Origin of the sequence: Streptomyces sp. NPDC012794, assembly GCF_042901085.1 — a bacterium.
Lineage (GTDB): Bacteria > Actinomycetota > Actinomycetes > Streptomycetales > Streptomycetaceae > Streptomyces.
In genome coordinates this window covers 1-57,671 of record NZ_JBIBCI010000001.1, presented here as the reverse complement: position 1 = coordinate 57,671, position 57,671 = coordinate 1, and the positions used below count along the sequence as shown (strand labels likewise).

Below are 57,671 nucleotides of genomic sequence, written 5' to 3'. Positions count from 1 at the left end.
CCAGCGGCCACCCCGTTGATCCCGAGGAGCGGCGGCTGTACCTCACCGGCGCACCCATCGACGTGGCGGAGAACGTGTGGATCGGCGCCGGTGCCACGATCCTGCCCGGCGTCAGCATCGGCCGTGACGCCGTGGTCGCCGCCGGCGCGGTCGTGGCCGATGACGTTCCACCCGCAAGCCTGGTGACCGGCGACAAGGCAACCGTGCGCCGAACGTGGTGACGCCTCTTCGAGGCCACGCCGAGCCCGACTCCGGGCAGCCCTAAACCCTGAACCGCATCGGAAGCCTGGAGTCTCCCCCCGAAGCCAGGGGGCAAGAGACATCACCTCACTCACCGACCCCTTGGAATTGATCATCTGGGCCCGGTCGTCACGGTCGCCGCCGCGACCATCGGCAGCTCGGCTCCGGTACGGCCCGGCGGTCATGGCAACCGGGACACGCCGACCAGCACGGTTCCGGCCAGGAAGAGCCCGGCGCCCGCTGCCATGAGTGAAGGGAAGGCGCTCCCCGACGGGGAGAAGGCGGCCAGACCGAAGAAACAGCAGAGGCCGCTTCCCGTCAGCACCTGGCCTATTCCATGGGGCACGAGCCGTTGGACCCGGGCTCGCTCCCACGGATGGATCCATCCGGTGAGCAGCTCGACCACACCACTCATCGCCACAGCCAGAGCAACCGCGATGAGCACCCCCGGCCCCACGTACTACATCACGCCTCCCCGGCGGCCATCGTGGCACACCGGCGCGCCAGGCAGGGGGCTTGTTCGGAGACTCACGCCCCCAGGCGGGCGGCGCGGACACGACGAGCGGACGGCGGATCGCGGAGCCCCGCTCGAAACCCCTTGCCTAATGGTCAAGAAACGTTGACCATTGCTCGCATGCCTACCGATGTTCTTCCCGAGACGTTCCACGTCACCACGGACGAGCAACTGCGCGCCGTCTCCAACCTCACCCGCCACCGGATCATGGCCGTGCTCCGCTTCGAGCCGGCGACTATCACGCAGATCGCCGAACGGGTGGGGCTCGCCAAGGGGAGTTCCAGCTATCACGTGCGGCTGCTGGAACGGGCCGGCCTGGTGAAGGTGGTACGGACACGGAAGGTGCGGGGCGTCACCGAGCGGTACTACGCGATGGCCGCGCGGTCGATCGTGCTGCCGGATCCGGGCGAGGGAGGGCCGGACGTGCTGATGCGCCATGCGGTGGCGGACCTGGAGGCGGCGCCGCTGGATGCCGAGCGGCACGTACGGATGGCCCATCTGCGGCTCACCGAAGAGCAGTTCGCGCAGCTGGGGGCGCGGCTGGCGGCACTGGCGGACGAGTACCGGGAGCTGTCCGATCCGTCGCTGCCGGACGCGTCACTCGTCTTCGCGCTGTTCCGCCCGGCGCCGCGCGACCGGGCCGAGGGGGACGTCAAGTGACCTCCAGCGAGAAGAAGTTGCCAGCCGGCTTCGGGCGGCTCTGGACCGCGCAGACGGTGTCCTCGCTCGGTGACGGGGTGTCGCATGCCGCGCTGCCGCTGCTCGCGCTGACGTTGACGCGGGATCCGATGACGCTCGCCGTCGTCACGGCCGCCGGAACGCTGCCGTGGCTGCTGTTCGGGGTGCTCGGCGGTGCGCTGGTGGACCGCTGGGACCGCCGGCGCACGATGTGGGTCGTGGACGCGGCCCGGGCGGCGCTGCTCGCGATACCGGCGGCAGCGGCCGTGCTCGACGTACTGAGCATTCCGCTGCTCGCGGCCGTCGCCTTCCTTCTCGGCCTTGGCGGACTCTTCTTCGACACGGCCGCCACGGCCTACCTGCCGGACCTGCTCGGCCGCGACCCGGCACTCCTGGAGCGCGCCAACTCCCGCTTGCGCGGCGCCCAGACCGCCATGTCCGGCTTCGCGGGGCCGCCTGCGGGCAGTGCGCTGCTCGCGCTGGGGCGGGCGGTTCCGCTGCTCGCCGACGCGCTGTCGTTCCTGCTCTCCGCCCTGCTCGTACGTACGCTGCCCGCCGTGCCCCGGCCCGTGCCGGAGGTCCGCGAGTCGCTGCTCCGGCAGGCGCGTGCCGGGGCCTCGTACGTCTTCCGGGACCGGTTGCTGCTCGGGCTCGCGCTCCGCCCGGCGGTCGGGAACGTCGCCTTCCTGGCGGTGGAGACCGTCCTCGCCCTCTTCGCGCACGACCGCCTCGGCATCGACACCTACGGCTTCGGCCTGCTCCTCACGGCGGAGGCCGCCGGCGGCCTGATCGGTGCGGGCATCGCCTCCCGCCTCGGCCGACGGCTCGGCACCGGCACCGCCCTGACCTGCACGGCCGTCGTCGAGGGGCTTGCCATCCTGGGCCTGGCCGCTGCCCCGAACCCGTACGCGGCCGGGCTGGCGCTCGCCGTCTGCGGGGCGGGCATGGGCGCCACGATGGTGCTCGGGCCCTCCCTCCGGCAGGCGGTCGTCCCGGCCCACCTCATGGGCCGGGTCGCCTCCACCTCCCGCATGCTGGCCATGTGCGCCGCCCCGGCCGGGGCCTTCCTCGGCGGCTGGCTGGCCACCGCCTACGACATCCGCACCCCGCTCTACGCCGCCGCCGGCCTCCTCCTGGGGATGACGGCCGTCACGGCGTCCATGACCAGCAACCGCCGGGTCGCAGCGGCGCTGCGTGCCGCCGCCCCGGCCGAGGACAAGCTCGCCCTTTGAATCTCTCCGGCACCTTCGTCCTCTTCAGGGGTGATCTCAGAGTGCGGTACGTGACCTGATGTCCGGTCGGTGCTTGGGTTGGGTGAGGAGTCCTGGTCGGCGGGGCGGACTGGCTACTCAGGTGCGGGACTGAGCGAACAGGCCGGGTTCGGTGAGAATGCCCCGCAAATGCCACTCAGACGTCACTCAAGTACGACCAGCGCATGCGCAGGCCAGGAGCCAAGCGAATCACGAACGTATGACCGGCGACCATGCGCCAAGGTCACACCGTCGAGTGATGACAAGCCGGGTGCCAGATGGTGGACAGCACCCTCAGTCGTTGTAGTGTGGGGATACGCACAGCTCCCATGACTCGGCGTTCGGACCCTCGAAGTGAACGATCTGACCCTCGGGGCGGACGTTCAGTGAGATAGCGCGGCGCGCCCAGTAGGGGTGACTGGCGCAGCCGGTCTTCTTGTCCGGATTAATTAAGCGGGTGGTCCCAGGCAGGGTGTCCCGCGAGGCCAGCCGGTGGTTGACGATGTATTTCGTGGCTGCGGACCAGCACGGGACTTCAACCCACTTGCCCGCCTCCGGTGTGTCGGCATCCGGGCTGACGTGGTGCACGCAGTCCTCCACCGCGGCGTGGGAGATGTCGCCGTTCAGATCCTCGCTGACCGAGTTGGCAGTGGAAGTGTGGTTCGCGTACAGGAGAAGGAGCAGGACGGCGAACGAGGTGATCAGACCAAGAGGGACGAGCCACTCTCTGCCATTCGATACGGGGTGTGTCCATGTCGGGGGATCTTCCCGGCTTTCCAAACGGACGTAGCGGCCGCGCCGCCGAACCGTGACGAGTTCGGTGGTGTCAGCCTTGAGGTAGCGGAGGCATGGAGGGCTGACGTTTCCGTCGATGTTCACCTTGATCTTGCAGGTGCCGGGATCGAGGTCGTAGGTCCTGGTCGCGGCAGGTTTGATCATTGTGTGCTCGCCGTTCAGGAAGATCCCGAGACGGCTTTGGGTCTTGTTCTCGATGCTCAGACCGGCACGGGTCCTGCGGACTGACGGGGCGGGCGTGGTCGCGCCCGAGAAAGCCGTCGAGGATACCGTGGCCTTGGACCTCCCCTTGGTCTCCGACGTCGTCTCCTCGTTCTTGGCCGGGGAGTCGAGCAGCCGTAGCGCCTTGCAGATGGAGGGGCGGTCGGCCGGGTCTTTCTGCAGGAGCGCCGTGATGAGCGGTTCGAGGCGGCCGGCCCGGCGCATCGGTGGTGTGTTCTCGAATGCCACTGCGTGGAGCGTTCCGGCTGGGTTGTCGCGGTGGAACGGGGCGATGCCTTCCACGGCCTCGTACAGCGTGGTGCCCAGCGAGAACAGGTCGCCGGCGGGGCCGCCCTTCTCACCCTGGGCCCGTTCCGGGGAGAGGTAAGACAGGGAGCCGATGACCAGGCCGGTCCGGGTCAGCTTGGAGTCGGTCTTGTTGACGGCGATGCCGAAGTCGGTGAGCAGGATCTGGCTCTGCGAGGTCACCATGACGTTGGCCGGTTTGATGTCGCGGTGCACAATGCCCTGCTGGTGGGCCGCGTCCAGGGCGTGTAGAAGTGCCTTGGCGACCACCTCAACGGCCTCCACCGAGAGGCGCCTCTTCTCCTTGGCCAACAGCTCGTGGAGGGTGTCGCCCTCCACGAGCTGCATCACGATCCAGGGGGCGCCGTCCACGGTGACCACGTCGTGGACGCTGACGATGTTGGGATGATCGCGCAGCTTGGCGGCATTGCGGGCCTCACGCCCGGCACGGAGCAGCAAATCCTTGCGATCGGCCTCAGCGAGGTCCTCGCTCAGAAATAACTCCTTTACCGCGACGCCGATTTGGAGGGTCTCGTCGCGCGCTGCCCAGACCCGTCCGAAGCCGCCGGAGCCCAGGATACGGTCGAGCCGGTACCGCTCACCTATCAGCAACCCCCGAGTTCCCCGCACCACGACGCCCCCTCGGTTCACTGCCAGCCGGAAGTGGTGACGATATTGCCAGGGCCGCCGGCTTCACGAAGGATGGATGACGCCATGAGTGACCTCGGGGACTGCCCTGGCCATCCGTGACATCCTCACGGGACCCGGGCCTGGCCAGTTCGCCCAGTCCCTGACCGCATCCCACCGCGGTGACCAGCACCCCATGCCCAATCTCAACTCCGAGACGGGCATTACCTCACGTACCGCGCTCTCATGGGTAGCCTCAAGACATGCTGCCTGCAGACCGCAAGCCTGTGTCTGGCGAAGTGACGGGCTGGCTTGCTCGGAATGCCATACGGCTGATCAGCCTCACGGCAGGCACGTCCACCAGCGACCTTCAGCCGCTGAAGGGCGTTCTCGACGGCGTGCGGGTCATGGGCATCGGGGAGTCCACACACGGAACACGTGAGTTCTGCCGGCTCGAGCACCGCCTGTTGAAGTTTCTGGTGACGGAGCTGGGCTTCTCGGTCCTGGCCATGGAAGCGAGCGCATCCGCAGCACCAGCCGTTGATGCCCACGTACTCCACGGCGTCGGCGATGGCGCGGAGGCCGTGGCTGAGCTCGGGTTCTGGACCTGGCGCACCTATGAGGTGCTCGCGGTGATCGAGTGGATGCGGGCCTACGACCGCGGCCACCCGAAGCCCAGAAGGTGCGCTTCGTGGGCATTGATCCCCAACAGTGCGGGCCTCCCTCACGGTGCTCGACGCTGTGCTGCGGCGCGTGGCACCCGCTCGTGCGCTTGAGTTTCCCTCCCCCCTCCGCGTGCTCGCCAAGGCATATCCGGGATCGCGCCCCGACCCCGAGCAGCCTGGTCCACGACCCCGAGACGCTGTTGGACTTCCTCCTCAAGAACATCCCCGAAGCGGCCAACGCGATACGCCAAGCCCGGATTCTCAGCAGGCTGCCGACCGGGTGACCCGCGCCAGACAGCACACGCATCCCGAACAGACCGTGATCTCCGCAGCGCAGCCGACGCGCCGTTGGCCGTACGGCATTGGCTTCACGGCCGCCACGTCGCACGAGGCTCCGGCGCGGTGATTCCACTCTGGACCCACCAGTGCAACCACACCCCGGTCACTTTGGCCGACGCGTACGGCGGACTGGCTTATGTGGCGGTCTCGAACGGCTCCCAGTCGCTCAGATGCCCCTCAGAGGATCGGCGGGCGCCCCAACCGGGTCATGCGCCACACCGTGCGCCACCTCATCGGCTTGCGCGGGCCGCACGGCGTCCGTACGCCTTCGAAGAAGCCGCCCCACCACGCCGTCAGGCCCGCGAGAGACCGGGTTCGCGCCATGGTGAGCAGGATCCACACACCGAGATAGACCGGAATCAGGGGGACCGGGAGCCGACGACGGGCCAGCCACACCCGGTTGCGAGCGGTGAACCGGTAGTAGACCGCGTGCCGGGCCGGCGAGGTCTTCGGGTGCTGGAGGACGAGATCGGGTTCATAAAGGATCTTCCATCCCGCATCGAGCGCACGCCATGCCAGATCGGACTCTTCGTGCCCGAAGAAGAACTCCCCCGCCCACAAGCCGGTCTGCCGGAGCATGGGCATCGAGAAGGCGTGGCCGCCACCGAGGAAGGCGGTCACCAGACCACGGCGCATCGGGTCGTCCGCACGGAGCCGGGGTACCCAGCGCCGCTCGGTGTGCCCGTGCTCGTCAGCGACCCTGAATCCGATGATCCCCAGCTTCGGGTCTTCCACGAACAATTGCTGGACCTTGCGGAACACATCGTCGTCGACCAGTAGGCCGTCATCGTCCAGTTCCACGACGACGTCGACCTCACCCGAGTCGCGCAACAGCTCCAACGCCACGTTGCGACCACCGGGGCAGCCCAGGTTCTCCTCCATCGGGATCTTGGTCACGTCCGCCGTGACGTCGGTGAGGGGTGTCGCGTTCCCCACCAGAACCACGCGCGCCGCAGGGACATCCTGCTTCTCCACCGAAGCGAGCAGAGCCTCAAGCTCCCGCGGGCGCGTGCCCATGGTCACGATGACGACTCCGATACGCGGCAACGACATAGCAGCAAACTCCACTGGTCGGCAGAGTGCCGATGCTAGCGTCGCGCGGCATGTCCCTGGCACCGCCTCCCACACACGTCTGTGACGTGACATCCCACGTCACGCAGCACGTGAAGTGCCCCGAGGCAGGCAAACACGAGGAGACCGACCTGGCCTGGCGTGCCATCGACCGGGGCTGGGACGTCCTGTACGAGCCCCTGCTGGTCCTTCAGCACCCCAAGACCTCCCCGGCCCGGCACGCCGCGTACTACCGGATGACGGCCCGCAACCGGGTCTGGCTGGCCCAGCGGCACCTGCCCGCACCGCTCGTCCCCGTCTACCTCGGTGCGCGGGTGGCCTTGACGGTGGCCCGTACGCGTTCCCCGACGGGCCTGCGGGCCTGGTTCGAAGGTTTCGCCGGCCGCCCGGGAAGCACCGCCGGACGGCCCCGGGGCGTCCTGGCCCTCCGCAGCCCCAGGGCTCCTCAGACCCCCCGCGCCCCCTGCCGGGGTGCGAAGCCGCCCTCGCGCAGGTCCTCCGCCAGCAGCCGCTTGGCGATGGCGTCGGCCGCCGCCCGCAACTCCTCGCTGCGCGGCCGGCCACGGTCCTGTTCCAGCCGGTCGCCCAGCCAGTCCGCCCAGGCCCGCGAGATCACCGCCGCCTCCCGTTCGCCCGCCCGCGTATGGGCGAAGAAGCCGTTCTGCCGGGTCAGGAATCCCTCCTCCACCATCCGGTCGAAGACCGGCAGCAGCACCTCCGGCGGCAGTGACAGCCGCGACGCGATGAGGCCCAGGCCGGCGTGCCCCACGGTCCGGGTCATCAGGTCCACCTGCATCACCGCCCATGCCCCCGCCATGTCCAGCCGTGTGTCGGAGGCGTGGACGATCGCGCGCGCCGTGTCGGGCCCCATGTCCCGTACGAGCTTGCCCACCGCCAGTTCCAGCAGTTTGGCCGAGTCCCCCGAGGCCGTGGCCGGGGACGCGAAGCCGTCGCCGATGTCCGTGGAGCCCGCCCGGGCGCTGTCGCGCAGCCGGACCTGCTTGAGGAAGAGCGCGACGACGAAGCCGACGGCCGCCACCGGAACCGTCCACAGGAAGACCGTGTGCAGGGCGTCGGCGTACGCGTCGATGACCGGGCCCGCCCCGGCCGGGGGCAGTCCGTGGACGCCCTGCGGGCTCTGCGCGGCGGCGGCGATGGCGGCCGGATCGGCGCCGGTGGCGAGGGCGGCCTCGGCGACCCCGGCCTGCAGTTCGGGCTCCAGGCGGTTGGCGTAGATCGTCCCGAAGACGGCGGTGCCGAAGGAGCTGCCGAGCGTACGGAAGAAGGTGACGCCGGAGGTCGCCGTGCCGAGGTCGGCGTAGTCCACGGTGTTCTGCACCGCGATGGTCAGCACCTGCATGCACAGCCCGATGCCGGTGCCGAGGACGAACATGTACGCCGACTCCAGCCACCCGCCGGTGCCGGGTCCCATCAGCGACAGCAGGTACAGGCCCGTGCCCATCACCGCGCAGCCGGCGATCGGGTAGATGCGGTATCGGCCGGTCCGGCTGGTGGCGTTGCCGCTGAAGACCGACGCGATCAGCAGGCCGATGACCAGCGGCAGGGTCCGTACGCCGGACAGGGTGGCCGAGTCGCCGTCCACGTACTGGAGGTAGGTCGGCAGGAAGGTCATCGCCCCGAGCATGGCGAAGCCGACGACGAAGCTGAGGACCGAGCACACCGTGAAGACGGGGTTGCGGAAGAGCCGCATGGGCAGCATCGGTTCGGCCGCCCGGGTCTCGGCCACGCAGAACAGGGCGAGGGCCAGCGCGCCGCCCGCGAAGAGCCCGGTGATCACCGGTGAGCTCCAGGCGTGCTCGTTGCCGCCCCAGCTGGTGGCCAGGATCAGCGCGCTCGAACCGGCGGCGACCAGGGTGATGCCCGGGTAGTCGATGGCGGGCCGGCCGGCGGCGCGGACCGAGGGGATGGTGCGGGCGGCCGCCACGACGACGAGCACGGCGATCGGGACGTTGACGTAGAAGGCCCAGCGCCAGCTCAGGTGGTCGGTGAACAGGCCGCCCAGCAGGGGTCCGATGACGGTGGCGACTCCGAAGACGGCACCGATGGCGCCCTGGTACTTGCCCCGTTCGCGCAGGGGGACCACGTCGGCGATCAGGGCCATGGAGGTGACCATCAGGCCGCCGGCGCCGATGCCCTGGAGGCCCCGCCACAGGATGAGCAGGGTCATGTCGCCGGCGAGGCCGCACAGGAAGGAGCCGGTGATGAAGATGACGGCGGAGATCTGGAAGATGAGCTTCCGGCCGAAGAGGTCGCCGAACTTGCCCACCAGGACCGTCGCGACGGTTTCCGCGAGCAGGTACGCGGTCACCACCCAGGCCATGTGGGCCGCGCCGCCGAGGTCCGCCACGATGGTGGGAAGGGCCGTGCCCACGATCGTCTGGTCGAGGGCGGCCAGCAGCACGCCCAGCGTGATCGTGCCGAAGACGACGTTGCGCCGCCGCCGGTCGAGCACGGGCGGCGGCGCGGGGACGGCGGGGGCACTGGTCACATCTCGCACTCTCACAGCACCCCCCACCGCACCGCCTCCCGCAAGCCGCCGTACGGGTGAGAACCCCGCGGCCGCGCGCCGGGGAAGGGGGTCAGCGCAGGTAGGCCAGGCCCGGGTGCTCCGCCGCGTACCCGTCCAGCAGCCGCCGGGCCACCGCCACCGAGTCCACCAGGGGGTGCAGCGCGAAGGCCTTCACGGCGTCCGCCCGCGAGCCGCTCGAAGCGGCGGCCAGCACCGCCCGCTCCGCCGCCTTCACCGAGGTGACCAGCCCCACCGCGTGCAGCGGCAGCGGCGCCACGGAGACCGGGTGGGCGCCGTTCGCGTCGACCAGGCACGGCACCTCGATGACCGCGTCCGCGTCGAGTACGGAGAGGGTGGCGCCGTTGCGCACGTTGAGGATGAGGGTGGCCCGCTCGTCCCGGGCGATGGCCCGCATCAGCGCGAGGGCGACCTTCTCGTAGCCGCCGGACTCCAGGTCGCTCTCCTCGCGCTCCCCGACGCCCGCCACCTCGCGGTTCTCCGACATGTACGTGGCCTCGCGCTCGGCCCGGGTGCGGTCCCAGGCGGCCAGCGCCGCCCCGGCGGGCTGTCCCGGCCGGCCGGCCTCGGCGTAGAAACCGCGCTGCTGGTCGCGCAGGAAGGCGCCGCGCGTCTGCTTCGCCTCCTGGTAGGCCCGTACCGTGTCACGGTTGAAGTAGTAGTAGTGCAGGTACTCGTTCGGGATCGCGCCGAGCGAGCGCAGCCAGTCGGCGCCGAAGAGCCGTCCCTCCTCGAAGGACTCCAGCGCCCGCGTGTCGGCCAGCAGCCGGGGCAGCTCGTCGCGCCCGCCGATCCGCAGGCCGCGGACCCAGCCCAGGTGGTTGAGGCCCACGTAGTCGATCCAGGCCTCGCCGGGACGGGCGCCGAGCAGCCGGGCGATCCGGCGGCCGAGGCCGACGGGCGAGTCGCAGATGCCGATGACCCGGTCGCCGAGTTCCGCGGCCATGGCCTCGGTGACCACTCCGGCGGGGTTGGTGAAGTTGATGACCCAGGCTCCGGGGGCGGTACGGGCGATCCTGCGCGCGATCTCGCGGGCCACGGGCACCGTCCGCAGGCCGTACGCGATACCGCCCGCGCCGACCGTCTCCTGGCCCAGCACTCCCTCGGCCAGCGCGATCCGCTCGTCCGCCGCGCGCCCCTCCAGGCCGCCGACGCGGATGGCGGAGAAGACGAAGTCGGCTCCGCGCAGGGCCTCGTCCAGGTCGCCGGTGGCGGTGACGGCCGGGGCGTCCGCCACGGCGGCGGCCGCGGCCTGGTCCGCGAGGACCCGGGCCATGGCGGCGAGCCGGGCGGGGTCCTCGTCGTAGAGGGTCACATGGGACACCCGGCCCTCGGCGTGGTCGCCCAGCAGTGCCCCGTAGACGAGCGGGACGCGGAATCCGCCCCCGCCGAGGATGGTCAACCGCATGCCCTGTTCCGCCCTTCCGCCGTCGTGGCCGCGGCCACGGCCCGGGGATTCCCGGGCACGGGCGGAGCCACGATTCCGGCGGCACCGCCGGAATGCCACGATCCGTGGCATCCGCGCGGTGTCGCGGATCGTGGCACCGCACGGACCGAACCAGGCGGTCGGTACGGCTCGGTGCCGCCGACCCCGCCATGGCACGGGCCGTGGCACGCGCTTCAGGGGGCCAGTCTCCCCCGCGCTGTCACTCCCCCAGCGGCGGCACGGCCCGCAGACGCGCGCCCTGCTGCTGCGGGGAGCCGGCTCCGCCGCGCACCGGACCGGCCGGCAGGCCCTGCGGGGCCGAGAGCACCAGGGTGATCCGGGTCAGGCCCATTCCCCCCAGCATTCGGCTGGTTTCCGCCACCATCCGGCACCGCACCAGGCCCCAGCCCGGGTCCGGATGGCGCACCGTCCGCACCGCGCCGTCCTGTTCGGCGGCGCCCTCCCCGTGGGTGGTCAGCCAGTGCGGGACCCCGTACCGGTAGGCGGCCTCCATGAACGGGTCACGGGCCACCTCCTGACGGATGCTCCGCAGCCCCTCGTCGTCCGGAGCCCCGGCCAGGGCGGTCGCGAACTGGGCCAGCAGCGGTACGCACCAGGCCGGTTCGTGGTCCTCCAGCACGGCCGCGGCATCCGGATGGAAGAGCACGAAGCGCAGGAAGTTGTCGTCCGGCAGGGCCGTCGGATGGGGGCGGACCGACTGGAACAGCCGGTCGAAGGCCGAATTGGTGAGGGCGACGTCCCACCGGTGGTCCACCAGGAAGCTCGGGTAGGGCACGGCCTCCATGAGGGCCGCGTAGTCCACGAGGTAGTCGCGCTGGGCCGGGTCCTGGGGCAGCCGGTTCTCCTCGGCCGCACGCCAGGTGGGCGGCGGATCGCGGTCGACCATGACCCTGAACAGCCAGAAGCACTGCCGCTCGCTCATCTCCAAGGCCTCGGCCAGGGCGAGGAGTTTGCGGTCCGTCCATTCTTTGACGAGCCCGCGTTCCCAGTTTCCGTACGCGCGCACGCTGATGTGCAGCCGCGACGCGACGTCCTCCTGGCTCAGGCCCAGTTCTTCGCGGCGCTGGCGCAAAATCTCCTTGCGCCGCTCCGACCGCACTGCGCCGCGGGCGGGTTCCTCGCCCGCCAGGCGCTCCTCACCGGCTCGGACGAGGCCATCAGACGGGCCCACCGCTGCGAGATGTGGCACCGAGAGCTCCCCCTCCTCAACGGTCTGGATCTTCATTTCCGTGTGGCGATCCTGCTACCGACTTCATTCGAGTGTCAACTATTGTGGCAATTCCAGCCGAGCGACAGCTCATTCCCGCCACAGCTGTGGCAAGTTCTGGCTCTCCCAAAACAAACCGGATAGATTCCCTGAGGCCGACACGTGCCCACTGACCTCGCGCGATCTAGGAGAACCACTGGTGACAGACGGCTTCCCGGCTCCCGTCGCGGTGGCCAACGCGCCCCTGGCAGCGACCGTCACGCGGGTCGCCGAACTGGCGAACAAAATGGGCCGCGACCCGAACCAGGTCTTCGACCTCCGCAGACTCTCGGAGGCGTCGGGGGTTCCCACTGATGTGATCAGGACCCTGCTGGACGGCCGGCGGGCCGGCGAACCCGACCTGCAGGCGCGTTTCCTCCAGCGCCTGGACCTGCTCCGGCGGACCCGGGTCAAACCCAACGGCCGCCGCTACACGCAGCAGGAGATCGCCGACGGCGCCGGGATGTCCCGGCAGCAGGCGGGCGCCCTGATCAACGGCGACCGGCGGCCCACGATGGAGCACTGCGACGCCATCCAGCGGTTCTTCGGCGTACACGCGGGCTTCCTCACCGCCCATGACGCCGACGCCCTCACGGACGCCCTCCAGCGCACCGAGCAGCAGCTGCTCCAGGACTTCGCGGGGCGCGAGCGGCAGACCGTACCGGCCGAGGCGGCTTCGACCGGCGATCCGCTGGCAAGACTCCTGCAGAACCACGGTGTGCGGGGCATCGCCTGGCGCGCCGCACAACTGCCCAGCGACAAGCACCGGGACAAGGTGACCGAATGGCTGGACATGCTTCTCGAAAGCGTCAAACCGAACGAATCATGACCCAGTCGAAAGTCTGGATCTGATCCTTGAGTCCTGATCCGGATCCGCGCCGACGGGGAGAACGGTGAGCATAGGCAGAGCGCAGCGGCGGTTGTGCGCGGAGCTGGTGTCCGGCATCAAGCTGGCCGCCCCCGTGGAGCCGGTGGACCTCTACGCCGCCCTCTGCGAGGGCATGAGCAGGCACCGCGGCCGCCCGGTGGAGTTCCGGATGGCCGCGTTCCCGCAGGGGACCGCCAGCGGCCTGTGGCTCGACATGGCGGACCGCGACCTGGTGGTCATCGAGGAGCGCACGGCACCCGACCACCAGCTGGTGATCCTGGGCCACGAGCTGTGGCACATGAAGGCCGGCCACTGCAGCCACCACGTCGACGGGGCCGCCGTCGCCGCCCGGCTGCTGACCGACGGCGCCGACCTCGGCGAGACGGTCCGCAGCGTCGCCGCCCGCACCCGGGCCGACGTCCGGGAGGAGACCGAGGCGGAGAGCTTCGGGCTGCTGCTGGGCAGCCGGTGCCGCACCTGGCTGGCCGGGTCGGCGGGCCACCGGCCGCCGGCCCACCGCGACGAGCTGGCGGGCCGGATCGAGACCTCTCTCGGCTACCGGGGGCACAGGAACGACCGTTGAGCGGACCGGACTACTACATCCCGGCGGCCGCGATGGCGGTGGCCCTCGTGTGCAAGCTTCCGGCGCTGCGCACCAACGGCCGCGATCCGCTCCTGCGGTCCGTCTTCGTCCTGCTCCTCCTCGGCGGCGCGGTGTTCACCTTCGCCGCCCCGCCCACCATCGCGGCCGTCAACCGCTGGACCGGCGTCCCCAATTTCTCGGCCCCCCTCGTCTACTGCCTGATGACCGCCTTCAGCGCCTCCTGCCTCGTCCTGGTCTTCAACTGGCGCGGCGGCCCGAGGCAGGAGATCCGGCGCACCTCCCAGCGCTGGATCGCCGGCTACGCCGTGGTCGTGGTGGCCATCATCGTCCTCTTTGCCCTCGGTGAGGCCCCGGTCGAGCGGCTGCGCGACTTCGACACCTACTACGCGAACACCCCCTACATCCGGCTGATGATCGCCGCCTACCTGCTGGCGCACAACGCCGCCGTGCTGATGATGGTGTCGATGTGCTGGCGCTGGTCCCTGCGGGTCAGCGGCTGGCTCCGGGCCGGCCTGGTGATCATCGTCGCGGGGTACACCATCAGCCTCGCCTACGACGCGGCCAAGATCTCCGCCGTCGCCGCCCGCTGGCTGGGCCACGACCTGGACGACCTGAGCACCTACCTCGCCCCGCCGCTGGCCGCCTTCGCCGCCCTCGTCAGCTCGGTGGGCTTCGTCCTGCCGCTGGTGTACCAGCGCGTGTCGGACAGCTGGCGCACCTGGAGCACCTACCGGAACCTCGGCGCCCTGTGGCACGAGGTGCACAGCACCGCACCCCGCGGCACGCCCTGCGTACGGATGTCCTGGTGGTCCCCGGCCGCGATCCGGGTGATCCAGCGGGAGTCCGACATCCACGACGGATTCCTGCGGCTCGGCCCCTCCTTCGACCGGCGCCACCGCGACACCGCCTACGAGCGGGCCCGGTCGGCCGGGGCGGACGAGGAGACGGCCCGCGCCGTCGCCGACGCGGCGATGGTGGTGGCGGCCGTACGGGCCAGCGCCGCCGACCCGGAGGGGGGCGGGAACGGTGACGAGGAGCGGGTGCCGCTCCTGGCCGACGGGCCGCGCGACCTCGTACGGATCTCGCACGCCCTGCGGCACTCGCCGCTGGTGGCCGCCGTGCGGCGGCAGGCGGCCCCGGCGGGGGGCTGAACCGGCGACGGCGCCGGCCCGGACCAGCCCCCGCCGGCGCCGTCGCCGGTTCAGCGGGAGGCAGTCACCGACTGGGCGGGGAACAGCTCCTGGAAGGGCTCGGCCGAGTCGGTGCCGTCGCGCCCGTACGGGGCGTCGAAGCTCCACACCATGAACAGCAGGAACACGATCAGCGCGCTGAACAGTCCGGCCAGCAGCAGCTCGCGCCCCGAACGCCGGATCTGCAGGGTGAAGATCAGCCCGATCGTGACGATGCCGCCGACCACCAGCCCGAACCAGACCACGCCCGGCAGGGTGGACTCGTCGCTCTGGGTCCGGGAGTGCCGGGCGTCGTCGGCGGCGGCGATGTGGTCGAGGAGCGGCTGGTAGGCCTGGGCCTGGAGTTCATTGGCGGGGCTCTGGTGGGTGACGTCGGTACGCAGCTTGCCGAGCAGCTGTGCGCCCTCGGCGGAGGCGTCCCGGCCGGAGACCAGGCGCGGCCAGTCGACGCTGACGGTGTGGGAGACGTACGCGTCCACCTCGCCGCGGATCCGGTCGCGGACGGGCGCGGGGTAGACGTCGGCCCGCTGGGTGACCTCGTACAGCGACTGGGCCTCGCGGCGCACGCTGTCCTCGGCCGCGCCGCGCGCCTCCCAGACACCGGCGATGGCCAGGCCCAGGACGATCGCGTAGACCACGCCGACCATCATCGTCATGTACTCGATGACGTCGGGGGTTTCGCTGGTGTCCTCGTCGTCCGCGACCCGGCGGTGCCGGACCACGGTGATGGTGAGGACGAGGGCGCAGACGAGCGCCATGGCGATGGCCAGGACCAGCCATTCGGACACGAGGGATCTCCCGTTCGTGGGTCAGTGGATGCGGTGCGCGGATGCGCGGTGCGTGGTACGCGGATGCGCGGGCGCATGAACGCGCGGACGCGGGGGCGTCCGTGGGCGGGACGCGGGTGCTCGGAGCCGCGGGCATCAGCTCCGGCCCTTGGAGCGGGGACGCAGCGCGGCGGCGGCCAGCACGGCCGGGGTGGTCACGACGACCATCAGCATCATGGTGCTCAGTCCGTCCGGGCCGCGCCGCTCCAGGGCGACGGAGTGGTACGGGCGCACGTGGAACCTCCGCGTCTGCCCGGCGGCGGCGCCGGCGGCGGGCGGGGCGGAGGCATCGGCCGGGGCGGGCTCCGGCTCCGCGTCCGCGGCCGGCGCGGCCCCCGGCGGCTGCGCCGGCCCGCCCGGCGCCGCCGCCCCGGGCTCGGGCGCCCCCGGCAGCCCCGGCGCGTGGCCGGGGTGGCGCACCGTGGGCCGGACGGCTCCGGGCACCGTCACCCGTACGGCCGGCGGCACCGGCGACGGGCTCCCGGGCCGCGCCACGGGCGGCGGCGGCACGGCGGGCGGCCGCACCTTGGGCGGCTTGGGCGGCCCGCCCGGCACGCACACGTCGACCCGCGCGCCGTGGCCGTTGCCGTCGCCCGCGACCGCCACGTGGCCGTGCAGCGGGCAGAGCGCGGCCACCAGCCCCGCCCCGGCGAAGTACTGCCAAGCCGTCACCGCGGTCCTCCCGATCCGGCAGCCGATATGAGGGTTACGGCTGAAGAAACGATCACGGCGGGGGTTCGGACACGCGCCGGACAGGTCAAGATCCCCGCCCGGGACCTCACTTCGCCCCGCCCGGAACCCCGCCCGAAACCCCGCCCGGAACCCCCGCGTGGTCCCCGCGCGGAGCCCCCGCCCGCGGCCGCGCCCCGACCTGCCGGGGCGGGGCACGCGCGGGGCGTCGCGTACCGGCCGGGCCGGGTGGGCTGCCCCGGCGGACCGGCGGACCCGGCGGCGCGCAAAGCGGTGGCAGGGGCGGGCCCGTGACGGCCCGTGAGGGGCGGGGGCCGGGGCTCGCCTAGGCTTGCCGCATGTCCACCGCCGCGCCCTCCTGCCCCGCCCCGCCCGTCACCGCGTGGCGCGTCATGCGGCGGCCCGGGCGGTTCCTCTGCTCGGGGTGGCCCTGGCGGTGCTGGGCGTACCTGGGCAGCGGGGCTCCGCTCGGGTACGGGGTGCTGCTCGCCCTGGTGCTGCTCGTCGGGCTCGGGGTGCTGCTGGCGGTGGCCGGGATCGGGCTGGTGCTGCTGGTCGCCGCCCTGGCGGGTGCGGTGCCGCTCGGGGAGCTGGAGCGGCACCGGCTGCGGTGGGTGGAGCCGGAGCCGGTGGCGGACCCGCACACCTCGCTCGCCGGGGCCGGCCCCGCCGCCTGGCTGCGGACGCGGCTGCGCGAGCGCGCCACCTGGCGGGAGTTCGGGTACGCCGCCCTGTTCGGGCTGGTCTTCGGGGCGGCCGGCTTCGGGGTGCTCTCGCTCGTGGCGTTCTCGCTCATGCTCGTGGCGGCCCCCGTCATCGTGTGGGCCCTCGCCCCGGAGCCGGTGATGCTGATACCCGGCGAGGCGGTGGCGGGCCCGCTGGAGGCGCTGGGCGGGACGGCCGTCGGGGTGGCCGGGCTGGTGCTGGCCGCGTACGCGGGCGCGCTGATCGCCGGGGCGCAGGTCAAGTGCGCCCGGCTGCTGCTCGGGCCGCGCGAGGAGGACGACCGGGTGCTGGAGCTGACCCGCTCGCGGGTGCGGCTGGTCGAGGCCTTCGAGGCCGAACGGCGGCGCATCGAGCGGGACCTGCACGACGGGGCCCAGCAGCAGCTGGTGGCCCTCAGCATGACGCTCGGCCTCGCCGAACTGCGGCTGCGCGAACACCCGGAGGCCGCGGAGGCGGCGGCGCTCGTGGGCCGGGGCCGCGAGGAGGCCAAGCGGGCCCTGGCGCAACTGAGGGACCTGGTACGGGGGATCCATCCGCAGGTGCTCACCGACCACGGGCTGGCGGCGGCGGTCGCGGAGGTGGCGCTGCGCCATCCCGTGCCGGTGACGGTGGACCTGGAGCTGCCCCGGCTGCCCGAACCGGTCGAGGTGACCGCGTACTTCACCGTCGCCGAGGCCCTCGCCAACGCGGCCAAGCACAGCGGCGCCTCGCGGATCGGCGTCGCCGGTAGGGTCGAGGGCGGCCGGCTCACCCTCACCGTCACCGACGACGGCCGCGGCGGGGCCGATCCCGGCGCGGGGGCGGGCCTGGCGGGGCTGGCGGACAGGGTGGCGATGTTGCGGGGCAGGCTGACGGTGTCCAGTCCGGTGGGCGGACCGACCGAACTGAGGATGGAGGTCCCGTGCTCCGGGTGATCCTGGCCGAGGACTCCGTCCTGCTGCGAGCGGGGCTGGCGGAACTGCTCGCCCTGGGCGGCCACCGGGTCCTCGCCTCGGTCGGCGACGCCCCCGCCCTGCTGCGGGCGGTGGCGGCCGAGCGGCCCGACGTGGTCGTCACGGACGTGCGGATGCCGCCCGGGCTGCGCGACGAGGGGCTGCGCGCCGCGCTGGAACTGCGCGCCGCGGACCCGTCCCTGCCGGTCCTGGTGCTCTCGCAGTACGTGGCCACGGCCTACGCGACCCAGCTCTTCACCGGCGGATCGGCGGCCGGGCTGGGCTACCTGCTCAAGGACCGGGTCGGGGAGGTGACCGAGTTCCTCGACGCGCTCCGGCGGGTCCACGAGGGCCAGACGGTCATCGACCCCGAGGTGGTCCGCGTCCTGCTCGCGCCGAGGCCGGCGAACGAGCCGCTGGCCCGCCTCACCCCGCGCGAGCGGGAAGTGCTGGCGCTGATGGCGGAGGGGCTCAACAACCAGGCGCTGGCGGCGCGCCTCTTCATCACCGAGGCCTCCGTCGTCAAGCACGCCGGCAACATCTTCACGAAGCTGGACCTGGACCCGACGGAGGGCAACCGCCGCGTCCTGGCCGTCCTGGCCCACCTGCGCGCCCCGGGAGGCGCCGCCGGCTGACCACGTCCCGGCCCTCCCCGCGTTCGCCTGCTCCCCGGTGGTCCCGCCGCCCGGCGCCTCCCCCGTCAGCGGGCCGGAGCCGTCCGCCGGGCCCCGGAGCGCGCCACGACACGGGAGGCGGCCGGGCCCGCGGGGGCCGCCGACCGCGCCCAGGCCACCAGCAGCAGCGGCAGCGCCAGGTAGCCGAAGCGGCTCGCCGGAGCCAACAGGAACGCCAGGGTCAGCCCGAGAGCGAGCCGGTCGGCCGCTGCCACCACGGTGCGCGGCGGGCGCACCAGCAGCGACAGCGCCACCCCCAGCCCGCCCAGCACCAGCAGGCCTGCCGCCAGGTACCAGCCCCACGGCCCGGCTTCCGCCAGCAGGTGGCCCGGCAGGGGGCTGCTCGCCGGGGTCGCCACCTCGGCACGCCCGGTCGGGAAGGCGAACACCTGCCGCCACAGCTCCGCCGGCTGGAGCAGCAGGCTCGGCACCACCAGGGCGGCCGTGCCCAGCAGCGTCACCAGCGCGCACCGCCCCGCCGCCCGCCCGCCCCGGCGGGCCGCGAGGAGGGCCAGGACCACCGCCACGGCGGGCAGCGCCGTCCACTTGAGGGCGCACGCCGCGGCCAGGGCCGCCCCGGCGGCCGTCGGGCGGCCCGACGCGGCCGCCGCGAGGGCCAGGCAGCACAGCCCCGCCAGCGGCAGGTCCACCCCGCTCACCGCCAGCGGGAGTGCCACGACCGGCGAAGCCACCAGCAGCGGGAGCAGTGGGGAGGGGGCGGTGCCCAGGAGGCGGCGGCCTGCCCGCATCCCGCCGAAGAGCGCGGCGGCGCACCAGAGCCGGGCGTCGCCCAGCAGCCGTACCACCCAGCTCCCGTCCTCGCCGGAGCCGCCGCCGAGCAGGGCGCGCGGGATGCCGAGGAGTGCCGTCCCGGGGAGGTACGGGGTGTACTCCTCGACCCCGGCGGGCCGGTTCGCGTAAAACCTTCCGGTCTCGAGGAGGCGCCGCCCGGACCGTTCGATGACGCCGACCTCGGACTGCCCCTGTCCGGTGAGCACCAGGTACAGCAGCGGCACGGCCACCGCTCCCAGCAGCGCGGCGGCGAGCGCGGCGCGGCGCCGGCCCAGGGCGGTGGCGGCCGCGGCGGCGAGGTATCCGGCGGCCGCGCACCAGCCCCACAGCCGGTGCGGGGCCAGCGCGGAGAACAGCGGGAAGGACAGCGCCCAGGCGGCCGCGAGCAGCCAGCCGGCGGTCCACCGGGCGGTGGGGGAAGGGATCATGGACCCATTCCAGCCGCGCGGCCCCCTCCGGGTCCGCACGCCCAGGCGGAGTCCTCGTGGTGGGGTTTTGCCTACCTTCCCCTGCCGGCGGTGCCCGCCGGGTACGCCGAAGGGGCGCGGCCCGGGCGGGCCGCGCCCCTTCGGGCGGTCACGGGGGCGCTCAGGCCTCCGGGTTGCCGCCGAAGCGCTCGCGGTAGGACTCCAGGTCCTCCTCGGTGATCCGCGCGAAGAGCACCGGCGGCACGGTGAACGGCGTCCCGGCCGGGACCGCGTCCAGCGCCCTGGCCTGCTCCGGGGTCACCCAGGTCGCGGTGTCGCCGGCCAGCTCGAAGGAGGTGCGCATGGCGCGGGCCGACGCCGGGATGAACGGCTCGGAGACCACCGAGTACAGGTGGATGAGGTTCATCGCGGTGCGCAGGGTGAGCGCGGCGGCGTCGAGGTCGGTCTTGACCTCCAGCCACGGGGCCTTCTCGTCCAGGTACGCGTTGCCGGCCGACCACAGGGCGCGCAGCGCGGCCGCGGCCTTGCGGTACTGGAGGGTCTCCATGTGGCCCTCGTACTCGGCCAGCAGCTCGGCGATCTGCTCGCCGAGCTTCGCCTCCGCCTCGCCGGCCGGGCTGCCCGCGGGGACCTCGTCGCCGAACTTCTTCCGGGAGAAGGTGAGGACCCGGTTGACGAAGTTGCCGAGGGTGCCGCCGAGGTCCTTGTTGACCGTGGCGGCGAAGTGCTCCCACGTGAAGGACGAGTCGTCGGACTCGGGGGCGTTCGCGATGAGGAAGTAGCGCCAGAAGTCGGCGGGCAGGATCTCCAGCGCCTGGTCGGTGAAGACGCCGCGCTTCTGCGAGGTGGAGAACTTGCCGCCGTAGTACGTCAGCCAGTTGAAGGCCTTGACGTAGTCGACCATCTTCCACGGCTCGCGGGTGCCGAGTTCGGTGGCGGGGAACATCACCGTGTGGAACGGGACGTTGTCCTTGGCCATGAACTGGGTGTAGCGGACGTCCTCGGCCTCGTACCACCAGGACTTGTAGTCGCGGCCGGCCGGGTCGGCGTCGGCCCACTCCTTGGTGGAGGCGATGTACTCGATCGGCGCGTCGAACCAGACGTAGAAGACCTTGCCCTCGGCGGCCAGCTCGGGCCAGGTGTCGGCCGGGACCGGGACGCCCCAGTCGAGGTCGCGGGTGATGGCGCGGTCGTGCAGGCCCTCGGTCAGCCACTTGCGGGCGATGGAGGAGGCCAGCTGCGGCCACTCGTCCTCGTGCCGCGCGACCCAGGCCTCGACCTCGTGCTGGAGCTTGGACTGGAGGAGGAAGAGGTGCTTGGTCTCGCGGACCTCGAGCTCCGTGGAGCCGGAGATGGCCGAGCGGGGCTCGATGAGGTCGGTGGGGTCGAGCACGCGGGTGCAGTTCTCGCACTGGTCGCCGCGCGCCTTGTCGTAGCCGCAGTGCGGGCAGGTGCCCTCGACGTAGCGGTCCGGCAGGAAGCGGCCGTCGGCGGGCGAGTACACCTGCCGGATCGCGCGCTCCTCGATGAAGCCGTTGGCCTGGAGCTGCCGCGCGAAGTGCTGGGTGATCTCGGCGTTCTGCTGCGAGGAGCTGCGGCCGAAGTAGTCGAAGGACAGCTCGAAGCCGTCGTAGACCGCCTTCTGCGCGTCGTGCGCCTGCGCGCAGAACTCGGCGACCGAGATCCCGGCCTCCTTGGCGGCGAGTTCGGCGGGGGTGCCGTGCTCGTCGGTGGCGCAGATGTACAGGACGTCGTGGCCGCGCTGGCGGAGGTACCGGGAGTACACATCCGCCGGAAGCATCGACCCGACCATGTTGCCCAGGTGCTTGATCCCGTTGATGTAGGGAAGCGCGCTGGTGATCAGGTGTCGAGCCATCCTCGGATGCTCCATTCGTTTCATTTGTACGGATCTACGCGTGACAACGCGCGGTTCATCGTATCGAACCGCCCAAAGGCCACGCGTCGGCTTTTCCCGGGGCTCCGGGGTCGGGACGCAACGCAAAAGCGAGGACTGTGACCTCTCCGTCACGGCCCTCGCGTCGGGCCCATGCTACAGCGGGCCCGCCGCCGCCCCGACCGGCGTCCGCGCTCCGGACCCGGCCGGCTCCCGCGCCCCGGCGCGGGGCCCGGCGCGGGCCGGGCATATGCGTTCGGCCTCTCCGCTTCCTCGCATGATCGGCATCAGTCAAGAAGCGATCAGCACCGGACCTAATCCCCTCATGTTGCTCCTCCGCCCCCTCGGGGGGCGTAGGCGCTGCTCTCATGGACCCCGCAAAGGGGATGAGGTGGGGAACGGTGAACGATGGCGGACCGGAGGAGTCCGGTGGGGCCGTGGGACTGCCCAGCCGACGGCGGCAGCCCACGCCCATGAGTCAGTGGGGGCCGACCGCGCGCCTGTCGTACTGGGCGTTCCACGCGAACCGGCGGCCCGCGTACATGCGCTTCGCGTACCTCCAGCTGGGCTCCGACGCGGCCGCCGAGGACGCGGTGGACGCCACCTTCGACTCGATCATGAGCCAGTGGCTGCGCATGCTCCACATGGACCGGCTCGACGCCTACGCCTGGACCGTGCTCAAGCAGCGGATCGTCGACTGGCAGCAGCGCCGCGACCCCCGCCTGCGCGGCCCCGAGCCGATGGACACCAGCGCCTTCGAGGCGGCCCTCAAGGAGGCGCACGCCGACCAGTACGAGGTGCTGGCCGACACCATCCGCTTCTACTCGGCGGTCTCCCGCCTCGCCGAGCGCCAGCGGGACGCCGTGCTCCTGCGCTACGGGCTCCAGTGCAGCCCCGGCGAGGCCGCCGCCGTGATGGGCGTCGACGAGGCCACCGTCCGCTCGCAGCTCGGCCAGGCCCACCGGCGCCTCGCGCGGCTGCTCGACGCGTCCGCCGAATCATGAGGCCCGGCGAGGATCCCGGCTCCGGCGACGGCCGTGCGGCGGCGGCCCCGCGCCCCCTGGCGGAGTTCCTGGCCCGCGCGGGCGTGCGCGACCGGTACCCGCACTACGACCTGGGCGCGGCCGAGGCCCGCCTGCTAAGAGTCCCCCGCGCCCCGGGTGTCCCCGGCGTCCCCGCGTCCTCGCCGTCCCGCGGCCGGCGGCGGCCCTTCGGCTGGAGCGACCCCGCCCGGGACCTGCCGCTCGAATCGGAGCGGGCCCGCCGGGACCTGAAGGCCGCCTGTCTGGCCGTGGTCGGGGACCCGCGCGCCGGCGCCGACCTGGGGCGCTTCGTACAGAGCCGGCACAGCGACCTGCCGGGGGCGGTGGTCTTCGGCTGCCTGCTGCACCTGTCCGGGCTGCGCGAGGGCTCCCGCTTCTGGTGGCAGTTCGCCGCGGGCTCCGGCAGCCCGCGCACCGCCGTGGCCGCCTACTGCCTGTTCCTGGACCACTCCCGGCGCGGCGAGCACCACGACGCCCTCCTCTGGGCGCGGGAGCTGGGGCGCCGGGGATTCCGGCCCGGCGGCCGCCGCGAGCTGCGCGAGGTGCGGCTGTGCGCCCAGGCGGCCGTCCTGCGGTACGTCGACCAGTGCGACGACCCCGATCTGGGCCCGGTGCCGCTGCCCAGGCCGGGGCTGCCCGCCGTGCTGGCCGCGTTCCTGCCGTCGGCCCCGCCGCCGGCCGCCCGGCCGCGCCCGGGACCGGGCCCGCTGCGTCACCCCGCGCTGACGTCGGCCGCGCGGGAAACGGTGGTCCAGGCCGACACCGGCGAGGCCCTGGCGCAGGCGCGGCGCGCGCTGGCCGTCGTACGGGTCCTGGAGCGCCACCCGCTCGGGGTGCGGGCGGCCCGGATCGTCCGGGACTCGGGCCTGGCGGCGGCGGAGCTGCGCCCGCTCCTGGCGATGCTGCGCGAGGAGGAGTACGCGTACTGCCCCGCCGCCGGGGTGTACGCGCCCGGCCCGGCCCTGGACCGGCTCGCCGCCCCGGGCGGCACCGGCCTGGCGGGGCAGCTCCAGCGCACCCTGGCGCTGGCCCGCGACAGCGCGGGGGCCGCCGTGTACCTCAGCCGGTACGCGGAGGGCGAGGTCCGGATCACGCAGACGGCCGACGGGCCGGGGACTCCGCCGGTGCGGGAGTGGGTGGACTTCCGGGCCGCCGCGCACGCCAGCGCTGTCGGGAAGTGCCTGCTGACGCAGCTCGACCACGACGGCCGGGCCGACCACGTGGCCCGCCACCGCCCGGCCCGGCTCACCCCGCGGACCATCACGGACAGCCGGGCCCTGTTCAGCGCCCTGGACGCGGTGGCACCGGGCGCCCCCGTCTTCGACCTGCGCGAGTACTCCCCCGGGGTGGTCTGCTCGGCGGTTCCCATCGCGACGGGCACCGCCGCCGGGAGCCTCGCCCTGTCCTTGCCGGTGGCGCACGCCCACCGCCTGCACTCGGCCACCGAGGCCCTGCGCCGCAAGGCGGTCCCGGTGCTGCTGGCGCTGCTGCTGTCCGGGGCGATCCCGCCGGACGCCCCCGCGGGCGCCCCGGCCCCGGCCCCCGCCACGACGCCGGAGACGCTGCGCCACCTCGGGCGGCTCTTCCGGACCCCGCTGACCCGCTTCACGGCGTCGGACGGCGGACCGCACCTGGTCCGTGACTCGGCGTCGGGGGCGGCGTACCTGTTCGACGCCCCGCCGGAGGGGGGCCTCGCGCTCCCGCAGACCCTCGGCCCGCTCACTCCCGGGAATCCCCCGCCCCCGGACGGCCTGATGGTCCTGGGCACCTGACGGCGGCGTCCCGGCCGGCTGCTCGCCGGCTAGCCGACCGGGACGAAGGAATCCAGGGCCGCGTCGAAGTGGCCCCTGGCTTGCGTGAGGCGGCCGAGGGGCGCCGACACCCAGACGTCGTACATCCGGCCGTTCTCGTCCCAGCAGAGGTCGAAGGTGTGCCGGGGCCCCTCGGCGGCGGTGAAGCCGTTCCAGGTGAACTCCCAGAGGGCTGCGGGCAGTCCGTTGTGCGTGGTGGGGACGATGGAGTTGTCGCGGTAGCCGGGGTTGTTGGACGGTCCGTTCGCGTCGGACTGCCGCATCGCGGCGAGCGGTCCCGCCGACGCGGGCTTCACCTTGATGCCGATCCGGATGGCGCCGTCCGCGGAGACGTAGAAGACCCGCTGGTCGTCAGTGGTGCGCTGGAAGCCCTGCGGTACGGCGAGGCCGAAGCCCTCCGGGTCGGAGACGAAGCCGTACCCGGCGGGCGCGGGCTTGCCGGAGGCCGTCCGCGCGGGCGCCACCGGTGCGGGCGCGGTCACGGTGGCCGTCGCCGTGGCCGGGGTCGGGCCCTGACCCGTCGGGGGCCGGGGGACGGAGGGGGCGGTGGCGCCGGGGGCCGGGGAGGCGGGACCGCCCTGCGCGCCGGCCCGGCCCTCGTCTCCGGTCCGCTCCGAGATCAGGGTGGTCACGGCCACGGCGCCGATGACGGCCACCACGACGAGCGCGGCGACCAGCCCGGCGCGCAGTCCCGCCGCGCGGGGTCCGGGCTCCGGCACGGGGCCGGTCCGCGCCGTGACCCGTTCGGTCGGCGAGTACCCGGGCGGGGCGGGGGGCACCGCCGGGGCGGCGGGCCCGGCCGGGCGTCCCGGGCCGGGGGCGCGGTCGAGGAGGGGGAGGCTGCCGGTGGTGACGTACGCGGACAGCAGCCGCTGCGCGTCCGTCACCCCCAGCCGGCGTTCGGGGTCGCGTTCCAGCAGGCCGCGGATCAGCGGGGTCAGCGGCCCGGCCTGCACGGGCGGGCGGATCTCGTCGTAGACGACGGCGTGCAGGACCCCGCCGAGCGAATCCCGGTGGAAGGGCGACTCGCCGGTCAGCGCGGCGCACAGCAGGGCGCCGAGGGACCACAGGTCGGACGCGGGGCCGGCGGCGGCCCCCTGCATCCGCTCGGGTGAGGTGTACTCGGGCGAGCCGACGAAGGCGCCGGTCTCGCTGATGGTGGTGGAGCCCGCGAGGCGGGCGATGCCGAAGTCGGTGAGCACGACCCGCCCGGTACCGGCCTCCATGAGGACGTTGGCGGGCTTGACGTCCCGGTGGAGCACCCCGCGGTCGTGCGCCGCGCTCAGCGCGCCGAGCAGGGCGAGCCCGATGCGGGCGGTCTCGCCGGCGCCGAGGGGTCCGGCGGAGCCGAGGCGGTCGGCGAGGGAGCCGCCCTCGACGAGTTCCATGACGATGTAGGGGCGCCCGCCGTCCTCGACGACGTCGTGCACGACCACCACGTGCGGATGCTTGATCTGTGCGACGGTGCGCGCCTCGCGCAGGGCTCCGACGGCTTCCTTGCCCTCGCCGACGTGGAGTTCCTTCACGGCGACCGCGCGGCCGAGGAGTTCGTCCGAGGCCTGCCAGACGGTCCCCATGCCGCCCCGGCCCAGCCTCTTCCCCAGGCGGTACCGCCCGGCGATCACGACGTGGTTGCGCGGTTCGTCCTGCGACACGTTCCCCCCTCGACCCGGTCAGGCCCCATGATGCCGCACGGGGTGATCCGGCCGCCCCGTTCCGCCGCGGGCCCACCCGGGCTTCCTTCCGGAAGGGGGGTCCGGGTACGGCCCGGAAACGCGGAAGAACCCCACCGGAGTGGGGTTCTTCGTCTGTGGTCAACCGACGGAATTGCCTGACCTGCCGGCTCAGCGAACCGCTGGGGCCGTCGTTCCCCCAGCGGACAAGATCACTTCCCGAGCTGCAGGTCAGCGGTCCAGCCAAATTCCGGTGTGCGACGCTGGAGCACGCATCACCGCCATTCAGCATCTGCGCACCCACCCCGGAGGCACCTGGCGGGAAGCTGGGAACCTCATCGCCCACGTACACGACCCTGTCTCGGCCGGCCGCCTCGTGCAACAAGCACCCTGCGCCTGGCCGAGACCACCAAGCAGGAGTGGCTGTCGCGGCCAGCAGCGGTTGTCCCGTCCGGCTTGCAAAGCTGACCACCCGACGACAACCCGAAAGCTTCAGCGGCTGGGCAGGCCGAGCGCGAGATCCTGCTCCGCCAAGGCCTCGATGGCCGCCGAACGGACGGTCTGCGAGGCAGCCGGCGGCTCCACCCTGACCGGTTCGCCGTAGTCGGCCAGCCAAAAGTCGACCGGCTCCAGGGCGAACCCTGGTATGTCCACAACGATCTTGTGCGGGTACGGCTCCTCGCCGGCCACGAGGTACGCGGTCACCGAATTGCCGGCCTCGCCCCAGCGCACGGGAACGATGCGCATGCCATCCTCGGTGGTCTCGGGTTCACGGGTGGCGCGCTGGCCGGGTTTCACCAGTTGGTCCGTGACGGTGCGCAGAGGGGTCAAGGCGCACAGGTCGACCATGCTCTTGCGGATCCGGCCCTCCTGGCCGAGCTCCAGCCATTTGCCGCGCAGCTCCTTCTCCAGCCGCTTGCCGTTCGGTTTGGTCGCGGACTTCTGGAGGTGGTCGTCACTCCACTTCATCCACGTACGGCCGCCGCGTTCGACGGCGACCTGGAAGAACCCACTCTGGGCATCGACGCGGCAGTTCTTGTCGCGGTCGACGGATATCTCTACTCCGCTCCCGAAGGCGACCGCGGCCTTGGCCGCGACCCGTACCGACGGCGCATCCCTGAACAACTGCATGGACCGGGACAGCAGCTCGCCGTCGGTGCTCTGCTTGGTGTTGCCCGCCCTGCTCGCCCCGCCCTCACAGGCCGTCAGAGCCAGTACCGTACCCGCCGCTGCGCCCAATGCCGCCAGACGTCTTGCCCTGCTCGCCACCGCAAGCCTCATCTTTCGCTCTGAAATCGATCGCTACAACTGAAAGGGTCGGGACAGGGTCCTTGGCCAAGGCCAGTGAGGAGCCGTACCCGCGCAAGCTCGCCGTGGCCCTACGTCCCCTTGTCGGCGGAGGCTCGACCCCTCGTGGATCTCGGCTTCTGTCACGTTCTCACTGGTCATCGGCGCATCGTCCGTGATGGGGAGTTACACGAACGTCTACAGTCACGGAGGCCGCTGGGGGTTATGGATATGGAAGGGGGTGGAGGAGCCGCCTCAGCCCTTGGGAACACGGATGACGACGGTGCCGCACACCTTGTCGGCGAAGGTCTGCTTCTTGGGGTCCCACAGCGGCCACAGCCAGCCGATGTGGCAGGGGAGGCTGTCGAGGACGTGGGTCAGCTTGCGGACGAAGGCCAGGCCAAATCCGCAGGTCCTGCCGTCGGCCGCGCGGCGCAGGCTGATGCCGACCACCTTCTTGCCGATCGACTGCCCGGTGGAGCCCTCCTTGAAGAGCTGATAGAAGCCCATGGCGACCGCGTACACGAGGCCGACGATGAAGAAGACGCCGGGTTCGGCCGTGTCCGGGTCGGAGGCGGTTGCGAGGTCGACGAAGCCCAGGGCGTACATCGGGCCCAGGACGATCAGCGTGTCGAGCAGGTCCGCCCCGACGCGCAGCCCCCAGTGGGCCAGCTCGGGCATCCCACCCGGCATCCCGTGAGCGGAGTGGGCCCCGTAAGGAGCGTACTGCGGGGGCTGCTGGGGGTACCCGTACTGCGGGGCAGCCTGCTGCGGGTAGCCGTACTGCGGCGGCACGCCCTGTGGGGCCTGGTGCGGGTAACCGGGCCGGCCCTGCGGGGTCTGCTGGCCGTACGGGTTGTTCGGATCGCCGAAGCTCAAGGTGAGATCTCTTCGTTGTAGTTAGGCCGGGACGACGTGGGTCAGATCGAAGGAGCACACATCGTCCAGTGAGCAGCTTGTCCAACCTCGGGACACCTGCACCAGAGGGTTTCAGACCACGCTGACATCCCCTGGCCGGGCCGACAGAAGGAGCCTCGGCCAGGGGGAAACAGACGTCAGGAGCGTCCCTGCCGGCCGGACCTATGAGCTGCCACCCGGCCGGGCATGGCTGCGGTAACGCAGCCATGGCTAGGGAAGACGGCCCGCGCCGCCGAGGCACAGCCGACGTCAAGCGCATCGCGACCGCTGACGGAGCCATGGCCTCTGTCTGACGTGTCGAGTGCTGCCGCCCTACAGTCCCCCGGCAACACCACGACCGTCATCACCGTCAGTCGAGGACGTCGGGGATCGGCTCGGTGTTGCTGCGCTGGAGGGCGTTCTTGGAGCCGGCGGCTGGGCCGAGGGCCCAGTCGGAGAGGGCCATGGAGTCCATGTAGCGCTCTTCGTCGTTCAGCAGGACGCCGATGATTGTCTTGCCGTTGCGGGTGACGGAGAAGACCAAGCACTTGCCAGATGGGGTGGTGGTGCCGGTCTTGATGCCGATCGCGCCCGGGTACGCATAGCCGGTCGGGCGCGGCTGGATCAGGAGGTTGGTGTTGCTCCAGGCGGCGACGTTGGCGGTGCCGCCGGTGCTGTAGCTGGTGGTCTTTACCAGGGTCTGGAACAGGGGGATGGTCATCGCGTGCTGGGTGAGCTTCGCCAGGTCACGCGGGCTGGTGAGGTTCTTGCCGGTCGGCGAGATGCCGTCGAAGGAGTCGTACTCGGTGTTGGTCAGGCCCAGTTCCTTCGCCTTGGCGTTCATCTTGGCGATGAAGTCCGCCGTGCGGGCCGCCATGGTCGTACCCGATCCGAAGCTGTCGGCGAGGGCGTACGTGGCGTCGGAGCCCGACGGCAGCATGGCACCGTACAGCAGCTGACGGACCGTCGGCGTTGCCCCCGCCTTCAGCTGCGCCGAACTCGCCCCCTGACGGTAGACGTAGTCCAGGTACTCCTGCTTGACCGTGACCTTCTGCTCGAGGTCGAGGCCCGGCAGGGTAGTGACCACCACAGCGGTCATGATCTTTGTGGTGCTGGCCATCGGGCGCTTGGTGTCGGCGTCCTTGGCCATGAGCGTGGCCCCGTTGGTGCCGTTGATCACGATCGCGCCGGCCGCGGTGAGGGTCGGCGCGGGCGCGGCCTGGGCGGGAGCCGTGGCCGAGAGCAGGGCACCGGTGGCGATGGTCAGTGCGAGCGCGCCCTTGGCGCGCCGCATCAGGGTGGAGATCACTTCAGTCCTTGATCATGTTGAAGAACACCGGACGGAGGCGCCACGAGGGCGCCCCCGTCCGGGAGAACGCCCGGATCCCGGCGTCGGCGTCAGCCGAAGCCGCCGGGATCTGGTGAATGGGCGCCGCCGCACCGCGGGAGGTGTCCCGACTGGTGCGTGCGGCGGCGGGCTGCAGGGTCAGAGCTGGACGCCCACGCCCTCGAAGGTGCCGTTGCCCCGGCCGCGGTGGAAGGACATCTTGTTGCCCTTCCAGCTGACTATGTCGAGCTTGCCGTCGCCGTCGACGTCACCGGTGACGATCTTCAGGTCCGTCCAGGTGCCGGCCGCGGCCAGACCGCCGGAGTCCAGGGTCCCGTTGGCGTTGCCGGTCCAGCGGACCAGGGCGCCGTTCTCCCAGACGCCGACGACGTCGTCCCGGCCGTCGCCGTTGAAGTCACCGGTGCCGAGGATGATGACGTTCTGGAAGGAGGCGTCGGGCCAGATCTTCTTGCCGCCGCCGAAATCGAGCTGACCGTTGCTGCCGACCTTGTAGGCGTACAGCTCGCCGTTCGGGCGGGTCGCGAGGACGCCGTCCTTCGGGCTGGTGGGGTCGAGCTTGTAGCGGGTGAGGTGCTTGAGTTTGGCCCAGGTGGCGTTCTGCGGGCTGAGGGTGACGGTGGTGGCGAAGGTGCCGTCGCCCTTGCCGGCGTGCAGCAGGATGCGGTCGCTCTCCCAGACGGCGGCGATGTCGCGCTTGCCGTCGCCGTTGAAGTCACCGGCGAAGACCCGCTGGACCGTCTTCCACACACCCGGGGTCCCGACGGCGGTCGGGGTCGGCTCGAAGGTGCCCTCGGCCCGGCCGCGGTAGACCTGAAGGGTGCCGTTCTTGTCGACGGCGGCCAGGTCGGCCTTCCCGTCCCCGTTGAAGTCGGCCAGCGCACGGTGGTCGGTCAGGTTGCTGGTGTCGGGGCCCGGCACGGTGACGTTGCTCTTGATCCACTGCCCGAGGTCGTCGACGCGGACGGCACGAGCCCCCCGGCGGGTCTCACCCTCAGGGGCGCCGAGGCAGGAGCCGAGCCAGGAACCAGTGGTCAGCGCGACCAGCTCCTGCTGCCCCGCGTTCTCCCGCGTGAGCGGGCCACCCGCGTCACCCTGGCACAGCGCCGCGTCACCGGCGGGCTCGAGGTCGACGACAGCGTCGGCGGTGGTGGCGGTGACGTTGAACTGGCCACTGTTCAGCAGCCCCGGGACCCAGCTGGTCTTCGTACGCCCGAAACCGGCACTGAGCAGCGCCTGCCCGGCGGAGGGAGCCTGACCGGCCAGCACGGCCGGGGTGACGTTGGCGACCGGCGCGCCGAGCTTGAGCAGGGCGACGTTGCGCTCCGCGTGGACGACCACGTCGGTCGCCTCCACAACAGCCCCGCTGGCGGAGTTGTTCAGGTCCGCACGGCCGACCGTGACGGTGGTCTTCTCCAGGAGCTTTCCACTGGCAGGTCTGGCACTGGTGGCCGAAAGGCAGCTGGCCGCGGTGAGGACGTAGCTCTTGTCGACCAGGACGCCTGAGCAGCCCTTGAGGTGATCACCGAAGACGATCTGCGCAGTGAACGCGCGGCTTCCATCGGTGACCCGCGAGCCAGACAGGGAGGAGGCGGGCGTAGCGGTGAGCACGATCGCGGTGGCAGCAGCGACTGATGCGGCGGCCGCTATCCGCGGCTGACGGGAACGGTTAGAAGGCATTAAGGAATGTCTTTCAGAGTACGTGTGCGGTTTGCGTGGTCACGGTCGTCGGTGACGAGCCGACAGGACCGGAAGCGGTGCACGATCAGCCGCTGGCGCGGAGTGCGACGAGGGGTAATCGGTGACCGAGTTGCCCGCGATATTTGGCCGGGGCCGCAGCAAAACGCCCGCGCGGCATGCGTGGGAAGGGTGCCGCTCTGGCTACGGGGATAGTGCCCCAGTCAACTTTCCGCCCCGTCGTCCTGAATCAGCTATGGAACTACAGATTCCGTACGCGATGGTGGGGCACATAGGAGGAAATCGCGGACGCGGACTGGAGGTCAGCCAGTGACGCGGAGCTCAACGAGGATGGAGTTGGCACCACTGTCACCCGACTCACCGAACGGCTTGTAGTCGTTGGCCGGCGCGTCGATGACGGTCTGGGTGCCCGCGGCGGTGATGGTGGCCTTGACCGGGTAGTCCCCCGTCCACAGACCGTAGGACGCGGGAAGCTCTAGCGTGACGTAGCCCTTGGGGGCGTTGACGTCGAAGCAGAAGAAGTTCTGGCCGGTGCGGGACCTGACCTTGATGTCCGGCGTCCCGGCGGCGCAGTCGGCGAGGGTGATGTGACCGTCGCCGCGCTTGAGGAGGATCTTCTGCTCGGCCTGGATCTTCGCGGCGTTCGGGTAGGCGAAGTCCTCGACAGCGTCAGGCATCTCACCCCCGGCCGCCACGGCTGAGGGGGACTGAGGGCCGGCGTATGCCACACCAAGGGACGCGAATCCGGCGAGGGCAGCGGTCGCGCCGACGAGACCGGTGAACAGTGCCCTACGGGCACGGGATATTGCCACAGTTTTCCTTCAGAGGCAGGAATGGAAGGCTCCACATAGAGGCAGCCCTCTGTGATTCCCAGAAGTAAAGCACATGTATGATCCACTCGCTATCTCGAGTATCGAGGTATCGGTGGAATTTAGCCACACCTACCTTGAGAAGTGGCTGATACTCAATCACCTGCCTGCGCACCGCGCCGTACAGGTGAAGCGGATTCTGTAATTCCGAATGGCTAATTGCATGAGCATTGGCGTGAAATCGAGCTAGGGGGACAACCGCATGAAGCGGCGAGCATTCCGTTCCGGAGTATTAGGCTCCGCAATGCCATCACGAAAGAGAGGAAGAAGATCCCGCGGAATCTGTGGTGCCGCCCTCGCGGCAGCCCTGACCGCAGGCCTGCTGGGGGCGTCTCCCGCAGCGGCCGAGGAGGAGATCGAGGAGATCACCCTCGCGTCGGACCGCTCCTTGACCGTGTATGCATGGCAGAACGGTGGCGCAGGAGTCCGGGAAGCGGCCGAGCAGGCCCTTCTCGGGGGTCCCGAGGACATCCGGAAGTTCCTCGACGGGGCTGGCGCACTCAGGTACGACGACGACTACGTCGCGGCTAGCCGGGTCTTCAACGTCGGTGGTCCCGCTGTTCGTGAGGCGACCAAGGCGGCCCTGCAGGGGACTCCGGAGCAGCTGCGTGAGTTCCTGCGCAGTGGGTGGCAGAAGCCGTTGCAGGAGGACCGTGACGTCGAGGCTTCGCGGGTCATCAACTTCGGCGGTCCTGGCGTCAAGGAGGCGGGCAAGGCCGCGCTCCAGGCCGGGCCGGCGGCTGTCACGAAGTTCCTGGAAGAGGGCCAGTACAAGGAGCGGGAGATCGACAACGATGTTGAGGTCTCCAAGCTGATCAACTTCGGCGGCCCGAACATGAAGGCGGCCGGGAAGGCGGCTCTGCAGGGCACGCCCGACGACATCGTCGAGTTCCTGGAGGTGGGGCAGTTCGTCGCCCGTAACCGGGACCAGGAACACGCCACGATTGAGCAGCTGACCGAGCAGGCCAGCCAGGCCGGGCTGCAGGCCGAGGCGGCTACGGAGAAGTCGGAGGCGGCTTCCGCGCGTGCGGTTGCCGCATCCGGTCTGGCGAAGGAGGCCGCACAGAAGGCCGCCCGGGAAACGGAAGCGGCCCGCAAGGATGCCAAGCGTGCCGGTGTGAAGGCCCAGCAGGCCGCGGATGCGGCACGGGCCGCCGCGGCGGCGGCTCAGCAGGCCATCGGCTCGGCCAATGCCGCCAGTCGGGCGGCCCGGATCGCGTCCCTGGCCGCCGCCCAGACCGCGAACGCGGCGGCTCAGGCGGCGAACGCGGCGAACGACGCCTACAATGCGGCCATTGCCGCGGGTGCCGACGCGGGCAAGGCCGAAGCCGCCAAGCAGGCTGCGGCAACGGCCCGCAACCTGGCCTTGCTTACGCGGAAGTCGGCCGATGCGGCGCATCAGGCTGGCAGGGCGTCGGAGGCGGCCGGGCGTGCTGCGGACGCTTCCCGCAGCGCGAGCGCCAATGCCAATGCGGCAGCCGATGCCGCCGAGGCCGCGAACCGGTACGCGGATGCAGCGGGTGTGCACTCGGCCGAGGCCCGCAACGCCGCGGCCGAGGCCCGGCGTCACGCCAACGCCGCCGGCCGCGCTGCCAACAACGCCGGCGCGCTCGCCCGTCGCTCGGCCGAAGCCGCCTTCGCGGCACGTGACGCAGCGCGATCCGCAGCGAACCACGCCGAGAAGGCAGCGCAGGTAGCCGAGCAGGCGGCGAAGTACGCGGGCCAGTCCGCTAACGCGGCAGACGACGCACGTAAGCACGCAGAAGCCGCGAAGGAGGCTGCGGAAGCGGCGACCACGGCCGTCAACACGGCGAAGAAGGTCCACGAGATCGCGCTGGAGGTCGAGACCGCGGAACTGACCGGCCGTGCCGAGGCTGCTCTTGAGCGCTCCCGGTCGGAGAAGGCCCAGAGCGAACGCCTGGTCTCCAAGACGGCGGAGATCGCCCTCCAGGCCCGTGCCCTGGACACCACCGCCGCTGCGTTGGCCGCTGAGGCGGGCAAGCCCAATGTTGACATCGCGGCGACTGCGGCCAAGGGCCGCAAGCTCGCGCTGGACGCCCTCAAGCTGCGCGGGCCCTGGAGCCAGCAGGCCGCAGCCACCGCTCTGGCCGGCTCGGATGCTGACGTCCTGGAGTACCTGCGGACCGGCTGGCAGAAGGCTGGCCAGGAAGAGGCCCGGGACAAGGTCCTGCAGCTGAGTGTCACCAGCCCGCACCCCTCCATCCGCCAAGGTGCGGTCGAGGCGCTGAAGGGCACCCCGCAGCAGATCGCCGACTACTACGCGAAGGGCCAGTACGAGGCGGGCAAGGAGGATCTGGCCGTCGCCGTCTCGAAGGTCAACAACACGGGCGGGCCCAGCGTCAAGGAGGCCTCGAAGGCCGCCCTGGCCAAGGACAACGGCAAGGACCTGGCCGCCTTCCTGGAGATCGGCCAGTACGCGGCCCGTCGGACCGACGAGGACGTCATCGCCTCCAAGCTCGTCAACAGCGGAGGAGTCGAGGTCAAGGCGGCGGCCAAGGCCGCCATGGAAGGAACACCCGAAAAGCTGCACGAGTTCGTCACCGTCGGCCAGCACACGGCCGCGCGCAAGGACGACCTCACGGATCACCACCGCTCACAGATCGACCGCCTCCTTGCCGAAGGCGAGATCATTGCGGCCAAGGCCCAGGCCAACCGCTGGCGCGCAGCCGAAGCAGCCGCCAAAGCCAGGCAGGCCGCTGGCGAGGCCGCCGAGTTCGCCGGCGAGGCCAAGAAGTCCGCCGACTCTGCGGCAAGCCATGCAGCCAGCGCCAGGAAGTCCGCCTACGCCGCCGAAGCCAGCTCCGTCAGGGCCAAGCAGTCGGCCACCACCGCGCGCAACGCCGCAGCTGCGGCGAACCGCGACGCGGATGCCGCCGAAGCCTCCGCAGCCCAGGCAGACTTCTCCGTCGACTACGCCCGCCAGTCCGCCCGCAAGGCCGACGCGGCGGCCGGACAGGCACGCGCGTCCGCTCTTGCCGCCGGCAAGAGCAATGACGAGGCCGCGACCTACGCTTCCCAGGCCTGGGAGGACGTCAGGCGAAAGCGCGAGGCGGAGATCGCCGAAGAAGCACGACAGGCCCAGGAAGCCTGGAAGAAGCAGGCAGAGGCCGCAAAGAAGAAGAATCCGAAGTGCATCGTCCCCTCCAACCGGGACAGCCTGCCCCCCTGCATGATGGGGGCCGACGCCGACGAGATCGTCTTCCCCCACATACCCGACTGGGAAGAGACGAAGCAGCTCGCCGAGATCGCCTGGAAGCTCACATGGGAGATTTCTGGCGGAGCCGACATCGAAAAATGCATCAAGGAACCCGCCTTGGGTGACTGCGCCATGGCTGTCGCAGGCGTCCTCCCAGTCGGCAAGCTCAAACTCGTCAAAAAGGTGGCCGACGGCGTCGAAGATGCCGTGAAGGGGTCAAGAGTCGGGAAGCATGTACCGACCTGCCCTGTGAAGCCGAAGAAGCACAGCTTCCCCGCCGGAACGCCCGTTCTGATGGGCGACGGCGGCACACGCCCGATCGAACAGATCAAGATCGGCGACCAGGTTCTCGCCACCAATCCCGAAACCGGACTCACCGGCCCGCGCCGCGTCGACGCGACCATCTACACACCCGATGATCAAGACTTCACCGATATCACACTGAGTGATGACGGCGCCGGTGGTTCGGTGACCACGACCGATCACCACCCCTTCTGGTCCGAGAACGATGCGGAGTGGAAGAACGCGGCAGACCTCACACCACAGGACACCCTCCGCACACCCAACGGTGATCCAGCGAAGATAGCCAGCGTCCGCCACTGGACGGGTCTGCAGCCCGCGTACAACCTCACTGTCAACGACCTCCACGCCTACTATGTGCTGGCGGGCCGGACTCCGGTTCTCGTTCACAACGACGAGCTCTGTGGGATCCACAACGTTGTCGACGGCGGCACTCTCTATCACGTGATCGAGACCGATAAGGGTCCCATCGAAATGATGTCCGTTGTCGGAATATCAGGCAAGGAAGTGACCCTGTCCGACATTGCGGTATACGGCCAGGGGGAAATGAGTCGTGGCTCTCTCGGGCGTGAAGGCACCGCGGCGATGCTGCGTGAGATCCGGCAGAAAATGCTGCCTGCCCTGCGGGACCAGGGGTACGGTGGAGGAACCTTGCGGATCGCTGGAGTGCGAGTGTCCGGCCCCGTGGGTCACAGGCCCGACATGACATTCAAGATTCCGGAGCCGGAGTAGGGGAAGTGCGTAATGGTTACCGAGGAGGATCTGACTGCAGGGATAGCCGTCGCTGCAGAGTCGCTGCAGAAAGGCACCGAGATGGACGTAATATTGGCCGATCTGCGAAGTAGGGGATTTTCTCCAATGGACTGCATTCGTGCTGTCATGGCGATAACCGAGGCTGCCTTGCCTCAGGCGATGAGGGTCGTGCATTTCAGTAGCGCCTGGCCCGAACTCACACGCTGACAAATCTCAGCATTCGCGTGCGGATGCCCCAACAGCATGTGCTGCTGAGGCATCCGCACGTCCTGGGAGGACGTCAGGCGAAAACGCGAGGGGGAGATCGCCGAAGAAGCACGACAGGCCCAGGAAGCCTAATTGCATCAAGGAACGGCCGTGGGTAACTGCGCAATGGCTGTCGCAGGCGTCCTCCCAGTCGGCAAGATCAAACTCCTCAAAAGGGTGGCCGACGGCGTAGAAGGTGCCGTGAAGGGGTCACGAATCGGGAAGCAGCTGCCGTACTGCCCTCGTGGAGCCGAAGCACAGCTTCCCAGCCGGCACCCGTGTCTTGATGGGTGACCACACGACTCGCCCGATCGAGCAGCTTGCCGTGGATGATCAGGTCCTTGCCGCCGACCCCGACACCGGGGGCACCGGACCGCAGAGCTGTGTGGCCGGGCCTGTAGCTCCGCCAATGGGCAAAATGTGATTGCCACTGGCGAGTTCAAGACGAAGTGAGGTACCCGTTGGGCCTTGAGGCCGCGGCAACGGTACGTCGGCTGATCAAGCAGATGTTGGGTAGGGGATCTTGAAGTTTAGGCGGCGGTTGCTGCGGCGAACTACCTCGAGGCGACCTTCGCCCACCATCGTGTTGAGGAAGGCCCGTACCTCGGTGAGGGCAACGTGCGCGAAGACGGTCTGAACGTCTTTGGCCTTCCACAGACGGTCCGGTTCCTGGCCCATCAGCATGAGCACCTTGTCGGCATCCAGAGTGGCGGGCTGCTCATGGACGTGTTCGCGGCTTGCGTCAAAGAGGTGGTGACTGACGGGCCCCTCAGAGAGCTGCTGCCACAGGACCGCAATCTCCTCAATGTCACTGGCCGAATCGAGAAGGTCTTTGTACCGCTCCGCCTCTGCGGCGGCTTCGGCGTGCTTGCGGTTCCACTCGGCCTTCATGGACTCGAGATGGTTCAACGGGAACGCGACAGGATCTTGGTTTGTCACAGGGCGACGCTAGCCGCAGCGGTTGCCGGTGCCCAAGCAGTTCGTGTTTCTGCCCTCCGAAAGGGTGGCCGAAGCGACCGCCGTGACGGGTGCCTGGTCGCACGGGCCACGCCCGTTGACTGGCGTTGCCCTCACCCTGAGGCCAACGAGGTCAGCTCCAGTCAATAGACAGGGGGCCGTCGGGCAGCCAGCCGGCCCAGTACCCCTCGATGATGAGGTGAAGGTCGAGCGGGCTGGTCTGCCCTGGGTGTTGACGCAGGTCCGCAAGCCGCCACCAACGGCATCCCGCCAGTCGTTCAGGAGGATTGCTGCGGACCGGTTCCGGCAGGTGAGCCAGGGAAGCCATCAGGAGTCTGCGTTCACTGGTCCGGCGGTCGGGTGCTTCAGGCGCCACGCACCAGCCGTGGCCGGTGACCGGTCCAATCGGCAGGGAGTCGACGCCCCACCAGGTGCGTGCGGCCTCAGCGGCTGCCTGGTGGTACCCCTGTCTCGGACGCAGGAGCACGGAAGGGGGCGACAGGGTGCCTTCCTCCGCGGACAGCAGGACACGTTCGCGGCTGCGGTCAAGCAGAAGAACGTGTGCGATGCGGCGTGGTCTCGCCGACGGGACCGTCATGCTTCCCACTTTCACCGAGCGCCGTCGTACTGCATCCCGGATGAGCCGAACGTGCCATCACGCAGGAAGAGACGCACGCTTGCGTAAGGTTAGGAAGTCCTAGAAGGCATCCGCTCAGGTACACGTATCCGTGCAGGCCAGAGATACGCAGGGCCTCTACGTGGCTGTGACACATATAAGTTGATGCAGGGTCACTCGTCAGGGTGGGATACCTGTGCTGGCGCCCTGTGAGGCACATGCCCGGCTTTAGGGTGTCCGCCATGGACCCGACCGGCCTGAACTTGGAAGCAGCCCTCGCCGACCCCCGCGCCGCCGCTGAATGGCTGCAGCAAGTCGAGTCGGATGCACAGAAGTTCACCGACCGTGTGCGTCTGACGCGTACAAAGTTCGAGGCGCTGGCCGCACGGTCTTGGTCCTTCCCCCAGAGGAGTCCCAGCGGCACCCCATCCGGCAGCAGGAAAGAAGCAGACTCCAACGCCGAGCGACCGCAGGACACCTCCCAGCAGAACGGGCCTGCTGATGGCCAGCAGCGGAAGCAGCCCCGGGCGGGTCAGCTGGCTCAGGAAGCCGGAGCAGCAGCGGGGGTGGGAGTTCCCTGGAGGGTACGGGTGCTAAGGGTCCTTGACGCCGACAGCGATCCAGCACGGGAGTGGACGGTGCGGGAGATCTCCGAGGCGACGGGGAGGCCCAATCACCGAAGCATGCGGCTTCTGCTCCAGGAGCTCGTCGCCGAGGGCCTGCTGACGCGCCGGACCGAGCTGCCTCGGTCTGTGTTCTACCGGCGTGCGCTCCCGGCTCGGTCGGACGAGGAGGGTGCGATCGGATGAGTATTTGAGCGCTCAGGCACGGGGACGGGCCGCCGCCAACTCTCACATCAGCGGCGGCCCTGAACAGCCCCGGACCTGAGCAGACCCTTCACAAGGTGGTCTGGTCCCGCTCTCAAGCGGGACCAGACCGATCAGCGCGGCCTGGCCGTTTCCGGCACCCTAACGCGAACTGCGCACCGGGAAGCCGAATACAGCCGTGCCGTCATCCCTTCGGGTGGCCCGCTCCCGTGGACGCCACCCCGTCGAGGACGGACACGATGGCGCCACCCCTTCCAACGCCCAAGAGGCGCGGCCATGCCGGCTCACACCTCACGCCCCGGCCACAGGTCCCTCTCCAGAGCCAGCTCGAGGCTGGCGACGGTCAGCAGATCCGGCCACACTCGCCCGGCCAGCACGTTCGCGATGGTCAGCCGACTAACCCTGCTGCGCCGGGAGAGCTCGGCCACCGACCAGCAACGCTCCTCCAGCCCTGCAGCGAGAGCCAGGGCCAGCGCCTGGGCGACCTTGGCCCCGTGATGGTCAGTCAAGACAGCTCTGGGCCAGGGACCGGCCTGCACGTATCCGCAGGGGCTCACGAACCGGCTGTCTCCTCGGGGCACACGCCCCAGTCTCACCCATCCGGATCTCCCGGGTCGCGCAGCATCCCCCAACAGCCAGCATGGTATTCCAATGGCACCCCGCCGGGGGTGTTCGTCTGGAGGCTGCTGATGGAGCGTCGAATCGCCCAGTACCGGCCCGCCTACGCCCCACCGGCCTGGGAACGCGTCGAACACGAGGTCCGCGCTACGGTCGCCCGCGCCGCCCCGCTCACCACCCACCGCGCCCGCGACCTCCTCACCGCCCTGACTCGGATCGCGGTCTTCGCCGACCAGCACGGCCACCCGCCAGACGCCAGACGCTGGCTGGACCCCGCCATGGTCGAGTACTTCACCGCCGTCGGCTGCCCCGAAGTCCGCGAGGCAGCACGGGCAAACTACCGGTCCTGCCTCACCGCGATCCGCCAGGCCGTGTACGGACCCGACCTGCCCGGCGGCAAGCCCGTCTCACTATCCAGTTCCGACCCCTCCGCGCCCTACACTCCAGCAGAGAAGGCGGGACTGTGGGCGTGGGCCGGCGGCCAGCCCACCCAGGAACTGCGTAGGAGCCTTCGTCTGCTGCTCGTCCTTGGATTGGGCTGCGGCCTCGATACCAACGAGATCATCCCCTTGCGCGGACCTGACGTACGCGCCCTGGACGGCGGAGGCCAGGTCCTCTCCGTCCGGGGCAGCCGGGCGCGTCTGGTCATCTGCTCCCGCCCCTACGAACGCGCCCTCGCCGAGGCCGGCGAGCGCAGCGGAACCGGCTCGCTCTTCCGTCCCGGCTGCCAGGCCCGCGGCTCCAACACCGTCACCGACCTCATCTACCGTGCCACTCGCGACCCCCGCGTACCGCGCCTGGTCATGGGCCGGTGCCGTGCCACCTGGCTGGTGGACCGGATGAACATCCCCATCCCTCTGACCGTCCTGCTTGCCGCCGCCGGCCTCGACTCCCTCCACGCGCTCTCCCGCCTCGTGCCCCATCTCAAGACCATCGGCGCCCAACAGGCTGCCACCATCCTCAGGGAGATGCCGTGAGCACCGACCACACCGGACGCACCCGCCAGCAGGGAACGGGCAAGGCGCCAGCTCCTGTCTGGCTCGCACAGTTGCGCCGACGCCGAGAACCGGTCACGCAGGCCGAGTTCACCCGCGCTCGCCATTTCATCGCCATTTCCGGAATCGTCCCCCTTATCGACGGGGCTCGGCGCGAGGTCCGCAAGTCCAACGCGGGCCGCTGCCCAAGCATCAGCGTCAACGCCCTGTTGATCGGGATGACTCTGGCCGCCTGGCGCAACAACGGCCGTGTCGTTCTCGGCGATGTCGCCGACATCCTCGCCCATCAGCTCACCCCCGCCGCCCGCACCCGACTCGGCCTCCCCACCTGGCCCGACACCGCCGACGGGTTCGAGGCCGCCTACAAGACCGTCCGTCTTGCCTTCCACGCGGCCGAAGCCGTCATGGACCCCTCACCGCTGCCCAAGCGACGCCTGAGCCGGGCCGATGCCGCTCGGCTGGAACAAGAAGCCGACCCGGTACAGCTCGCGGCCCGCCGACGGCTGCTTGTCGAGGTCACCAACCGTCTCGTCGAGGCTTCCCTGGCCCCCGCCAGGCCCCATATCGAGGCCTTGTGGGACGGCCCGGTCGCCATCGACGCTACCCCTATCCGGACCTTCTCGCGTGGCGTCGCGACCTCCGACCCCCATACCGCCACCGACCCCGACGCCGCCTGGTACGTCCGTGAAGGCGACCACCGAGACCCATCCGACACCCCGGGCGGCCCCACGAAGCGCAAGAAGGCCAAGCGCTTCCTCTACGGCTTCGAGGCGACCCTCGTCGTCACCGGAGAGACCTCACCCAGCCCGCGTGGCAACACCCACAACCCCATCCCCGACAACGAACACCACCTACCCGCGCTCGTCCTGGCCTTCACCGTCCACAAACCCGGCCACGACCCCGCCGGCAACGCCCTCACCGCACTCCGCGACGTGCACCGCCGCGGCTACCGGCCCGGCTGGCTCGCAGCCGACCGCGCCTACAACGCGGCCCTTCCCGAAACCTTCCACATCCCGGTACGCGATCTCGGCTACCGGCCCATCTGGGACTACCGCATCGACCAGCTCGGCATCCAGGGCTCCCACGGCGGCGCCCTCCTCGTCGACGGTACCTGGTACTGCCCCCACCTCCCCGAAGCCCTGATCACGGTCACCTCCGACCTCCTCAACAAGAAGATCGACAAGGACACCTGGCGAACCCGCGCCAATGCCCGCGCCGCCTACCGCCTGCGCCCCAAGGCGGCTCCCGACCACCGCGGCGCCCGCCGGATGCTCTGCCCCGCAGCCGGTACCCACCCCACCGTGGCCTGCCCAGTCAAACGCCGCAGCCTCGGCCGCGACCCCCGCCACCCCGTCGTCGACATCCCCACCACCACAGCCGGACATCCCGAGGTATGCCGTCGGGAGTCCCTGACCTTCGCCCGCGACATCGGCATCCGCCACTGGCAGGAGCTCGACCACGGCCTGGCCCCCTGGACCCACCACTACTTCCGCCTGCGCAACCGCGTGGAGCACTTCAACAGCTACGCAAAGGACCACGAAGCCATCGAACGCAGCCGCACCCGCCGCATCCGAGGCGTCGCCGCCCAATCCCTCCTCCTAGCCTTCCAGATCGCCCACGCCAACCAGCGCAAACTCACCAGCTGGCTCGACACCCTCCCCGTAGACGACCAGCCCGCCCGACGCCGCCCCTCCAACCGCCACAAACTCAAGAATCCCCGCAGCTGGACCCCCCAGGGCTACCTACCCGACCCAGCACCCGGCACCTGACCCCTCCCACCCCCTGCACCCCACCTGACCAGCACATACGAATCTGGCCCCCCGCCAACGGCGGGGGGCCAGATCGCGTTCGCTACAAACAACAGAGCCGGTCAAAGCGACATTACGTCGGTTTGACCGGCTCCATTTGGTCGGTTGACCTCTGTGTCCGAGGGGGGACTTGAACCCCCACGCCCGATAAAGGGCACTAGCACCTCAAGCTAGCGCGTCTGCCATTCCGCCACCCGGACCGGTGGTCGGCCCCGGTTTCCCGCGGCGACATGGACAACCATAGCAAAGGATCGACGGGCTTCCGACCACGTTTACGAGCGGCCGCCGGTCCGCCACGCCGCGCTGACCTGCGGGCATGCCCGGAGCCCGGCGCCGCGGGGGTCCGGCCCCGGCCGCCGTGGGCGCCCCTAGGCCCTGTCGTCAAAGTAGCGCCGGTCAGGTCCGCGGCGTCCGGTGCCGTGCATCGCGAGGCGGAGGGGCGCCCGAGTACTGGACGTATTTGGGCGCCCCGGCAACGCGGCGGGGTGCGGTGCCGGGGGCCGCGGACCAGGCGGGACTCTGACGACAGGGCCTCAGGGGCAGCGGATGACCTGGCCGGCGTAGGAGAGGTTGCCGCCGAAGCCGAAGAGGAGGACCGGGGCGCCGGAGGGGATCTCGCCGCGTTCCACCAGCTTCGAGAGGGCCATCGGGATGCTCGCGGCCGAGGTGTTCCCGGAGTCGATCACGTCGCGGGCGACGACGGCGTTGACGGCGCCGATCTTGGCGGCGAGCGGCTCGATGATCCGCAGGTTGGCCTGGTGCAGTACGACCCCGGCGAGCTCCTCGGGAGTCACCCCGGCCTTCTCGCAGACCTTGCGGGCCAGCGCCGGGAGCTGGCTGGTGGTCCAGCGGTAGACGGCCTGGCCCTCCTGGGCGAAGACGGGGGGCGTGCCCTCGATCCGCACGGCGTGTCCCATTTCCGGGACGGAGCCCCACAGGACGGGGCCGATGCCGGGCTCCTCGCAGGCCTCGACGACGGCCGCGCCGGCGCCGTCGCCGGTCAGGACGCAGGTGCTGCGGTCGGTCCAGTCGGTGATCTCGGTCATCTTGTCGGAGCCGATGACCAGCGCGCGGGTGGCGGAGCCGGCCCGGATCGCGTGGTCGGCGGTGGCCAGGGCGTGCGTGAAGCCGGAGCAGACGACGTTGATGTCCATCACGGCGGGCGCGCCGCGCATGCCGAGCTTGGCGGCGACGCGGGCGGCCATGTTGGGGGAACGGTCGATGGCGGTCGAGGTGGCCACCAGGACGAGGTCGATGTCGTCGGGGCTCAGGCCGGCGTGCGCGAGGGCCTTCCCGGCGGCCTGCTGGGCGAGCTCGTCGACGGGCTCGTCGGCGCCCGCGATGTGGCGCGTGCGGATGCCCACCCGGGAGCGGATCCACTCGTCGTTCGTCTCGACCATGGCCGCGAGGTCCTCGTTGGTCAGCACTTTCGCGGGCTGGTAGTGCCCTAGCGCCACCACGCGTGAACCGGTCATGGGCGGGGTCCCCCTCTTTACGGCAGGCAGTCGGTTGACCAGCTTTGCCTGCTACTGGTGGGTACGGGTGCGCGTGACCCAACAGGATTCCGCCTCCGGAATTTGGAGCATTCCGAGCAACTTCCTGCCGGAGGTCCCGCACGGCGGATCCGGGACAATGTCCTCGTCAGGTGTGCGCGAGAACGGAACGGGTGGGCTGATCACGATGGGACGGGTCACCGAGCGGCGCCGTGTCGTACGCATCCGGGGCGGGGCGGCCGGGGTCCGGCCCGACACGCTGGTCACGGAGGAGCCGCTGGAGATACGGCTCAACGGCAAGCCGCTGGCCATCACGATGCGCACCCCGGGCGACGACTTCGCGCTGGCGGTGGGCTTCCTGGCCAGCGAGGGCGTCCTGGCCGACGCCTCGGACGTGCGGGCGGTGACGTACTGCGAGGGCGCCACCGAGGACGGCTCCAACACCTACAACGTGGTCAACGTACAGCTGGCCCCTTCGGTGCCCGTTCCGGACATCACGCTGGAGCGGAACGTGTACACCACCTCGTCCTGCGGGCTGTGCGGCAAGGCCAGCCTGGACGCGGTCCGTACGGCGACCCGTTTCCCGGGGCTGGCTTCCGATCCGGTACGGGTCCCCGCCGAGCTCCTCGCGGAGCTGCCGGGCCGGCTGCGCGCGGCGCAGAAGGTCTTCGACCGCACGGGCGGGCTGCACGCGGCCGGGCTGTTCTCGGCGGAGGGCGAGCTGCTCGACGTACGGGAGGACGTGGGGCGGCACAACGCCGTGGACAAGATCGTCGGCCGGGCGCTGCGGGCGGGGCGGCTGCCGCTGGCGGGGTCGGTGCTGCTGGTGTCGGGGCGGGCGTCCTTCGAGCTGGCGCAGAAGGCGGTGATGGCCGGGATCCCGGTGCTGGCGGCGGTGTCGGCGCCGTCCTCGCTGGCGGTGGACCTGGCCCTGGAGTCGGGGCTGACGCTGGTCGGCTTCCTGCGGGGCCCGGACATGAACGTCTACGCGGGCGAGGAGCGGATCCTGCTGCCCGGGACCGGCCGGGCCGTATCGCCGGAGCGGCACGGGTAGGGCGCCGGGCCGACGGCGCGGTGCGGCCCCGCGTGCAGTCCGAGCGTGGAAGACCAGAACCCGCAGCCGCCCCACCGCCCCGGCTCGCCCGTCCGCTCCGGCATCCCCGAGCACGGCCGCATCCCCAAGTACTACGCCGTCAAGGCCCGCTTCGCCGACCTCCTCGACGAGCTCGGCGAAGGCGGCCCGCTGCCCACCGAGCGGGATCTCGCCGAGCGGTATGGGGTGGCCCGCGAGACCGTACGGCAGGCCCTGCCCGAGCTGCTGCTCGAAGGCCGGCGGGCGCCACCGACGTCCAGGTCCGTTTCCGCTACAGCGGCAGCAACAACTGGTACTGGACCGTCGACGACGTCCGTCTCGGCTGAGGAGCACCGTCCGGGGCCGGCGCCGCCTATCGGCGCCGGCCCCTGCGCGGGGGTGCGGCCGGCTTCGGCTCCGGGGGGTCGATGCGGTGCAGGTCGAGGGTGGCCGGGAGCGGGGTGCTGCCGGGGCCGCCGGACGCGGCCCAGGCGATGATCTCGTCCGTCGCGGTGTCGTCCAGGGCCCAGCCGAACCAGACGGCCCGCGCGCCACGGCGGCGGGCCTCCGTCGTGGGCTGGACCACGATCACGTTGGCCTGGGCGCAGGGCCCGAGGCAGTCGCTCGTACGGACCGCGAGGCGCCCGCCGGACGCGGCGGCGGCCTCCCGCAGCCGGGCGAGCTGTCCGGCGTGGTCGGAGCCGGGGTTCTTGCGGGGGTCTCCGCAGCAACAGCCGCGGCAGACCACGAGGGTGCAGGGGCGCGGGGCGGTGGCGGCGAGCGGGCGTATCCAGGTCACCGACGCACGCTACCGGCCCTGTCCGGCGGGGGGTTGGACCTCGGGCGAGACCTCCACCACACGTCGAGCGTCGGGCTGGTCCTGGTGGAGCGCCTCGGGGTCCCGGGCGCGGCGGCGGGCCAGGACCGCGCAGACCATCAGCTGCATCTGGTGGAACAGCATCAGCGGCAGCACCGCGAGGGAGGCCTGCGCACCGAACAGGACGCTGGCCATGGGGAGTCCGGCGGCGAGGCTCTTGTTCGACCCGGCGAACTGGATGGCGACGCGGTCCGCGCGGCCGAAGCCGAGGCGGGGAGCCCCGTACCAGGTGGCGAGCAGCATGACGGCGAGGAGTACGGCCTCCACGGCGATCAGCGCGCCGAGGCGCGGGAGGCCGACCCGCTGCCAGACCCCGGCGGTCACGCCCGCGCTGAAGGCCGCGTAGACGACGAGCAGGATGGAGCCGCGGTCGACGTAGCCGAGCACCTTCTTGTTGCGGACCAGGAAGCCGCCCACCCAGCGGCGCAGGCCCTGGCCGAGGAGGAAGGGCAGCAGCAGCTGGAGGGCGATCCGCAGGAGGGAGTCCGGGGAGAAGCCGCCCGCGTCCTTGCCGAGGAGGGCGGCGGCGAGCAGCGGGGTGAGGAGGATGCCGGCGAGGGAGGAGAAGGAGCCGGCGCAGATCGCGGCGGGGACGTTGCCCCGGGCGATCGAGGTGAAGGCGATGGAGGACTGGATGGTCGAGGGGACCAGGCAGAGGAAGAGCAGGCCGTTGTGGAGCGGCTGGGTGAGCAGGCCGGGCACGAGGAGGCGGGTGGCCAGGCCCAGCAGCGGGAAGAGGACGAAGGTGCAGGCCAGGACGGTGAGGTGGAGCCGCCAGTGGCGCAGGCCGTCGAGGGCCTCCCGGGTGGAGAGGCGGGCCCCGTAGAGGAAGAACAGGAGGGCCACGGCGGCGGTGGAGGCGCCGCCGGCGAGGGCGGCGCCGGTGCCCCGGGCGGGGAGCAGCGCGGCGAGGCCCACGGTGGCGAGCAGGGCCAGTACGTACGGGTCCAGGGGCAGCCAGGCGGGGAGGCGGGGGCGTCGCATGGGGTGCTCACTCGCTGTCGTGCGGGGTCGGAACGGGGGTACGGCCCATCGTGGCGGGTCGAGCGGTCATCGGGAAACACGCACACCGCTCTGACTGTCATCACGGAACGCAATAGGCTGGGGTCATGTACGACCCGGTCCAGCTGCGCACGTTCCTCACGGTGGCCCAGACGCTGAGCTTCACGCAGGCTGCGGGCCGGCTCGGGGTGCGCCAGTCCACGGTCAGCCAGCACGTGCGGCGACTGGAGGAGGCCACGGGGCGCCCGCTGTTCGTGCGGGACACGCACAGCGTCGGCCTGACGGAGGGCGGCGAGGCGCTGCTGGGCTTCGCGCGGACCATCCTGGAGGCGCACGAGCGGGCGGCGGCCTTCTTCACGGGAACCCGGCTGCGCGGGCGGCTGCGGTTCGGAGCGTCGGAGGACTTCGTGCTGACCCGGCTGCCGGAGATCCTGGAGGGCTTCCGGCACGAGCACCCGGAGGTGGACCTGGAGCTGTCGGTGGAGCTGTCGGGGACGCTGCACGAACGGCTGGACGCGGGGCGCCTGGACCTGGTGCTGGCGAAGCGGCGCGGGCCGGGGGACGAGCGGGGGCGGCTGGTGTGGCGGGACCGGATGGTGTGGATCGGGGCCGAGGGGCTGCGGGTGGACCCGGAACGCCCGGTGCCGCTGATCGTGTTCCCGCCGCCGGGGATCACCCGGGCGCGGGCCCTGGAGGTGCTGGAGCGGGAGGGGCGGGCCTGGCGGATCGCCTGTACGAGCGGCAGCCTCAGCGGCCTGATCGCGGCGGCCCGTGCCGGCCTGGGGGTGATGGCGCACACCCGGGGGCTGATCCCGCCGGGGCTGGTGCGGGTGGGCGGGCTGCCGGAGCTGGGGCCGGTGGAGTTCGCCCTGCTCCAGGGGCGGCGCCCGACGCCGGCGGCGGAGGCGCTGGCCGCCGCGGTGCTGGCGGGCGGCGACCGCCTGAGCCGGCCGGCGTAGCGGCCGTCCGGGCGGGCCCCCCCCCCCGGGGGGCGGGGGCGGCGTCCCGCGGTGGGGGACGGGCGGAGCGGCCCGGATCACCCGTCCGGGGGACCTACGGGCGGCTGCGCCGCAGGTGGCGGGGCCTGGGGCCGCGGGGGGATCTTGTGGAAGTTTCCCCGGGGGTGCCGGGCGGGGGTACCGGTGGGGTAGCGTCTCGGCGCCCTGCACGCAGAGGAGCGGAACGTGCGCGAGTTCACCGTCCCCCCCCTGGTCACCGGCGCGCCGGCCGGAGGCCTCGCCGACACCGTCTTCCAGCGTGCCGGGCGGGACCCGGACCATGTGGTGCTCGGGTGCAAGGCGGACGGCGTCTGGCGGGACGTGACCGCCCGCCGGCTGGCCGGGGAGGTCCTCGCGCTCGCCAAGGGGCTGCTGGCGCAGGGGGTCCGCTTCGGTGACCGGGTCGCCGTGATGTCCCGTACCCGCTACGAGTGGACGCTGTTCGACTTCGCGCTGTGGGCGATCGGGGCGCAGCCGGTGCCCGTGTACCCGACGTCGTCGGCGGAGCAGGTGCACTGGATCCTGTACGACTCCGCGTGCACGGCGTGTCTGGTGGAGAACGAGGACCAGGCGATGACGGTCGGGTCGGTGATCGAGCGGCTACCGGGACTGCGGCTGCTGTGGCAGCTGGACGCGGGGGCGGTGGACGAACTGGTGGCGGCCGGCCGGGGGGTGGCCGAGGACGTGGTGCACCGCCACCGCGGGGCGGTGACCCCGGACGCCGTCGCGACCGTCATCTACACCTCGGGGACCACGGGCCGGCCGAAGGGCTGCGTACTCACCCACGGCAACTTCATGTTCGAGGCCGACACGCTGGTGGAGCGGTGGGAGCCGGTCTTCCGGGCCGGGCCGGACGGGCGGCAGCCGTCGACGCTGCTCTTCCTGCCGCTGGCCCACGTGTTCGGGCGGATGGTGGAGGTGGCCGCCGTACGGGCCGGGGTGAAGCTGGGGCACCAGCCGGCGGTGGCCGCCGCCGAACTCCTGCCGGATCTCGCCGCCTTCAGACCGACCTTCGTGCTGGGGGTCCCGTACGTCTTCGAGAAGATCTTCGCGGCGGCGCGGCGCAGGGCGGAGGCGGAGGGGCGCGGGGGGCCCTTCGACCGGGCGGTGGAGACGGCCGTGCGGTACGCGCGGGCGCGGGAGGAGAAGGCGTTCGGGAGAGGCCCGGGGCCTTCGGCGGCGCTGCGGATGGAGCACCGGGTCTTCGAGAGGCTGGTGTACGGGAAGCTCCGCGAGGCCCTCGGGGGCAGGCTGCGGTACGCGATGTCGGGCGGTTCGGCGATGCCGCGCCGGCTGGGGCTGTTCTTCGACGGGGCCGGGATCACGGTCTTCGAGGGGTACGGGCTGACGGAGTCCTGCGCGGCGGCGACCGCCAATCCGCCGGGGGCGGTCAAGTACGGGACGGTGGGCCCGCCGATCCCGGGCACCACGGTCCACATCGCCGACGACGGGGAGGTGTGGCTGCACGGCGGTCACGTCTTCTCGGGGTACCTGGGCGATCCGCGGTCCACGGCGGAGGTGTTGCGCGACGGCTGGCTGGCGACCGGGGACCTGGGCCGGCTGGACGAGGACGGATACCTGATCATCACCGGGCGCAAGAAGGAGATCCTGGTGACCTCCAACGGCAAGAGCGTGGCGCCGGCGGCCCTGGAGGAGCGGGTGCGTTCGCATCCGCTGGTGTCGCAGTGCGTCCTGGTCGGCAACGACCGGCCGTTCGTCGCCGCGCTGGTGACCCTGGACATGGAGGGGGTCGCGCACTGGCTGTCCGTGCGCAAGCTGCCCCAGCGGACGGCCGAGCAGGTGGCGGACGACCCGGATCTGACGGCGGAGGTCCGGCGGGCGGTGGTGGCCGCGAACACCCTGGTCTCGCAGGCCGAGGGGATCCGCGCCTTCCGGGTGCTGGCCGAGCAGTTCACGGAGGAGCGCGGGCTGCTGACGCCTTCGCTGAAGCTGAAGCGGGGAGCCATCGAGAAGGCGTACGCGCGGGAGGTCGCGGCCCTGTACCCGTCACAGGAACCGTCGGGCAGAGGGATCTGACGCTCCCGCGCGGTCAGCACCTCCAGCCGCGACGCCGCGGGAGCGGGACCCGGGCTCCGTCCTCGCCGAGGGCACCCCGGCCGAGGTGCGTGCGGACCCGCGCGTGCGGAAGGCGTACCCGGGGACGGCGTAGGGGCACGCGCCCGGATCCCGCCGTCGGTCCCGTCGCCGGCACCGGGCACTCGCCGGACCCCCGGGACCGCCGCGCCCCGGACGTGGCGGACGGGCGGCGGGAATAGGCTGGGCGCGGGGCCTGTTGCCGCCCGGCGTACGCCGTGGCACGGCGCGGCCGCACCGCACCGCACCGCACCACCGACCCGAGGGAACGACCGACGTGAACCAGGTGCCCGCCGTCCGGCTCAACAACGGCACATCCATGCCCCGGCTCGGCTACGGCGTCTGGCAGGTGCCGGACTCCGAGGCCCAGAAGGCCGTCGCCACCGCGCTGGAGGCCGGCTACCGCAGCGTCGACACGGCGGCGGCGTACGGCAACGAGCGGGGCACCGGCAAGGCCCTGGCCGCCTCGGGGATCCCGCGCGAGGAACTGTTCGTCACCACCAAGCTGTGGAACAGCTCCCGGCACCGGTGGGGCCGGGACGAGACGCTGCGCGCCTTCGACGACTCGCTCGGCAAGCTGCGCCTGGACCACGTCGACCTGTACCTGATCCACTGGCCGCGCCCGATGCGCGACGACTTCGTGACCATCTGGAAGACCTTCGAGGAGATCGCGGCGAGCGGCCGGGCCCGGGCGGTCGGCGTGTCGAACTTCCGTGCGGAGGACCTGGAGCGGCTGCGGGCCGAGAGCCCGCTGGTCCCGGCGGTGAACCAGATCGAGCTGCACCCGCTGTTCCCGCAGGCCGAGATGCGCGCCCTGCACGCCTCCCTGGGCATCGCCACCGAGGCCTGGTCCCCGCTCGGCCAGGGCAAGGAGCTCCTCGGTCTGCCGGCGGTGGCCTCGGTCGCTGCCCGGCACGGCCGCAGCGCCGCGCAGGTGGTGCTGCGCTGGCACCTCCAGCTGGGCAACGTCGTGATCCCGAAGTCGGTGACCCCGGCCAGGATCCGCGAGAACCTGGACGTCTTCGGCTTCGAGCTGGACGCCGACGACCTGGCGGCGCTGGACGCGCTGGGGGCGGACGGGCACCGGATCGGGCCGGATCCGGCCGTCTTCGACAACTGAGGCGCGCGTGAACCTTCCTGACGGGATCTACCGGATCCGCAACGTGGACAGCGGGCTGGTGCTCCAGCTCGAGGGTGCCTCCCGGGTACGGGTGGGCCCCGACGGGCCGCCCGCCCCGGCGGCGGCCCGGCGGTGGCGGGTCTCCGCCGTGCACAGCGGCGGCGGGGTCTTCCACGTGGTGAGCGAGGACAACGGCCGGCGCCTGGACGTGGCGAACGCCTCGACCGAGAGCGGAGCCCGCGTACAGGTCTGGCGCGCCAACGCCTTCGGCGCACAGGAGTGGCTCGTGGAGGAGCACCTGGACGATCCGGGGGTGGTGTCCCTGATCGCGTGCATCAGCGGGCTGCCGCTGGAGGCCGACGGCGACGGCCGGACCCGGCAGGGCGAGGACACCGACTCGCCCTCCCAGTGGTGGCGGCTGGAACCCGTCTGACGCGCGGCGGGGGCGTGGGGCGGCCTCAGCTCGCGCCGTGGGCCGGGGCGAGGGCCTCGACGCGTTCGGCGAGGCCGAAGTCCTTCTCGGTGACGACGCCTCCGGCGTCGTGGCTGTTCACCGAGAGGCGGACGGTGTTGTAGCCGAGGGTGAGCTCGGAGTGGTGGTTGAGCTCGTCCTGGACCACGGCGATGTGGACGACGAGGGCGGTCGCGGCCCGGTGCGTGTCCAGGCGGTACGTGCGCTCGATCCGGTCGTCCTCGAAGGCCCAGCCGGGGAGTTCCCGGAGCCGGTCCTCGATCTCCTTCTGCGAAAGCGGCTCGCTCGGCATCCGCTGTCTCCTTCCCGGTCGTCCTGGCCGTGGTCCTGTGATGTGCAGTCAGTTTTCCACGGCGCACGCCGTGGTGAACCTTTCCCGCCATAGTGCGCCCGGGTGCTTCCGTACGCTTCCGCGCCCCGGCCGGCCGCCCTATGCTCCAGCGCCGGACCAAGCATTACCACCGGTAACAAGGAGGCGGGCATGGCCGGTACGGACGGCACGGGCGGCGTGAGCAGCACGGAGGGTGCGGACGGCGCGGAGGGTGCGGGCGGCACGGGGAGCTCCAGGCGTACGTTCATCGCGGGCGCGGCGGCCGCCGCGGGCACCCTCCCGGCCCTCGGGGCCCTCGCGGCACCGGCCGCCGCGGTCCCCGGCCCGCCGGCGGCACACCGGCGGGCGGTCGCCGTCCTCGGCGGCGGGGTGGCCGGGCTGACGGCCGCGCACGAGCTGGCGGAACGCGGCTACGCCGTCACGGTGTACGAGCGCCGGGCCCTGGGCGGCAAGGCCCGCAGCATGGACGTGCCCGGCAGCGCCCGGGGCGGCCGCAGACCCCTGCCGGCCGAACACGGCTTCCGCTTCATCCCGGGTATCTACCACAACCTCCCGGACACCATGCGGCGGATCCCCTTCCCCGGCAACGCCAACGGCGTGTGGGACAACCTGGTGGCCCCGCCCGAGATGATGTTCGCCCGGGCCGCCGGACGCGAGGACCTGCGCGCACCCATCCCCTGGCCCGGCCACTCCCCCGCCGAGCTGACGCCGGAGGAGCTGCGGCGCGCCCTGACCGGCATCCTGGAGTCCCTGGTACGGCTGCCCGCGCACGAGACGGCGTACTTCGTCAACCGGGTGCTGGTCTTCCTCACCAGCTGCGACGAGCGCCGTGACGAGGTGTGGGAGCGCACCCCGTGGTGGGAGTTCACCCGGGCCGCGCGGATGTCGGCCGAGTACCAGCGCATCCTGGCCGTCGGCATCACCCGCAACATCGTCGCCACCAAGGCCGAGGAGGCCTCGACCCGCACCGTCGGCACCCTCGGGGAGGCCTTCGTCTGCAACGCGCTCGGCCGGGGCGCGGACGGCCCGCCGGACCGGATCCTGAACCTCCCCACCAACGAGGCGTGGATCGACCCCTGGGAGCGGCACCTGCACTCCCTCGGCGTGGAGTTCCGGATCGGCTGGACCGTCCAGGAGGTCCGGTACGGGAACGGCCGCGTGAGCGGGGTCGCGGTCCTGGACCCCGACGGGGCCCGGCGGACCGTCACCGCCGACCACTACGTCAGCGCCCTGCCCGTGGAGCACGCCCGCCGCACCTGGAGCGCGGCACTACGGGCCGCCGACCCGATGCTGGGGCGCTGCGACCGGCTGCGGACCGACTGGATGACCGGCATCCAGTTCTACCTGACCGAGCGCGCCCCTCTGGTGCACGGGCACTTCAACTGCATCGACTCCCCCTGGTCGTTGACGGCGATCCAGCAGGCCGCGCACTGGCCGGCCCGCGACTTCCCGGCCGACTACGGCGACGGCACGGCCGTGGACTGCCTGTCGGTGGACATCTCGGAGTGGGACAAGCCCGGGATCCTGTACGGGAAGACGGCCAAGCAGTGCACCCGGGAGGAGGTGGCGCGCGAGGTGTGGGCCCAGCTGAAGGCCTCCCTCAACGACACCGGGCGGACCCTGCTGGCCGACCGCGCCCTGCACTCGTGGTTCCTGGACCCGGGCGTGGACGGCCTGGGCACCCCGGAACCCACCAACCAGGACGAGCTGTTGATCCACCCGACCGGCACCTTCCACGACCGGCCGAGCGCGCACACCCGCGTCCCCAACTTCTTCCTCAGCGGCGACTACGTGGCCGTCGACATCGACCTGGCGACGATGGAGGGCGCGAACGCCTCGGCCCGCGCCGCGGTCAACGCCCTGCTGGACCGGGACGCTTCGACGGCGCCCCGATGCGCGGTCATCCCGCGCTACCGCCCCCCGGAGCTGGAGTCCGCGAAGCGGCACGACCTGTGGCGCTACCGTCTCGGCCTGCGGAACGTCTTCGACCTGGGCTGACCGGAGCGCCGCCGGCCGGGTTACCGTCGTGGTCATGAGCATCACGGCCTCCACCACGCCCACGCTCGGCTCGCTGCTGCGGACATGGAGGGAGCGGCGCGGGGTCAGCCAGCTGGAGCTGGCGGGCCGCGCCGGCTCCTCGTCCCGGCACATCAGCTTCATCGAGACCGGGCGGTCCCGGCCGAGCGAGGAGATGGTGCTGCGGCTCGCCGACCGGCTCGACGTGCCCGTGCGGGAGCGCAACGCGCTGCTGCTCGCCGCGGGTTACGCTCCGCACTACCCGCACACCGCGCTCGACGACCCGGCCATGGACACCCTGCGCGAGGGCGTCCAGCGGCTGTTGACCGGCTACGAGCCCTACCCGGCGCTGGTCGTCGACGCCGTGTACGACGTGGTGGCCGCCAACCGGGGCATCGCCATGCTGCTGGACGGGCTGCCGGAGCACCTGCTGGCCCCGCCGCTGAACGCCATGCGGATCACCCTGCACCCGGAGGGGCTCGCCCCGCGGATCCGCAACCTCGGGCAGTGGCGCGCACACCTGCTGGCCCAGATGGAGCGGCAGATCGCGCTGGCCCGCTCCGCGCCGCTGCGCGCGCTGTACGAGGAGGTGTCCGCCTATCCGGTGCCGGAACGCCCGGGCGGCGGGGAACCGGACGAGCACGTCCCGTACATCGCGCTCCCGATGGTGATCGAGCACGACGGGCACCTGCTGTCCTTCGTGTCGTCGATCGCGACCTTCAACACGCCGATGGACGTGACCGTCGCCGAGCTGGCGATCGAGACCTTCCTCCCGGCCGACCCGGCGACGGTGAAGTACCTGCGCTCACTGGGCCCCTGAGCCGGCCGAGCGCAGCGCCAGCTGCTGGAGGAGCGCGAAGGAGGCGACGGTGAGGGCCTGCGCCGGGATCCACACCGCGCCGGCCGCGGTCGGCGAGAACCAGGCGGCGAGCGAGACCAGACTGAGCGCGGCCCAGACGTAGTTGGCCTCGATGACGAACTTCACCGGGAAGACCGGCGGGCGGCGGCGCGAGGCCAGCCAGGCGACTCCGGCGCCGAAGGCGGTGAGGAAGAGGCCGAGGCCGAGGAGGGTGCTCGTGCCGACGCCGAGGAGCCGGCCGAGCGGGGCCGGGAAGACCGCGTAGGCCAGGCCGTTGCCGGTGGTGACGACCGCGTCGAGGGCGAGGAAGCGGCGCAGCATGGTCTGCGGGACGGTGGTGCGGGCGATGCTGCCGAGCAGGGTCGCGGACATGGGCGGTTCAGCCTCCATCGGGCGTCGGACGTGCTGGTGGGGACGGGTTCCGGAGCCGAGTGCGCGGCCCCGGAACCCGATGACCCCACTGTGCCGCCGGGCCCGGCCGGGGTCGATTACCTCCGGGGTCATGGCGGTGCCGACACCTCACCCGCGCCTCATCCGCGCGGGACACGGGCCGTCCCGGAGGCGCGTGCGGGGGACGCGGTGGTTGGGGGCGGGACAGGCGGTTAGGCTTCACCGCACCGAGCCACACCGACCCACACCTAGTCACACCGAGCCACCGGCCCGAACGCCTCGCCGCCCTACGGAGAACCTCCGGTGCGAGCCGCCGCCCGACCCGGCCCGGGCGGTGCCGGGGCCCGCCACGCGGCGGTGCCGGCAGGCCTGACCGGTGGTCCCGGGCCGGAGCCGCGGGCCGTGCGCCCGACCGTACCGCCGAGGGGGAAGCGCGATGAGGACCACACCGAGCATGCGGAAGCTCGGCGCCGAGCTGCTGGCGGAAGCCCGGCTCACGGCCCCCACCGGGGTCGCCGAGATCATCGGGGGCCTGTGCGCGGCCTTCGGGCGGCGCCGTAGCGGCGGCCGGCCGGTGGACTTCCGCTTCGCCCCGTTCCCGCCGGAAACGGCCAGCGGGCTGTGGCTGGAGCTGGAGGAACGCGACCTGGTCGTCGTGGAGGCCCGCACCCGGCCCGAGCACCAGCTGGTCATCGCCTGCCACGAGCTGTGGCACATCGAGGAGGGCGCCTGCGACGGCCACGGCCCCGGCATGGCGGTGGCCGCCCGCCTGACGGGCCCCCGCGGCAGCCTCACGGACCTGCTGCGCCCGGACTCCGCACTGGACTCGGTGGTCCGTCAGGCGGCCGCCCGGGCCGACCGGGAGGACCCGGCCGAGATCCGGGCCGAGACCTTCGGCCTGCACCTCGGCAAGATCCTGAAGCCCTTCCTGCCCCCGCCCCGGCAGCAGCCCTCCTCCGAGGAGATCGAACGCATCAAGTCCTCCCTCGGCTGGGGCCGTTGACCGCGTCCCCTGACGCGCGGAGCCCTACCGGCTCGGCCCTCGCCGCACCCTCCGAAGGAAAACACCGCGCATGCACCCCCCTTGCCCCCGCCACCGTGCCGCCACCCCGGCCCCCTCCCCCGCTTCCGTGCCGGCCGCCGGTACCGGGACCCCCGGCCGCTCGCGGTGAACAACGGCCTGCCCCTCTACCTGGCGGGGACGGTGATGGTGCTGGCCCTGCTGATCAAGGCCCCGGCCCTGCGCCGGGGCTGGGACCAGCCGCTGATGCGGGCCGTGTGCGCGCTGCTGGTGGCCGGCTGCCTGCTCACCTTCCTGGCGGCCCCGCCGTCCCTCGCGGCGGTCAACAGGCTCACCGGCGTCGTCAACTTCGCCGCCCCGCTGGTGTACGGCGTACTGACCGCCTTCTCGGGCGCCTCCATCGTGCTGATCCTGCACTGGGCGGGAGGCCCGGCCGCGCGACTGCGACGGGCGACTTGGGTGACGGTGGGGGTGTTCGGCACGGTCACCGTGCTGATCACGGCCCTGTTCGTGATCGGGGACGCACCCGTGGAACGGCTGCGGGACCTGGACACGTACTACGCGAACACCCCGTGGCTGCGCGAGATGATCGTCTGCTACCTGCTGGCGCACACCGCCGGCAGCGCCGCGCTGAGCGTGCTGTGCCTGAAGTGGATGCTGCGGGTCGATCCCGCGATGCGGCCGCTGCGGACCGGGCTGGCGCTGCTCACCCTGGGCGGGGTGCTGGACCTCGGGTACCTCGTCGCGAAGTGGGCGGCGGTGGGGGCCCGCTGGGCGGGCCACGACTGGGACGGCCTGTCCACGTACGTGGCCCCGCCGCTCGCCTCGGCGGCGGCGCTGCTGGTGGGCACCGGGTTCATCGTCCCGATGGCCGGCGGTTCGGCCGTCTGGCGGGACTTCAGCCAGTACCGGCGGCTGCGCCCGCTGTGGCGGGCCCTGCGCGGCTTCGCGCACCGCGGCGTGACGCCGGTCCCGCTGACCTGGTGGTCGCCGGTCGGCATCCGGCTGATCCACCGGGAGTCGGTGATCGACGACGGGCTGCTGGCCCTCGCGAGCTGGTTCGACCCCGCCGTACGGTCGGCGGCGTACGGGGCCGCGCGCCGCCGGGGCCTGACGGAGGCGGAAGCCTCCGTGGTGGCGGACGCGGCCATGCTCGCCGCCGCCTGCCGGGCCCGGGCCGCCGCCGAGCGTGCGGGCGCCCCCGCTACGGACGCCGCGGAACCCGCCCCGTACCGCCTCGACGGCCAGCCCCTGGCCGCGCTGGCCCGGGAGTTCCGCCACTCCCCGATCGTGGAGGCGGCCCGCAGGGGGACGCTCGGCTAGGTGTATTGACCACGAGCGTTGTTAACGGGGGCCGGTCTTGATCACGACGAAGACCTCCGGTGTGGTGGAGGTGTCTAAGCTGCACCGCACA

General features: G+C 71.7%; 45 protein-coding genes, 1 tRNA gene and 4 pseudogenes (1 of these 50 running past the window's edge). 27 read left to right on the top strand and 23 right to left on the bottom strand.

All coding sequences use genetic code 11. The annotated features are described in order from the left end of the window. From ACFY7H_RS00250 to ACFY7H_RS00240, 3 genes are all read left to right on the top strand, one after another. A protein-coding gene (locus ACFY7H_RS00250; protein ID WP_388930846.1) for a DapH/DapD/GlmU-related protein crosses the window boundary here: on the top strand, window positions 1–221 show its end. 322 nt of this gene lie to the left of the window's left edge; 221 of the gene's 543 nt are visible here — the last part of the coding sequence; its start codon lies off the left edge, out of view; its stop codon occupies window positions 219–221. A gap of 653 nt (window positions 222–874) precedes the next feature. Then, the gene (locus ACFY7H_RS00245; protein ID WP_388930843.1) at window positions 875–1,414 is read left to right on the top strand and encodes an ArsR/SmtB family transcription factor; all 540 of its coding nucleotides are present in this window, start codon (window positions 875–877) and stop codon (window positions 1,412–1,414) included. Continuing rightward, window positions 1,411–2,664 (top strand): MFS transporter, encoded by a 1,254-nt coding sequence (locus ACFY7H_RS00240; protein WP_388930841.1) that lies wholly within the window; start codon window positions 1,411–1,413, stop codon window positions 2,662–2,664. Before ACFY7H_RS00245 ends, ACFY7H_RS00240 begins: the two co-directional genes overlap by 4 nt. Window positions 2,665–2,976: 312 nt before the next feature. Here ACFY7H_RS00240 and ACFY7H_RS00235 read toward each other — a convergent pair whose 3' ends face one another. Beyond that, entirely contained in the window at window positions 2,977–4,596 is a 1,620-nt protein-coding gene (locus tag ACFY7H_RS00235) for a serine/threonine-protein kinase (RefSeq protein WP_388930838.1), read from the bottom strand. Window positions 4,597–4,874: 278 nt separating this feature from the next. Between ACFY7H_RS00235 and ACFY7H_RS00230 the strand changes: the two genes are divergently transcribed. Further along, window positions 4,875–5,387 (top strand): erythromycin esterase family protein, encoded by a 513-nt coding sequence (locus tag ACFY7H_RS00230; RefSeq protein ID WP_388930835.1) that lies wholly within the window; start codon window positions 4,875–4,877, stop codon window positions 5,385–5,387. Between the two features lie 405 nt (window positions 5,388–5,792). Here the strand turns inward: ACFY7H_RS00230 and ACFY7H_RS00225 are convergent, their stop codons facing one another. Further along, window positions 5,793–6,668, bottom strand: a complete 876-nt coding sequence (locus ACFY7H_RS00225) for a glycosyltransferase family 2 protein (RefSeq protein WP_388930832.1) — start codon at window positions 6,666–6,668, stop codon at window positions 5,793–5,795. Between the two features lie 134 nt (window positions 6,669–6,802). Between ACFY7H_RS00225 and ACFY7H_RS00220 the strand changes: the two are divergent. Then, a pseudogene (locus ACFY7H_RS00220) lies at window positions 6,803–7,099 on the top strand (glycosyltransferase family 2 protein); the annotation flags it as partial. A gap of 32 nt (window positions 7,100–7,131) precedes the next feature. Here the strand turns inward: ACFY7H_RS00220 and ACFY7H_RS00215 are convergent. The 3 genes from ACFY7H_RS00215 to ACFY7H_RS00205 form a co-directional block, all read right to left on the bottom strand. Beyond that, a complete protein-coding gene (locus tag ACFY7H_RS00215; RefSeq protein ID WP_388930830.1) occupies window positions 7,132–9,195 on the bottom strand; it encodes a DHA2 family efflux MFS transporter permease subunit in 2,064 nt (687 codons plus the stop codon). A gap of 91 nt (window positions 9,196–9,286) precedes the next feature. Next, window positions 9,287–10,642: a 6-phospho-beta-glucosidase gene (locus tag ACFY7H_RS00210; RefSeq protein ID WP_388930828.1), complete on the bottom strand. Its 1,356-nt coding sequence runs from the start codon at window positions 10,640–10,642 to the stop codon at window positions 9,287–9,289. Window positions 10,643–10,880: 238 nt separating this feature from the next. Next, window positions 10,881–11,906, bottom strand: a complete 1,026-nt coding sequence (locus tag ACFY7H_RS00205) for a helix-turn-helix domain-containing protein (protein WP_388930826.1) — start codon at window positions 11,904–11,906, stop codon at window positions 10,881–10,883. 181 nt (window positions 11,907–12,087) lie between these two features. On the opposite strand from ACFY7H_RS00205, the gene ACFY7H_RS00200 reads away from it, so the two are divergent. From ACFY7H_RS00200 to ACFY7H_RS00190, 3 genes are all read left to right on the top strand, one after another. Next, entirely contained in the window at window positions 12,088–12,756 is a 669-nt protein-coding gene (locus tag ACFY7H_RS00200) for a helix-turn-helix domain-containing protein (RefSeq protein WP_388930823.1), read from the top strand. A 64-nt stretch (window positions 12,757–12,820) separates the two neighbouring features. After that, complete coding sequence (locus ACFY7H_RS00195; protein ID WP_388930820.1) at window positions 12,821–13,378, top strand: toxin-antitoxin system, toxin component; 558 nt, start codon at window positions 12,821–12,823, stop codon at window positions 13,376–13,378. Continuing rightward, window positions 13,375–14,550: an MAB_1171c family putative transporter gene (locus ACFY7H_RS00190; protein WP_388930817.1), complete on the top strand. Its 1,176-nt coding sequence runs from the start codon at window positions 13,375–13,377 to the stop codon at window positions 14,548–14,550. Before ACFY7H_RS00195 ends, ACFY7H_RS00190 begins: the two co-directional genes overlap by 4 nt. 50 nt (window positions 14,551–14,600) lie before the next feature. On the opposite strand, the gene ACFY7H_RS00185 is transcribed toward ACFY7H_RS00190, so the two are convergent. Both ACFY7H_RS00185 and ACFY7H_RS00180 read right to left on the bottom strand, forming a co-directional pair. Continuing rightward, window positions 14,601–15,377: a hypothetical protein gene (locus tag ACFY7H_RS00185; protein WP_388930815.1), complete on the bottom strand. Its 777-nt coding sequence runs from the start codon at window positions 15,375–15,377 to the stop codon at window positions 14,601–14,603. A gap of 135 nt (window positions 15,378–15,512) precedes the next feature. After that, entirely contained in the window at window positions 15,513–16,088 is a 576-nt protein-coding gene (locus ACFY7H_RS00180; RefSeq protein WP_388930812.1) for a hypothetical protein, read from the bottom strand. Between the two features lie 356 nt (window positions 16,089–16,444). On the opposite strand from ACFY7H_RS00180, the gene ACFY7H_RS00175 reads away from it, so the two are divergent. Beyond that, window positions 16,445–17,746 carry a sensor histidine kinase gene (locus ACFY7H_RS00175; RefSeq protein WP_388930809.1) on the top strand — a complete coding sequence of 434 codons (1,302 nt, stop codon included), beginning with the start codon at window positions 16,445–16,447 and terminating at the stop codon, window positions 17,744–17,746. Further along, window positions 17,734–18,399 carry a response regulator gene (locus ACFY7H_RS00170; protein ID WP_388930806.1) on the top strand — a complete coding sequence of 222 codons (666 nt, stop codon included), beginning with the start codon at window positions 17,734–17,736 and terminating at the stop codon, window positions 18,397–18,399. Before ACFY7H_RS00175 ends, ACFY7H_RS00170 begins: the two co-directional genes overlap by 13 nt. Before the next feature lie 65 nt (window positions 18,400–18,464). Here ACFY7H_RS00170 and ACFY7H_RS00165 read toward each other — a convergent pair whose 3' ends face one another. Both ACFY7H_RS00165 and metG read right to left on the bottom strand, forming a co-directional pair. Then, window positions 18,465–19,658 carry a glycosyltransferase 87 family protein gene (locus tag ACFY7H_RS00165; RefSeq protein WP_388930804.1) on the bottom strand — a complete coding sequence of 398 codons (1,194 nt, stop codon included), beginning with the start codon at window positions 19,656–19,658 and terminating at the stop codon, window positions 18,465–18,467. Between the two features lie 160 nt (window positions 19,659–19,818). Then, window positions 19,819–21,534 (bottom strand): methionine--tRNA ligase, encoded by a 1,716-nt coding sequence (gene metG / locus ACFY7H_RS00160; protein ID WP_388930801.1) that lies wholly within the window; start codon window positions 21,532–21,534, stop codon window positions 19,819–19,821. 491 nt (window positions 21,535–22,025) lie between these two features. Here metG and ACFY7H_RS00155 point away from each other — a divergent pair, with 491 nt between their 5' ends. Further along, window positions 22,026–22,556 (top strand): sigma-70 family RNA polymerase sigma factor, encoded by a 531-nt coding sequence (locus tag ACFY7H_RS00155; protein WP_388930798.1) that lies wholly within the window; start codon window positions 22,026–22,028, stop codon window positions 22,554–22,556. A gap of 785 nt (window positions 22,557–23,341) precedes the next feature. After that, window positions 23,342–24,088: pseudogene (locus ACFY7H_RS00150) on the top strand (IclR family transcriptional regulator C-terminal domain-containing protein); the annotation flags it as partial. Between the two features lie 308 nt (window positions 24,089–24,396). Here the strand turns inward: ACFY7H_RS00150 and ACFY7H_RS00145 are convergent. The 6 genes from ACFY7H_RS00145 to ACFY7H_RS00120 form a co-directional block, all read right to left on the bottom strand. After that, complete coding sequence (locus ACFY7H_RS00145) at window positions 24,397–26,061, bottom strand: serine/threonine-protein kinase (RefSeq protein ID WP_388930796.1); 1,665 nt, start codon at window positions 26,059–26,061, stop codon at window positions 24,397–24,399. A gap of 510 nt (window positions 26,062–26,571) precedes the next feature. Beyond that, on the bottom strand, window positions 26,572–27,318 hold the full coding sequence (locus ACFY7H_RS00140) for a hypothetical protein (RefSeq protein ID WP_388930794.1): 747 nt from the start codon (window positions 27,316–27,318) through the stop codon (window positions 26,572–26,574). A gap of 303 nt (window positions 27,319–27,621) precedes the next feature. Further along, entirely contained in the window at window positions 27,622–28,245 is a 624-nt protein-coding gene (locus tag ACFY7H_RS00135) for an RDD family protein (RefSeq protein WP_388930791.1), read from the bottom strand. Window positions 28,246–28,633: 388 nt separating this feature from the next. Then, complete coding sequence (locus ACFY7H_RS00130) at window positions 28,634–29,557, bottom strand: D-alanyl-D-alanine carboxypeptidase family protein (protein ID WP_388932204.1); 924 nt, start codon at window positions 29,555–29,557, stop codon at window positions 28,634–28,636. 192 nt (window positions 29,558–29,749) lie between these two features. Beyond that, window positions 29,750–31,219, bottom strand: coding sequence for an FG-GAP-like repeat-containing protein (locus tag ACFY7H_RS00125; protein ID WP_388930789.1), 1,470 nt, complete (start codon window positions 31,217–31,219; stop codon window positions 29,750–29,752). A gap of 389 nt (window positions 31,220–31,608) precedes the next feature. Continuing rightward, window positions 31,609–31,983, bottom strand: a complete 375-nt coding sequence (locus tag ACFY7H_RS00120; protein WP_388930787.1) for a hypothetical protein — start codon at window positions 31,981–31,983, stop codon at window positions 31,609–31,611. A 436-nt stretch (window positions 31,984–32,419) separates the two neighbouring features. Here ACFY7H_RS00120 and ACFY7H_RS00115 point away from each other — a divergent pair, with 436 nt between their 5' ends. After that, on the top strand, window positions 32,420–36,424 hold the full coding sequence (locus tag ACFY7H_RS00115) for a polymorphic toxin-type HINT domain-containing protein (RefSeq protein ID WP_388930784.1): 4,005 nt from the start codon (window positions 32,420–32,422) through the stop codon (window positions 36,422–36,424). Window positions 36,425–37,189: 765 nt separating this feature from the next. Here the strand turns inward: ACFY7H_RS00115 and ACFY7H_RS00110 are convergent. Then, window positions 37,190–37,630, bottom strand: a complete 441-nt coding sequence (locus tag ACFY7H_RS00110) for a hypothetical protein (RefSeq protein WP_388930781.1) — start codon at window positions 37,628–37,630, stop codon at window positions 37,190–37,192. 876 nt (window positions 37,631–38,506) lie between these two features. Here ACFY7H_RS00110 and ACFY7H_RS00105 point away from each other — a divergent pair. Further along, window positions 38,507–39,073 carry a hypothetical protein gene (locus ACFY7H_RS00105; protein WP_388930779.1) on the top strand — a complete coding sequence of 189 codons (567 nt, stop codon included), beginning with the start codon at window positions 38,507–38,509 and terminating at the stop codon, window positions 39,071–39,073. 302 nt (window positions 39,074–39,375) lie between these two features. Here the strand turns inward: ACFY7H_RS00105 and ACFY7H_RS00100 are convergent, their stop codons facing one another. After that, window positions 39,376–39,600, bottom strand: a complete 225-nt coding sequence (locus ACFY7H_RS00100; RefSeq protein WP_388930776.1) for an XRE family transcriptional regulator — start codon at window positions 39,598–39,600, stop codon at window positions 39,376–39,378. Between the two features lie 180 nt (window positions 39,601–39,780). On the opposite strand from ACFY7H_RS00100, the gene ACFY7H_RS00095 reads away from it, so the two are divergent. Then, window positions 39,781–40,686: a hypothetical protein gene (locus ACFY7H_RS00095; RefSeq protein WP_388930773.1), complete on the top strand. Its 906-nt coding sequence runs from the start codon at window positions 39,781–39,783 to the stop codon at window positions 40,684–40,686. Then, window positions 40,683–42,473, top strand: a complete 1,791-nt coding sequence (locus ACFY7H_RS00090; protein ID WP_388930771.1) for a hypothetical protein — start codon at window positions 40,683–40,685, stop codon at window positions 42,471–42,473. The genes ACFY7H_RS00095 and ACFY7H_RS00090 overlap by 4 nt, the downstream gene beginning before the upstream one ends. Window positions 42,474–42,627: 154 nt before the next feature. On the opposite strand, the gene ACFY7H_RS00085 is transcribed toward ACFY7H_RS00090, so the two are convergent. Beyond that, window positions 42,628–42,712 (bottom strand) — tRNA-Leu (locus tag ACFY7H_RS00085). A gap of 333 nt (window positions 42,713–43,045) precedes the next feature. Then, window positions 43,046–43,987, bottom strand: a complete 942-nt coding sequence (locus ACFY7H_RS00080; protein ID WP_388930768.1) for a beta-ketoacyl-ACP synthase III — start codon at window positions 43,985–43,987, stop codon at window positions 43,046–43,048. 205 nt (window positions 43,988–44,192) lie between these two features. Here ACFY7H_RS00080 and fdhD point away from each other — a divergent pair, with 205 nt between their 5' ends. Further along, the gene (fdhD, locus tag ACFY7H_RS00075; RefSeq protein WP_388932201.1) at window positions 44,193–45,059 is read left to right on the top strand and encodes a formate dehydrogenase accessory sulfurtransferase FdhD; all 867 of its coding nucleotides are present in this window, start codon (window positions 44,193–44,195) and stop codon (window positions 45,057–45,059) included. Between the two features lie 45 nt (window positions 45,060–45,104). Further along, window positions 45,105–45,338, top strand: a pseudogene (locus ACFY7H_RS00070) (GntR family transcriptional regulator); the annotation flags it as partial. Between the two features lie 112 nt (window positions 45,339–45,450). On the opposite strand, the gene ACFY7H_RS00065 reads toward ACFY7H_RS00070, so the two are convergent. Together ACFY7H_RS00065 and ACFY7H_RS00060 are read right to left on the bottom strand one after the other, a co-directional pair. Then, entirely contained in the window at window positions 45,451–45,876 is a 426-nt protein-coding gene (locus ACFY7H_RS00065) for a (2Fe-2S) ferredoxin domain-containing protein (protein WP_388930766.1), read from the bottom strand. 9 nt (window positions 45,877–45,885) lie between these two features. Then, window positions 45,886–46,938, bottom strand: a complete 1,053-nt coding sequence (locus ACFY7H_RS00060; RefSeq protein ID WP_388930763.1) for a bile acid:sodium symporter family protein — start codon at window positions 46,936–46,938, stop codon at window positions 45,886–45,888. 125 nt (window positions 46,939–47,063) lie between these two features. On the opposite strand from ACFY7H_RS00060, the gene ACFY7H_RS00055 reads away from it, so the two are divergent. From ACFY7H_RS00055 to ACFY7H_RS00035, 5 genes and pseudogenes are all read left to right on the top strand, one after another. Then, window positions 47,064–47,915, top strand: coding sequence for a LysR substrate-binding domain-containing protein (locus ACFY7H_RS00055; protein ID WP_388930760.1), 852 nt, complete (start codon window positions 47,064–47,066; stop codon window positions 47,913–47,915). Between the two features lie 225 nt (window positions 47,916–48,140). After that, on the top strand, window positions 48,141–49,991 hold the full coding sequence (locus ACFY7H_RS00050; protein WP_388930757.1) for an AMP-dependent synthetase/ligase: 1,851 nt from the start codon (window positions 48,141–48,143) through the stop codon (window positions 49,989–49,991). Between the two features lie 61 nt (window positions 49,992–50,052). Beyond that, window positions 50,053–50,124 (top strand): annotated as a pseudogene (locus ACFY7H_RS00045) (hypothetical protein); the annotation flags it as partial. 201 nt (window positions 50,125–50,325) lie between these two features. After that, a complete protein-coding gene (locus tag ACFY7H_RS00040; protein ID WP_388930756.1) occupies window positions 50,326–51,168 on the top strand; it encodes an aldo/keto reductase in 843 nt (280 codons plus the stop codon). A gap of 7 nt (window positions 51,169–51,175) precedes the next feature. Beyond that, entirely contained in the window at window positions 51,176–51,601 is a 426-nt protein-coding gene (locus tag ACFY7H_RS00035; protein WP_388930753.1) for an RICIN domain-containing protein, read from the top strand. Window positions 51,602–51,626: 25 nt separating this feature from the next. Here the strand turns inward: ACFY7H_RS00035 and ACFY7H_RS00030 are convergent, their stop codons facing one another. Continuing rightward, window positions 51,627–51,932 carry a 4a-hydroxytetrahydrobiopterin dehydratase gene (locus tag ACFY7H_RS00030; protein WP_388930751.1) on the bottom strand — a complete coding sequence of 102 codons (306 nt, stop codon included), beginning with the start codon at window positions 51,930–51,932 and terminating at the stop codon, window positions 51,627–51,629. Window positions 51,933–52,121: 189 nt separating this feature from the next. Here ACFY7H_RS00030 and ACFY7H_RS00025 point away from each other — a divergent pair, with 189 nt between their 5' ends. Both ACFY7H_RS00025 and ACFY7H_RS00020 read left to right on the top strand, forming a co-directional pair. Continuing rightward, window positions 52,122–53,969, top strand: a complete 1,848-nt coding sequence (locus tag ACFY7H_RS00025; protein WP_388930748.1) for an FAD-dependent oxidoreductase — start codon at window positions 52,122–52,124, stop codon at window positions 53,967–53,969. 34 nt (window positions 53,970–54,003) lie between these two features. Beyond that, the gene (locus tag ACFY7H_RS00020; protein ID WP_388930746.1) at window positions 54,004–54,807 is read left to right on the top strand and encodes a helix-turn-helix domain-containing protein; all 804 of its coding nucleotides are present in this window, start codon (window positions 54,004–54,006) and stop codon (window positions 54,805–54,807) included. Here the strand turns inward: ACFY7H_RS00020 and ACFY7H_RS00015 are convergent. Next, complete coding sequence (locus ACFY7H_RS00015; RefSeq protein ID WP_388930744.1) at window positions 54,793–55,218, bottom strand: hypothetical protein; 426 nt, start codon at window positions 55,216–55,218, stop codon at window positions 54,793–54,795. The two genes, ACFY7H_RS00020 and ACFY7H_RS00015, sit on opposite strands and share 15 nt — an antisense overlap. A gap of 454 nt (window positions 55,219–55,672) precedes the next feature. Between ACFY7H_RS00015 and ACFY7H_RS00010 the strand changes: the two genes are divergently transcribed. Both ACFY7H_RS00010 and ACFY7H_RS00005 read left to right on the top strand, forming a co-directional pair. Then, a complete protein-coding gene (locus ACFY7H_RS00010) occupies window positions 55,673–56,239 on the top strand; it encodes a toxin-antitoxin system, toxin component (RefSeq protein WP_388930742.1) in 567 nt (188 codons plus the stop codon). A gap of 81 nt (window positions 56,240–56,320) precedes the next feature. Beyond that, the gene (locus ACFY7H_RS00005) at window positions 56,321–57,580 is read left to right on the top strand and encodes an MAB_1171c family putative transporter (RefSeq protein WP_388930738.1); all 1,260 of its coding nucleotides are present in this window, start codon (window positions 56,321–56,323) and stop codon (window positions 57,578–57,580) included. Window positions 57,581–57,671 lie beyond the last annotated feature (91 nt).

What these genes read in the sequence shown, in the direction of transcription:
- ACFY7H_RS00015 (WP_388930744.1), bottom strand. Translation starts at nt 55,218, where the DNA reads ATGTCCGCGACCCTGCTCGGCAGCATCGCCCGCACCACCGTCCCGCAG.
- ACFY7H_RS00025 (WP_388930748.1), top strand. Translation starts at nt 52,122, where the DNA reads ATGGCCGGTACGGACGGCACGGGCGGCGTGAGCAGCACGGAGGGTGCG.
- ACFY7H_RS00105 (WP_388930779.1), top strand. Translation starts at nt 38,507, where the DNA reads ATGGACCCGACCGGCCTGAACTTGGAAGCAGCCCTCGCCGACCCCCGC.
- ACFY7H_RS00245 (WP_388930843.1), top strand. Translation starts at nt 875, where the DNA reads ATGCCTACCGATGTTCTTCCCGAGACGTTCCACGTCACCACGGACGAG.
- ACFY7H_RS00030 (WP_388930751.1), bottom strand. Translation starts at nt 51,932, where the DNA reads ATGCCGAGCGAGCCGCTTTCGCAGAAGGAGATCGAGGACCGGCTCCGG.
- ACFY7H_RS00205 (WP_388930826.1), bottom strand. Translation starts at nt 11,906, where the DNA reads ATGAAGATCCAGACCGTTGAGGAGGGGGAGCTCTCGGTGCCACATCTC.
- ACFY7H_RS00080 (WP_388930768.1), bottom strand. Translation starts at nt 43,987, where the DNA reads ATGACCGGTTCACGCGTGGTGGCGCTAGGGCACTACCAGCCCGCGAAA.
- ACFY7H_RS00060 (WP_388930763.1), bottom strand. Translation starts at nt 46,938, where the DNA reads ATGCGACGCCCCCGCCTCCCCGCCTGGCTGCCCCTGGACCCGTACGTA.
- ACFY7H_RS00120 (WP_388930787.1), bottom strand. Translation starts at nt 31,983, where the DNA reads ATGCCTGACGCTGTCGAGGACTTCGCCTACCCGAACGCCGCGAAGATC.
- ACFY7H_RS00210 (WP_388930828.1), bottom strand. Translation starts at nt 10,642, where the DNA reads ATGCGGTTGACCATCCTCGGCGGGGGCGGATTCCGCGTCCCGCTCGTC.
- metG (WP_388930801.1), bottom strand. Translation starts at nt 21,534, where the DNA reads ATGGCTCGACACCTGATCACCAGCGCGCTTCCCTACATCAACGGGATC.
- fdhD (WP_388932201.1), top strand. Translation starts at nt 44,193, where the DNA reads ATGGGACGGGTCACCGAGCGGCGCCGTGTCGTACGCATCCGGGGCGGG.
- ACFY7H_RS00055 (WP_388930760.1), top strand. Translation starts at nt 47,064, where the DNA reads ATGTACGACCCGGTCCAGCTGCGCACGTTCCTCACGGTGGCCCAGACG.
- ACFY7H_RS00225 (WP_388930832.1), bottom strand. Translation starts at nt 6,668, where the DNA reads ATGTCGTTGCCGCGTATCGGAGTCGTCATCGTGACCATGGGCACGCGC.
- ACFY7H_RS00155 (WP_388930798.1), top strand. Translation starts at nt 22,026, where the DNA reads ATGAGTCAGTGGGGGCCGACCGCGCGCCTGTCGTACTGGGCGTTCCAC.
- ACFY7H_RS00115 (WP_388930784.1), top strand. Translation starts at nt 32,420, where the DNA reads ATGCCATCACGAAAGAGAGGAAGAAGATCCCGCGGAATCTGTGGTGCC.
- ACFY7H_RS00175 (WP_388930809.1), top strand. Translation starts at nt 16,445, where the DNA reads ATGTCCACCGCCGCGCCCTCCTGCCCCGCCCCGCCCGTCACCGCGTGG.
- ACFY7H_RS00165 (WP_388930804.1), bottom strand. Translation starts at nt 19,658, where the DNA reads ATGATCCCTTCCCCCACCGCCCGGTGGACCGCCGGCTGGCTGCTCGCG.
- ACFY7H_RS00010 (WP_388930742.1), top strand. Translation starts at nt 55,673, where the DNA reads ATGAGGACCACACCGAGCATGCGGAAGCTCGGCGCCGAGCTGCTGGCG.
- ACFY7H_RS00020 (WP_388930746.1), top strand. Translation starts at nt 54,004, where the DNA reads ATGAGCATCACGGCCTCCACCACGCCCACGCTCGGCTCGCTGCTGCGG.
- ACFY7H_RS00130 (WP_388932204.1), bottom strand. Translation starts at nt 29,557, where the DNA reads ATGCGGCGCGCCAAGGGCGCGCTCGCACTGACCATCGCCACCGGTGCC.
- ACFY7H_RS00230 (WP_388930835.1), top strand. Translation starts at nt 4,875, where the DNA reads ATGCTGCCTGCAGACCGCAAGCCTGTGTCTGGCGAAGTGACGGGCTGG.
- ACFY7H_RS00095 (WP_388930773.1), top strand. Translation starts at nt 39,781, where the DNA reads ATGGAGCGTCGAATCGCCCAGTACCGGCCCGCCTACGCCCCACCGGCC.